At 44.7% G+C, this 57,671-nt stretch carries 52 protein-coding genes and 4 pseudogenes (2 of these 56 cut by a window edge); 21 read left to right on the forward strand and 35 right to left on the reverse strand.

Going from position 1 to position 57,671, the window contains the following annotated elements:
• The 6 genes from def to QUF19_RS16900 all read left to right on the forward strand — a co-directional run.
• Positions 1-369, forward strand: the 3' portion of a protein-coding gene (gene def, locus QUF19_RS16875; RefSeq protein ID WP_004735769.1) for a peptide deformylase. Its footprint begins 144 nt before the window's first position; the window shows 369 of its 513 coding nt (coding positions 145-513); its start codon lies beyond the left edge, outside the window; the stop codon is at positions 367-369.
• Positions 370-407: 38 nt separating this feature from the next.
• Complete coding sequence (fmt, locus tag QUF19_RS16880; RefSeq protein ID WP_286295182.1) at positions 408-1,373, forward strand: methionyl-tRNA formyltransferase; 966 nt, start codon at positions 408-410, stop codon at positions 1,371-1,373.
• A 120-nt stretch (positions 1,374-1,493) separates the two neighbouring features.
• The gene (rsmB, locus tag QUF19_RS16885) at positions 1,494-2,774 is read left to right on the forward strand and encodes a 16S rRNA (cytosine(967)-C(5))-methyltransferase RsmB (protein ID WP_017099685.1); all 1,281 of its coding nucleotides are present in this window, start codon (positions 1,494-1,496) and stop codon (positions 2,772-2,774) included.
• A gap of 110 nt (positions 2,775-2,884) precedes the next feature.
• On the forward strand, positions 2,885-4,261 hold the full coding sequence (trkA, locus tag QUF19_RS16890; RefSeq protein ID WP_004735766.1) for a Trk system potassium transporter TrkA: 1,377 nt from the start codon (positions 2,885-2,887) through the stop codon (positions 4,259-4,261).
• Between the two features lie 80 nt (positions 4,262-4,341).
• Positions 4,342-5,787: a TrkH family potassium uptake protein gene (locus QUF19_RS16895; protein WP_286295190.1), complete on the forward strand. Its 1,446-nt coding sequence runs from the start codon at positions 4,342-4,344 to the stop codon at positions 5,785-5,787.
• A 26-nt stretch (positions 5,788-5,813) separates the two neighbouring features.
• A complete protein-coding gene (locus QUF19_RS16900; RefSeq protein ID WP_286295191.1) occupies positions 5,814-6,401 on the forward strand; it encodes a DUF3157 family protein in 588 nt (195 codons plus the stop codon).
• Here QUF19_RS16900 and trhA read toward each other — a convergent pair.
• The gene (gene trhA / locus QUF19_RS16905) at positions 6,398-7,051 is read right to left on the reverse strand and encodes a PAQR family membrane homeostasis protein TrhA (protein ID WP_102296550.1); all 654 of its coding nucleotides are present in this window, start codon (positions 7,049-7,051) and stop codon (positions 6,398-6,400) included. The genes QUF19_RS16900 and trhA overlap by 4 nt on opposite strands.
• Positions 7,052-7,195: 144 nt before the next feature.
• The gene (locus QUF19_RS16910) at positions 7,196-7,987 is read right to left on the reverse strand and encodes a sporulation protein (protein WP_286295193.1); all 792 of its coding nucleotides are present in this window, start codon (positions 7,985-7,987) and stop codon (positions 7,196-7,198) included.
• A 282-nt stretch (positions 7,988-8,269) separates the two neighbouring features.
• On the opposite strand from QUF19_RS16910, the gene QUF19_RS16915 reads away from it, so the two are divergent.
• The 6 genes from QUF19_RS16915 (at position 8,270) to QUF19_RS16940 (ending at position 13,462) form a co-directional block, all read left to right on the forward strand.
• The gene (locus QUF19_RS16915) at positions 8,270-8,437 is read left to right on the forward strand and encodes a hypothetical protein (protein ID WP_198595883.1); all 168 of its coding nucleotides are present in this window, start codon (positions 8,270-8,272) and stop codon (positions 8,435-8,437) included.
• 136 nt (positions 8,438-8,573) lie between these two features.
• Positions 8,574-8,837 carry a YihD family protein gene (locus QUF19_RS16920; RefSeq protein WP_286295194.1) on the forward strand — a complete coding sequence of 88 codons (264 nt, stop codon included), beginning with the start codon at positions 8,574-8,576 and terminating at the stop codon, positions 8,835-8,837.
• Between the two features lie 300 nt (positions 8,838-9,137).
• Positions 9,138-10,556 (forward strand): cytochrome c oxidase accessory protein CcoG, encoded by a 1,419-nt coding sequence (ccoG, locus tag QUF19_RS16925; protein WP_286295195.1) that lies wholly within the window; start codon positions 9,138-9,140, stop codon positions 10,554-10,556.
• Between the two features lie 74 nt (positions 10,557-10,630).
• A complete protein-coding gene (locus tag QUF19_RS16930) occupies positions 10,631-11,617 on the forward strand; it encodes a serine/threonine protein kinase (RefSeq protein ID WP_286298914.1) in 987 nt (328 codons plus the stop codon).
• A gap of 55 nt (positions 11,618-11,672) precedes the next feature.
• Positions 11,673-12,272, forward strand: a complete 600-nt coding sequence (locus QUF19_RS16935) for a thiol:disulfide interchange protein DsbA/DsbL (RefSeq protein WP_286295197.1) — start codon at positions 11,673-11,675, stop codon at positions 12,270-12,272.
• Between the two features lie 236 nt (positions 12,273-12,508).
• Positions 12,509-13,462, forward strand: coding sequence for a DUF2860 domain-containing protein (locus tag QUF19_RS16940; RefSeq protein ID WP_286295198.1), 954 nt, complete (start codon positions 12,509-12,511; stop codon positions 13,460-13,462).
• 86 nt (positions 13,463-13,548) lie between these two features.
• On the opposite strand, the pseudogene QUF19_RS16945 reads toward QUF19_RS16940, so the two are convergent.
• The 3 genes and pseudogenes from QUF19_RS16945 to QUF19_RS16955 all read right to left on the reverse strand — a co-directional run.
• Positions 13,549-14,187, reverse strand: a pseudogene (locus tag QUF19_RS16945) (magnesium chelatase subunit ChlI family protein); the annotation flags it as partial.
• A 580-nt stretch (positions 14,188-14,767) separates the two neighbouring features.
• On the reverse strand, positions 14,768-15,283 hold the full coding sequence (locus QUF19_RS16950) for a hypothetical protein (protein ID WP_286295199.1): 516 nt from the start codon (positions 15,281-15,283) through the stop codon (positions 14,768-14,770).
• 1 nt (position 15,284) lies between these two features.
• Positions 15,285-16,427 (reverse strand): hypothetical protein, encoded by a 1,143-nt coding sequence (locus QUF19_RS16955; protein ID WP_286295200.1) that lies wholly within the window; start codon positions 16,425-16,427, stop codon positions 15,285-15,287.
• A gap of 467 nt (positions 16,428-16,894) precedes the next feature.
• On the opposite strand from QUF19_RS16955, the gene QUF19_RS16960 reads away from it, so the two are divergent.
• Positions 16,895-17,293 (forward strand): AbrB/MazE/SpoVT family DNA-binding domain-containing protein, encoded by a 399-nt coding sequence (locus QUF19_RS16960; RefSeq protein WP_286295201.1) that lies wholly within the window; start codon positions 16,895-16,897, stop codon positions 17,291-17,293.
• Between the two features lie 256 nt (positions 17,294-17,549).
• Here QUF19_RS16960 and QUF19_RS16965 read toward each other — a convergent pair whose 3' ends face one another.
• From QUF19_RS16965 to QUF19_RS16980, 4 genes and pseudogenes are all read right to left on the reverse strand, one after another.
• The gene (locus QUF19_RS16965; protein WP_286298917.1) at positions 17,550-18,911 is read right to left on the reverse strand and encodes a tyrosine-type recombinase/integrase; all 1,362 of its coding nucleotides are present in this window, start codon (positions 18,909-18,911) and stop codon (positions 17,550-17,552) included.
• On the reverse strand, positions 18,911-19,441 hold the full coding sequence (locus QUF19_RS16970; protein WP_286295203.1) for a hypothetical protein: 531 nt from the start codon (positions 19,439-19,441) through the stop codon (positions 18,911-18,913). Before QUF19_RS16970 ends, QUF19_RS16965 begins: the two co-directional genes overlap by 1 nt.
• 11 nt (positions 19,442-19,452) lie before the next feature.
• Positions 19,453-21,867, reverse strand: coding sequence for an integrase (locus QUF19_RS16975; protein ID WP_286295204.1), 2,415 nt, complete (start codon positions 21,865-21,867; stop codon positions 19,453-19,455).
• A pseudogene (locus tag QUF19_RS16980) lies at positions 21,861-23,126 on the reverse strand (hypothetical protein); the annotation flags it as partial. The gene QUF19_RS16975 and the pseudogene QUF19_RS16980, both read right to left, overlap by 7 nt.
• 205 nt (positions 23,127-23,331) lie before the next feature.
• Between QUF19_RS16980 and istA the strand changes: the two are divergent.
• Positions 23,332-24,864, forward strand: a complete 1,533-nt coding sequence (istA, locus tag QUF19_RS16985) for an IS21 family transposase (RefSeq protein ID WP_286291968.1) — start codon at positions 23,332-23,334, stop codon at positions 24,862-24,864.
• 10 nt (positions 24,865-24,874) lie between these two features.
• Complete coding sequence (istB, locus tag QUF19_RS16990) at positions 24,875-25,597, forward strand: IS21-like element helper ATPase IstB (RefSeq protein WP_286291966.1); 723 nt, start codon at positions 24,875-24,877, stop codon at positions 25,595-25,597.
• A 100-nt stretch (positions 25,598-25,697) separates the two neighbouring features.
• On the opposite strand, the pseudogene QUF19_RS16995 reads toward istB, so the two are convergent.
• Both QUF19_RS16995 and QUF19_RS17000 read right to left on the reverse strand, forming a co-directional pair.
• Positions 25,698-26,777 (reverse strand): annotated as a pseudogene (locus QUF19_RS16995) (hypothetical protein); the annotation flags it as partial.
• A 145-nt stretch (positions 26,778-26,922) separates the two neighbouring features.
• Positions 26,923-27,840: pseudogene (locus QUF19_RS17000) on the reverse strand (YifB family Mg chelatase-like AAA ATPase); the annotation flags it as partial.
• 471 nt (positions 27,841-28,311) lie between these two features.
• Between QUF19_RS17000 and ilvG the strand changes: the two are divergent.
• Genes ilvG through ilvA form a run of 5 tightly spaced genes read left to right on the forward strand, consistent with a single transcriptional unit; the run spans position 28,312 to position 34,648 of the window.
• A complete protein-coding gene (gene ilvG / locus QUF19_RS17005) occupies positions 28,312-29,958 on the forward strand; it encodes an acetolactate synthase 2 catalytic subunit (protein ID WP_102281292.1) in 1,647 nt (548 codons plus the stop codon).
• Between the two features lies 1 nt (position 29,959).
• Positions 29,960-30,244: an acetolactate synthase 2 small subunit gene (gene ilvM / locus QUF19_RS17010; RefSeq protein WP_017111739.1), complete on the forward strand. Its 285-nt coding sequence runs from the start codon at positions 29,960-29,962 to the stop codon at positions 30,242-30,244.
• Between the two features lie 12 nt (positions 30,245-30,256).
• Positions 30,257-31,225: a branched-chain amino acid transaminase gene (locus QUF19_RS17015; protein WP_102361773.1), complete on the forward strand. Its 969-nt coding sequence runs from the start codon at positions 30,257-30,259 to the stop codon at positions 31,223-31,225.
• Between the two features lie 33 nt (positions 31,226-31,258).
• A complete protein-coding gene (gene ilvD / locus QUF19_RS17020; protein ID WP_286295213.1) occupies positions 31,259-33,100 on the forward strand; it encodes a dihydroxy-acid dehydratase in 1,842 nt (613 codons plus the stop codon).
• A gap of 3 nt (positions 33,101-33,103) precedes the next feature.
• Complete coding sequence (gene ilvA, locus QUF19_RS17025) at positions 33,104-34,648, forward strand: threonine ammonia-lyase, biosynthetic (RefSeq protein WP_061025213.1); 1,545 nt, start codon at positions 33,104-33,106, stop codon at positions 34,646-34,648.
• Between the two features lie 100 nt (positions 34,649-34,748).
• Here ilvA and punR read toward each other — a convergent pair whose 3' ends face one another.
• A complete protein-coding gene (gene punR, locus QUF19_RS17030) occupies positions 34,749-35,663 on the reverse strand; it encodes a DNA-binding transcriptional activator PunR (RefSeq protein ID WP_065104226.1) in 915 nt (304 codons plus the stop codon).
• A 163-nt stretch (positions 35,664-35,826) separates the two neighbouring features.
• Between punR and punC the strand changes: the two genes are divergently transcribed.
• Positions 35,827-37,038, forward strand: a complete 1,212-nt coding sequence (gene punC / locus QUF19_RS17035; protein WP_102437606.1) for a purine nucleoside transporter PunC — start codon at positions 35,827-35,829, stop codon at positions 37,036-37,038.
• An 80-nt stretch (positions 37,039-37,118) separates the two neighbouring features.
• Here the strand turns inward: punC and QUF19_RS17040 are convergent, their stop codons facing one another.
• The 23 genes from QUF19_RS17040 to QUF19_RS17150 all read right to left on the reverse strand — a co-directional run.
• The gene (locus QUF19_RS17040) at positions 37,119-38,723 is read right to left on the reverse strand and encodes a diguanylate cyclase (protein ID WP_286298919.1); all 1,605 of its coding nucleotides are present in this window, start codon (positions 38,721-38,723) and stop codon (positions 37,119-37,121) included.
• Between the two features lie 220 nt (positions 38,724-38,943).
• Positions 38,944-40,302, reverse strand: coding sequence for a bifunctional UDP-N-acetylglucosamine diphosphorylase/glucosamine-1-phosphate N-acetyltransferase GlmU (gene glmU, locus QUF19_RS17045; RefSeq protein WP_286295215.1), 1,359 nt, complete (start codon positions 40,300-40,302; stop codon positions 38,944-38,946).
• Positions 40,303-40,486: 184 nt separating this feature from the next.
• The gene (locus QUF19_RS17050; RefSeq protein WP_017107532.1) at positions 40,487-40,909 is read right to left on the reverse strand and encodes a F0F1 ATP synthase subunit epsilon; all 423 of its coding nucleotides are present in this window, start codon (positions 40,907-40,909) and stop codon (positions 40,487-40,489) included.
• Between the two features lie 18 nt (positions 40,910-40,927).
• Entirely contained in the window at positions 40,928-42,331 is a 1,404-nt protein-coding gene (atpD, locus tag QUF19_RS17055) for a F0F1 ATP synthase subunit beta (RefSeq protein ID WP_017107531.1), read from the reverse strand.
• Between the two features lie 34 nt (positions 42,332-42,365).
• The gene (atpG, locus tag QUF19_RS17060) at positions 42,366-43,232 is read right to left on the reverse strand and encodes a F0F1 ATP synthase subunit gamma (protein ID WP_017107530.1); all 867 of its coding nucleotides are present in this window, start codon (positions 43,230-43,232) and stop codon (positions 42,366-42,368) included.
• 48 nt (positions 43,233-43,280) lie between these two features.
• On the reverse strand, positions 43,281-44,822 hold the full coding sequence (gene atpA, locus QUF19_RS17065) for a F0F1 ATP synthase subunit alpha (protein ID WP_004735737.1): 1,542 nt from the start codon (positions 44,820-44,822) through the stop codon (positions 43,281-43,283).
• 13 nt (positions 44,823-44,835) lie between these two features.
• The gene (gene atpH, locus QUF19_RS17070; protein ID WP_017107529.1) at positions 44,836-45,369 is read right to left on the reverse strand and encodes a F0F1 ATP synthase subunit delta; all 534 of its coding nucleotides are present in this window, start codon (positions 45,367-45,369) and stop codon (positions 44,836-44,838) included.
• 15 nt (positions 45,370-45,384) lie between these two features.
• Positions 45,385-45,855 (reverse strand): F0F1 ATP synthase subunit B, encoded by a 471-nt coding sequence (gene atpF / locus QUF19_RS17075; RefSeq protein ID WP_017077303.1) that lies wholly within the window; start codon positions 45,853-45,855, stop codon positions 45,385-45,387.
• Positions 45,856-45,913: 58 nt separating this feature from the next.
• Positions 45,914-46,171, reverse strand: coding sequence for a F0F1 ATP synthase subunit C (gene atpE, locus QUF19_RS17080; protein WP_004735734.1), 258 nt, complete (start codon positions 46,169-46,171; stop codon positions 45,914-45,916).
• A gap of 50 nt (positions 46,172-46,221) precedes the next feature.
• Positions 46,222-47,019, reverse strand: a complete 798-nt coding sequence (gene atpB / locus QUF19_RS17085) for a F0F1 ATP synthase subunit A (protein ID WP_004735733.1) — start codon at positions 47,017-47,019, stop codon at positions 46,222-46,224.
• 8 nt (positions 47,020-47,027) lie between these two features.
• Positions 47,028-47,417: a F0F1 ATP synthase subunit I gene (locus tag QUF19_RS17090; RefSeq protein WP_004735732.1), complete on the reverse strand. Its 390-nt coding sequence runs from the start codon at positions 47,415-47,417 to the stop codon at positions 47,028-47,030.
• 191 nt (positions 47,418-47,608) lie between these two features.
• On the reverse strand, positions 47,609-48,490 hold the full coding sequence (locus QUF19_RS17095) for a ParB/RepB/Spo0J family partition protein (protein ID WP_017111745.1): 882 nt from the start codon (positions 48,488-48,490) through the stop codon (positions 47,609-47,611).
• 23 nt (positions 48,491-48,513) lie between these two features.
• Positions 48,514-49,287 carry a ParA family protein gene (locus QUF19_RS17100; RefSeq protein ID WP_102437602.1) on the reverse strand — a complete coding sequence of 258 codons (774 nt, stop codon included), beginning with the start codon at positions 49,285-49,287 and terminating at the stop codon, positions 48,514-48,516.
• 14 nt (positions 49,288-49,301) lie between these two features.
• On the reverse strand, positions 49,302-49,934 hold the full coding sequence (rsmG, locus tag QUF19_RS17105; RefSeq protein ID WP_286295222.1) for a 16S rRNA (guanine(527)-N(7))-methyltransferase RsmG: 633 nt from the start codon (positions 49,932-49,934) through the stop codon (positions 49,302-49,304).
• Complete coding sequence (mnmG, locus tag QUF19_RS17110; protein WP_012605106.1) at positions 49,934-51,829, reverse strand: tRNA uridine-5-carboxymethylaminomethyl(34) synthesis enzyme MnmG; 1,896 nt, start codon at positions 51,827-51,829, stop codon at positions 49,934-49,936. Before mnmG ends, rsmG begins: the two co-directional genes overlap by 1 nt.
• Positions 51,830-52,308: 479 nt before the next feature.
• Positions 52,309-52,743 carry an FMN-binding protein MioC gene (gene mioC, locus QUF19_RS17115; RefSeq protein ID WP_286295223.1) on the reverse strand — a complete coding sequence of 145 codons (435 nt, stop codon included), beginning with the start codon at positions 52,741-52,743 and terminating at the stop codon, positions 52,309-52,311.
• A 48-nt stretch (positions 52,744-52,791) separates the two neighbouring features.
• Positions 52,792-54,153 carry a tRNA uridine-5-carboxymethylaminomethyl(34) synthesis GTPase MnmE gene (gene mnmE / locus QUF19_RS17120; RefSeq protein WP_029223656.1) on the reverse strand — a complete coding sequence of 454 codons (1,362 nt, stop codon included), beginning with the start codon at positions 54,151-54,153 and terminating at the stop codon, positions 52,792-52,794.
• A gap of 130 nt (positions 54,154-54,283) precedes the next feature.
• On the reverse strand, positions 54,284-55,903 hold the full coding sequence (gene yidC, locus QUF19_RS17125) for a membrane protein insertase YidC (RefSeq protein ID WP_102437598.1): 1,620 nt from the start codon (positions 55,901-55,903) through the stop codon (positions 54,284-54,286).
• Between the two features lie 2 nt (positions 55,904-55,905).
• Positions 55,906-56,163 (reverse strand): membrane protein insertion efficiency factor YidD, encoded by a 258-nt coding sequence (gene yidD / locus QUF19_RS17130; protein WP_004735802.1) that lies wholly within the window; start codon positions 56,161-56,163, stop codon positions 55,906-55,908.
• Positions 56,130-56,453 carry a ribonuclease P protein component gene (gene rnpA / locus QUF19_RS17135; protein WP_017055478.1) on the reverse strand — a complete coding sequence of 108 codons (324 nt, stop codon included), beginning with the start codon at positions 56,451-56,453 and terminating at the stop codon, positions 56,130-56,132. The genes yidD and rnpA overlap by 34 nt, the downstream gene beginning before the upstream one ends.
• 45 nt (positions 56,454-56,498) lie before the next feature.
• Positions 56,499-56,633 carry a 50S ribosomal protein L34 gene (gene rpmH, locus QUF19_RS17140; protein WP_004735800.1) on the reverse strand — a complete coding sequence of 45 codons (135 nt, stop codon included), beginning with the start codon at positions 56,631-56,633 and terminating at the stop codon, positions 56,499-56,501.
• A 206-nt stretch (positions 56,634-56,839) separates the two neighbouring features.
• Positions 56,840-57,577 (reverse strand): amino acid ABC transporter ATP-binding protein, encoded by a 738-nt coding sequence (locus tag QUF19_RS17145; protein WP_017111750.1) that lies wholly within the window; start codon positions 57,575-57,577, stop codon positions 56,840-56,842.
• Positions 57,574-57,671: the 3' portion of an amino acid ABC transporter permease gene (locus QUF19_RS17150; RefSeq protein ID WP_004735796.1), read on the reverse strand. 574 nt of this gene lie beyond the right edge of the window; the window shows 98 of its 672 coding nt (coding positions 575-672); its start codon lies beyond the right edge, outside the window; the stop codon is at positions 57,574-57,576. Before QUF19_RS17150 ends, QUF19_RS17145 begins: the two co-directional genes overlap by 4 nt.

Genomic DNA, 57,671 nt, shown 5'->3' on the forward strand with positions numbered 1-57,671 from the left:
GCAACGCAAGTAGATTTCCACCAGCGCATCGTTGTTATCGATATTTCAGAAACACGTGACGAGCCTATGGTTCTGATCAACCCTGAAATTACCGACAAACGTGGCGAAGATGGTATCGAAGAAGGCTGTCTATCTGTACCAGGCGCTCGAGCTCTAGTTCCTCGCGCTGCAGAAGTAACGGTTAAAGCTTTAGACCGTGAAGGCAACGAATTCACATTCGACGCTGACGACCTTCTGGCTATCTGTGTTCAGCACGAACTTGACCACCTAGAAGGCAAGTTGTTTGTTGATTACCTATCGCCACTAAAGCGCAAACGTATTCAAGATAAGCTAGCGAAGATTAAACGTTTCAACGAGAAACAAGGTTAATAACCGCTGCTATTACTAAATTAAGAAGGAAGTCTACCTTGAGTCAATCTTTAAGAATTGTCTTCGCAGGTACTCCGGATTTCGCCGCCCGTCACTTGGCGGCGTTGTTGTCTTCGGAGCATGAAGTTATTGCTGTTTACACACAGCCAGATCGTCCAGCAGGCCGCGGTAAAAAACTGACTGCGAGCCCAGTAAAAAACATCGCACTTGAAAACAATATTCCGGTTTACCAACCAGAAAATTTCAAGTCAGATGAAGCTAAGCAAGAGCTAGCAGATTTGAATGCTGACATCATGGTTGTTGTCGCTTACGGCTTGCTTCTTCCACAAGCTGTATTAGATACGCCTCGCTTGGGTTGTATCAACGTGCATGGCTCTATCCTACCGCGCTGGCGTGGTGCTGCTCCGATCCAACGCTCTATCTGGGCGGGCGATAAAGAGACTGGCGTAACGATCATGCAGATGGATATCGGCCTAGATACCGGTGATATGTTAAGTATCGCGACGCTACCAATCGAAGCAACAGACACCAGCGCGTCAATGTACAAGAAGTTGGCTGGCCTTGGTCCTGATGCTCTTGTTGAATGTTTAGCTGACATCGCTTCTGGTAAGGCAGTTGCTGAGAAGCAAGATGACGAGTTTGCTAACTACGCGAAGAAGCTGAGCAAAGAAGAAGCGAAGATTGACTGGAATGACAGTGCAGAACACATCGAACGTTGTGTGCGCGCTTTCAACCCATGGCCAATGAGTCACTTTGCGATTACTGATAGCAGCTCTAATGATGAAAAAAGCATTAAAGTTTGGCAGACACGTGTTGATGAAGAATCGACATCTGCGCCAGCTGGCTCAATCATCAAAGCAGATAAGACTGGTATTTATGTTGCGACTGGCGACAAAGTACTGGTTTTGGAACAGCTGCAAGTTCCAGGTAAAAAAGCCATGTCAGTTCAGGACATCTTGAACTCACGTGCAAGCTGGTTTGAAGTTGGTACTCAACTTTCTTAACCGCTTTAAAGCTACTCAATATGTCCTTAAAAACGCGTAGCTTATAAAAAACACAGTTTAGAAAACCTTTACGAGGGCAGAGATGCCCTCATGTATTCAAATAAATATTCGGTACCCCTCATGAATGTTCGCGCTGCTGCTGCAAATGTCCTATTCCAAGTTGTCGATAAAGGCCACTCTCTTTCACACGCTCTCCCTGCGGCTCAAAAAACGATCCGTCCACGAGACCATGCTCTATTGCAAGAGATTTGCTACGGCGCACTTCGTTACCTGCCTCGCTTAGAGTCAATCGCTAACGAACTGATGGAAAACTCGCTTAAAGGTAAAAAGCGCGTATTCCACCATCTTATTTTAGTAGGCATTTACCAGTTGAGCTTTATGCGCATTCCTTCGCATGCTGCCGTTGCTGAAACAGTTGAAGCAACCAAAACACTGCGCGGCCCAAGCCTCAGTGGTTTGATCAATGCAGTGCTTCGCAGCTATTTGCGCGATCAAGAAGAGCTAGATGAGAAAGCCGTTAGCCACAATGCAGGCAAATACAGCCACCCAAGCTGGATTCTAAAAATGCTTCAAGAAAGCTACCCAGATCAGTGGGAGCAATTGGTTGAAGCAAACAACAGCAAGGCACCAATGTGGCTACGCGTAAACCGCCAGCACCACACTCGTGACGAGTATGTTGAACTGCTTAAAAACGAAAACATTGAATACACACTGCACCCAGAAGCGGCTGATGCCATAAAATTAGCCTCACCTTGTGACGTTACTTTGCTTCCTGGCTTTGACCGAGGCTGGGTATCAGTACAAGACGCTGCAGCTCAACTTTCTGTTGATTACCTAACACCAAAAGATGGTGAGCTAATCCTAGATTGCTGTGCTGCTCCTGGCGGTAAAACTGCACACATTCTTGAACATACTCAAGACACTGAAGTGGTTGCAATCGACAGTGATATTAAACGCCTAGACCGCGTTTACGATAACCTTGAACGCCTACAACTACGTGCCGACGTAATCTGTGGTGATGCTCGCTACCCTGAAGAGTGGTGGACTGGCAGTCAGTTCGACCGCATCCTACTTGATGCTCCATGTTCAGCGACTGGTGTAATTCGCCGTCACCCTGACATTAAGTGGCTACGTCGTGCCTCTGATATCGATGCACTAGCAGAACTACAAAGCGAAATCTTGGATGCAATGTGGCGCCAGCTAAAAGAAGGCGGCACCATGGTTTATGCGACATGTTCTATCACGCCGCAAGAAAACGTGCTGCAAGTGAAAGCATTCTTAGAGCGTACTGAGAACGCAACGCTGGTTGGGTCTGATATCGAAAAACCGGGTCGTCAAATACTGCCTGGTGAAGAAGATATGGATGGCTTCTACTACGCAGTTCTAGTAAAACAGGCATAACAACTAACAGCGGCTAAGAATTTATTTCTTAGCCGCTGTTTCTTTCTAGTGCATTATCAAAGCGAAATGAGTTCACTAGAATTACAACGGCAAAAAATAAGAGAAAGGCTATGAAGATCATTATTCTAGGTGCTGGACAAGTTGGCGGTACCCTTGCTGAAAACCTAGTGGGTGAAAACAATGACATCACGATCGTCGACCGTAATGCCGACCGACTTCGTGAACTTCAGGACAAATACGACCTTAGGGTTGTAAACGGTTATGCCAGCCACCCGAACACACTACGTGAAGCGGGCGCGCAAGATGCCGACATGTTGGTTGCCGTAACCAACATGGATGAAACCAACATGGCCGCATGTCAGGTTGCCTTCTCTCTGTTTAATACGCCAAACCGAATTGCCCGTATCCGCTCTCCACAGTATTTAGAAGAGAAAGAAGCACTCTTCAAATCAGGTGCGATTCCGGTCGATCATTTGATTGCACCAGAAGAACTCGTCACCAGTTACATCGAGCGCCTGATTCAATATCCAGGTGCACTACAAGTGGTGAGCTTTGCAGAACAGAAAGTGAGCCTAGTAGCAGTAAAAGCCTACTACGGTGGCCCACTGGTTGGTAATGCACTGTCTGCTTTGCGTGAGCACATGCCTCACATTGATACTCGTGTTGCGGCTATCTTCCGTCAAGGTCGCCCTATTCGCCCACAAGGCACTACCATCATTGAAGCCGATGATGAGGTTTTCTTTGTGGCAGCGAGTAACCATATCCGCTCAGTAATGAGTGAGCTGCAGCGCCTCGAGAAACCATACCGCCGCATCATGATTGTGGGCGGTGGTAACATTGGTGCAAGCTTGGCAAAACGCCTTGAACAGAGCTACAGCATCAAGCTTATCGAGCGCAGCTACACTCGTGCCGAGAAGCTATCTGAAGAATTAGAAAACACCATCGTCTTCTGTGGTGATGCAGCCGACCAAGAACTGCTGACCGAAGAGAACATCGATCAGGTAGATGTGTTCATTGCCCTAACCAATGAAGATGAAACCAACATCATGTCAGCGATGCTGGCGAAGCGAATGGGTGCCAAGAAGGTAATGGTGCTGATTCAGCGTGGCGCTTATGTCGACCTTGTTCAGGGTGGCGTGATTGATATTGCGATATCGCCACAGCAAGCGACCATTTCTGCGCTGCTTACTCACGTTCGTCGTGCCGATATTGTAAACGTATCCTCTCTACGTCGTGGCGCTGCAGAGGCGATCGAAGCCATTGCGCACGGTGACGAAACCACATCTAAGGTTGTTGGCCGAGCGATTGGCGACATCAAACTGCCACCGGGCACCACCATTGGTGCAATTGTTCGCGGAGAAGAGGTACTTATCGCGCACGATAGAACCGTAATCGAACAAGATGACCACGTAGTTATGTTCCTAGTGGACAAAAAATACGTACCTGATGTTGAGTCTCTATTCCAACCGAGCCCGTTCTTCTTATAGCCTTGTTCTCGTAAGCTTCTTCTCACAACTTTCTTCTTGTGAGAACGACGCTCCGGCACAAAGCGATGGTCTATTAAGCTATGGTCAACTTTCGTCCGATATTATTAGTAATAGGGTTAGTATTATCAAAACTCGCCCTTTTCATGTACATCCCCACATTGGTTGCCTTCTTTACCGGCACCGGTGGCTTTCTCGAGTTTGGTCAATCGGTAGTGATCACGCACATTGTGGCGTTCATTTGCTTGAGCTTAGGCCGTTCCGCTAAGTTTCGATTAGGGGTGCGGGACATGTTCCTGATCACCTCTTTGGTATGGACTATTGCCAGCGCCTTCGCTGCACTGCCCTTTGTTTTCATCAACCACATCAGTTTCACTGACGCCTACTTTGAAACCATGTCTGGAATCACCACGACAGGATCAACCGTATTAAGCGGCTTAGACAGCATGGCACCAAGCATTCTATTGTGGCGTTCAATTTTACAGTGGCTCGGTGGTATTGGCTTTATCGTAATGGCGGTAGCTGTTCTGCCAATGCTCAACGTCGGTGGCATGCGCCTTTTCCAAACTGAGTCTTCCGATTGGTCAGATAAAAGTAGCCCACGAGCGAAAACCGTCGCAAAAAACATTGTGGCGGTTTATCTGGTACTGACAGGCTTGTGCTTGGTGAGTTACCTGTTTGCCGGAATGAGCGTCTTTGATGCCATCAATCATGCATTCACAACGCTCTCGACTGGCGGTTACTCGACCTCAGATGGATCAATGAATCACTTCTCGAACAGCGCACATTGGGTCGGAACTGCGTTCATGTTCCTTGGTGGCTTACCGTTCTTACTGTTTGTCAGTGCACTTCGAGGCCGAAAGCTCTCATTACTCTATAAAGACGCGCAAGTCAGAGGTTTCACTTACCTATTCTTAGTCACCAGCGCTGTGATCTCCACATGGTTGGTGATGAGAGATGGGTATAGCGTGATGGATGCTCTGCGTGTCTCAATGTTCAACATCGTATCAGTCGTCACCACAACCGGTTTTGGCTTAGAAGACTTCACCGCATGGGGCGCACTACCAACCACACTGTTTGCCTTCCTAATGATGGCAGGTGCTTGTTCAGGCTCAACCTCAGGTGGTATAAAAATATTCCGCTTCCAGATCGCGATGACCATGCTCCACAAACAAATGATGAAGCTGATTCATCCATCAGGTGTGTTTGTGCAACGCTACAACCAACGACCAGTCAGTGACGACATTGTTCGCTCATTAGTCGCATTTGGTTTGATGTTCTTTATTACTATTATCTTAATCGCTGGTGGTTTGAGTGCGATGGGGTTAGACCCAATAACAAGCATCTCTGGCGCGATTACAGCCGTTGCCAACGTTGGTCCGGGCATGGGTAGCGTGATAGGCCCAACGGGGAATTTTGCACCACTACCAGACGCCGCTAAATGGTTATTAAGTTTAGGTATGTTGATGGGCCGACTTGAGATACTGACGCTAATTGTTCTATTTTTCCCTGCCTTTTGGCGACGCTAATTACGCGAATATTTAAGGAAACACAAATGAAATCACCCCTATTTATCGCAAGCGTGCTGCTCGCAAACTCAGTATGTATGAGCTCTGCATTCGCCGACCAAATGGTGACTCTGCCTGATGGTAAAGAGATCTTACTGAAAGACGATTTCACATGGCAATACGTGGCACAGAAGCAAGCAGAAACGGCGACGACATCAGAAATCGCAGCTCCTGTTGCAGCAGCGCCGGTTGTAGCCGTCCCAATCGCGACTAATGTGCGTGGTACTACGATTGTTGTTGATAGCAAGAAGCCAAGCTTACAGCTGTCTCAATCAGGAGTGGATGTTGTACTAGGTGCAAGTCGCTATGAAGACGGCGAGCTGATCATCCCTACGGCGATTACCAACCAAGGCACACAGGCTGTCATCTTAGTGTCTTTGAAATTAGGAGTGTATTCACCAAGTGGGGAATTATTAGAAGAGAAAACGGTAGCGGTTTGGAAATCGATAAAGCGTATGGCAGATACCTACCTTCGACCAAAAACAGATGCCGAAGGTACGTCGCTTAACCTAACTGTTGATCAATACCCAGAGTATCAAATCAAAGCCGAAATCGTTGAGGTGCTGGCTCGTTAAACCGGCGTCACGTACAGATAAATAGCGAAGAAATGGCAAGCGCAGCCCGCCAATACAAACAAGTGCCAGATGGCATGGTTATAAGGGATGCGTTTTGCCACATAGAAAATCACACCCAGCGAGTAAATCACCCCGCCAACTGCCAGTAACACCAAACCACCGATATCGATGTTCATCGCTAATTGATAAACCACAATCAAAGATAGCCAACCCATAGCTAAGTAAATGAACAGCGATAGACGCTTAAATCGGTACACGAATGCTATCTTCATGATAATACCGACCAACGCAATTCCCCAGATAACCGCCATCAAGCCCATTGCCAGTGGGGTTCTTAATCCGACCAATAAAAAAGGCGTGTAGCTACCTGCGATCAGTAAGTAAATCGCACAGTGATCGAGGGTTTTGAGTAAGCGCTTGGTTTTTTCTGTGGTGATCGAGTGATACAGCGTAGAAGCAAGAAACAGAAGGATAATACTGCTGCCATAGACCGTCATGCTGGTAATAGTCAGCATGTCAGCTTGATAGTCAAACGCACGAATCAGTAGCAGGATTAAACCAACCACACCAAGCACCACGCCTAAGCCATGAGTTATCGCATTAGCGCGTTCTTCGATGTCACTGTATTCGCTCGCCGATGATGCAGACATGATTATCCTACTAGAGTAAATGTTCGATTAGACTAGTATTGCACATTAAGCTTACACGTGTAAGCTTAAATTTTTATGACAAAATGACTTGTGAGATGCGCAATAAAGCTAACCGATGTGATTAAGTAAATACATGCGATTCAGCTAAGAGGCGCTTTCTAAATACTCAACCACCATCTTACCGGCATCTTCTGGTGGGGTATCAAGCGGGACGCTCAATTGGCGTTGTAGCTGACCAATACCCAGCAAGCTCGCTAACATACCTTTGGCACCATCGCGATTTCTATCGATTTCAAACCACAACTTGAGCTCTGTTTCATCGTGGTGTGCAACCACTTCTAGTTCACGCCAACGGCCATGATAAGGACCTGTGGTTGGAACAAATTCGAACTCTTGCACAAACGGTAATTCAAAACCTTCCACCGCTTCACACTCGACTTGGCGAATACGTAGCCCTTGAGCTTCTAGTTCGTTAAAAATGCCATCGAGCAGCGGATCGGGACGAACCGTTAAAACGTCCTTATCAGAAGGGTCGATTGCCATCGCAATATCGAGTCCTGTCTCTAACCAAACCTTGGAATCACCAATCGTCACTGGGGTATTCAATGGCACATCGAACTCACATTCAAAATCGCGAGTTTCCCCCGGCTGAATAACAAAAGCATACGGTAGGCTCCATTTGGCCAACGAGTATGTTTGGTGCATTCGGCGTTTATGGCCACCCTCTTGCCTCTGGGAGTTCATGGTGACTTCTTTGACATAGCGACAACACAGATTGAGATCGATATTGTCGATCTCCTGTGGCTGAGCGCCACCGTAGACATGCACAATGATGCTCGCCTTCTTACCTGGGTAAAGCACTTCCTGTTGCAATACAGAGTCCACCTTGGCAGACCCAATTCCAAAACTTGCTAACGTTTTCTTCAAGAACGACATATGCACCTCCTTTAAAGCATCATCTTAAGCCTGAAAGAGGTTCAAACTCAAATATACTGCTCACACTATTTTAGCTCTAATATCGTCTATTTATCACTCAGGCGTCGATCGATAACTGAGATAGTGATAATCTAGCCTTGATATGCATGCATATCATTATCCTGATTTATTATTCGGATTGGCGAGAGCCAGACGAGTGAAGCCTCAAGCAATTGGAGCCCAGCTCATGATAAGTCAGGCCATTAGATTGGCAATGGATATGCCTGACCGTTAGGTTACTGAATGCGCCCAACAGCTGTCAGGTTCTCGCACACCAACCGTAGTGCGATGCGTCGTCGTAGTGGCTTTGTTGCTGCTCCAATGGCAAAGAAATTGGCTCCAACAATGACTTTAGTAGAGAAGACTGCTTTATTAGCACCGACTCCAACCAAAGTAATTAAAGCCGCTTAACAAAAAGCGCAGTTTTTACTGCGCTTTTTTCTTTTCTTGCACTGTCCTGTCCTGAAATGTGTTTACACATTGGTATTCCCTATCCGATTTGATACCTTAACCACAAATCATTATAAAATTTGTGGAGAATTAAAGTATGAAGTGTCACCGCATTGAAGAACTTCTTGATCTTATGGAGCCTGAGTGGCAAAAAGATCAAGAGCTTAACTTGTTAGAGTTCATCATTAAGCTATCAAAAGAAGCGGGCTACCAAGGTAAGCTTGAAGATCTGACTGATGATGTTCTTATCTATCATCTAAAAATGCGTAACAGCGAAAAAGATGAAATGATTCCAGGTCTAAAAAAAGACCAAGAAGATGACTTCAAAACAGCGATTCTTAAAGCGCGCGGCATCATCTAACCGGCTTAAAACGATCACCCCAACTTTCAATAAGCGACCACTCGGTCGCTTATTTTGTTTCTGTTCGCTATTTTTTCGTCACAACTGTTACCACTTTTGTTGTTAAAGGTTGATTGCGTTAAAGAAATGAAAACAAGATTGCCGTTATAATCGCCACCCATAAGAATCTTCTAAAATAATAAGAGTCAGTGCTAAGTCAGCCCATGCACCAAACTCGAAGCTTAGGTTCTCTAACACCATATTTTAAAGCAATGTCGTCAATACTCTCGCAGAAGGGTATAGCCACCAAAAGGATATTCCATGAGTCAGGATAAAATCGATATCAAAGATGTGACTCCTAAAACCTTTAATCCCAAGACACATAAAGGTAATGGAGATCGATTTAACCCAAGTAACCGCATCTATGTGCGAGAAAGCAAAGGTAAATTCCAACAGTTACGCCGCTATGGCGGTTGGTTCTTGCTTTTACTTTTTGCGCTTATCCCATGGATCCCGTTTGGTGAGCGACAAGCGATCTTGCTCGATATCGGCAGCCAACAGTTCAACTTCTTTGGTACAACTCTGTACCCACAAGATCTGACGCTACTCGCCATCCTCTTCATGATTGCGGCGTTTGGCTTGTTCTTCATAACCACCTTCTTAGGACGTGTCTGGTGTGGCTATTTGTGCCCGCAAACCGTCTGGACGTTCATGTACATCTGGTTCGAAGAGAAATTGGAAGGCGCGGCTAACAAGCGTAAGAAGCAAGATTCAAACAAACTCACCGCCAATTTGGCGATCAGGAAAACACTCAAACACATCGCATGGTGGGCTATTGCTATCGCAACCGGTCTCACCTTCGTTGGCTACTTCATCCCAATCAAAGAGTTAGTGGTTGGCTTCTTTACCTTTAACTCCACTTTTTGGCCTGTGTTTTGGGTACTATTCTTCGCAGGTTGTACATATGCCAACGCGGGTTGGATGCGCTCGATAGTTTGTCTTCACATGTGTCCATATGCGCGTTTCCAATCGGCGATGTTCGACAAAGATACCTTCATTGTTGGCTATGACACCGAACGCGGTGAAAACCGTGGCCCTCGTTCACGCAAAGTGGACCACAAGCAACTCGGCTTAGGCGACTGTATTGACTGTAATTTGTGTGTGCAAGTATGTCCTACCGGGATTGATATCCGTGATGGCCTGCAATACGAGTGTATTAACTGTGGCGCGTGTATCGATGCCTGTGACAACACGATGGAACGCATGGGTTATGAGAAAGGTCTGATCAACTACACCACCGAACACAGGCTTGAAGGGCACTCAACCAAAGTGATGCGTCCTAAGCTCTTGGGCTATGGCGTAATATTGATCGTTATGTTGGGTCTGTTTTTCGCACAAATCGCGAGCGTTGATCCTGCTGGGTTAAGCGTACTGCGTGATAGAAACCAGCTATTTAAAATCAATAGCCAAGGGCTTGTCGAAAATACTTACAACTTGAAAGTCATTAACAAAACTCAGCAGGAGCAAGAGTACAAGCTTGATGTCAGCGGGCTACCCGATTCTATCTGGTACGGTAAACAAACCATTACCGTAGAGCCAGGTGAGGTTTTAAACCTTCCTATCAGTTTGGGAGTCGATCCAGAAAAACTCAGCTCACCAGTTTCGACAATTCAGTTTATACTCTCGGATAATGAAGAGTTTACGATGGAAGTCGAAAGCCGCTTTATCAAGAAGCTCTGATACCAATCACCTTAACGGTTGGTATAACACCCAAATAAATGGAAAAAGGCTCAGTAATGAGCCTTTTTTATTATATGACGATGCAAGCCTTTAACTTTGATAACCTGACCCCTGACTTCATGTGGTACGCACTGGAGAGCATTGGGGTTCGCGCTGAATCCGGGCTTCTCGCTCTCAACAGTTACGAAAATCGGGTCTACCAATTCACCGATGAAGACCGCAAACGCTACGTTGTTAAGTTTTATCGCCCACAACGTTGGAACAAAGCACAGATCCAAGAAGAACACGACTTCGCGTTAGAGCTGATCGAACAAGAGATGCCAATCGCACCGCCAATGCGTATCAATGGTGCGACCTTACACGAATACCAAGGCTATCTGTTTGCACTGTTTGAAAGTGTCGGTGGCCGACAGTATGAAGTGGATAACTTAAACCAATTGGAAGGTGTAGGTCGTTTCCTTGGTCGAATTCATAAGGCGAGTGCAGGCAAAACATTCCAACATCGTCCAACCATCAGCCTAGATGAGTATTTGTATCAGCCACGTAAGATATTAGAAAACTCTCAGTTTATCCCGACGCATCTAGAAAACGCGTTCTTCAATGACGTCGACCTTCTGATTAAAGAATTAGAGAGCCAATGGCCGAGCAATACTGAAAATATCCGCCTGCATGGCGATTGCCACCCGGGTAATATTCTATGGCGCGACGGGCCAATGTTTGTCGATCTCGATGACGCGCGTAATGGCCCTGCAGTTCAAGATCTGTGGATGCTGCTTAACGGTGAGCGCCAAGATAAGCTGATGCAACTCGATATTCTGCTAGAGAGTTATCAAGAGTTTTGTGATTTTAATCCTTCACAACTGAAACTAATCGAACCACTACGCGGTCTACGTATGGTGCATTACATGGCATGGTTGGCGAAGCGATGGCATGATCCGGCGTTTCCTTTGGCCTTCCCATGGTTTAATGACCCTAAATATTGGGAGCAACAAGTACTTGCTTGTAAAGAGCAAATTGCTACCCTGCAAGAGCCACCACTTTCGTTAATGCCTCAGTGGTAAACGCAATCGCAACATACAACTAGATAAAAATTCAAACATAATGGAGATTGGATAAATGAAAAAGCTATTCGCATTTTTCTCATTGATCATGTTGAGCCTTTCAGCTCACGCTGCGAAATTTAACGAAGGTGAACACTACAAAGTTCTCGATCTAGAAGCATCAAAGAAACCAATGGTGACAGAGTTTTTCTCTTTCTACTGCCCACACTGTAATAGCTTTGAGCCTATCATCCAGCAGCTAAAACAACAGCTACCTGCTGACGCTAAGCTACAGAAAAACCATGTTTCATTCATGGGTGGCAACATGGGTCTGCCAATGAGCAAAGCTTACGCGACAATGATTGCGCTGAAAGTGGAAGACAAAATGGTGCCAGTGATGTTTAACCGCATTCACAACATGAACAAGCCACCACGTGATGAAGCAGAACTACGTCAAATCTTCCTAGACGAAGGTGTTGATGCTAAGAAATTTGACGCGGCTTACAATGGCTTTGCAGTAGATTCAATGGTTCGTCGTTTCGACAAAGCATTCAAAGACAGCGGTCTTTCTGGCGTACCAGCAGTCGTGGTGAATAACCGTTACTTGGTAGAAGCACAAGGCATCAACAGCCTAGACGAATATTTTGCATTGGTTAACTTCCTACTGAAGAAGTAAAAAACAATCAAAAAACCATATTAAGGGAGCTTCGGCTTCCTTTTTTGTACCTGACGCTTTTTAATAATCTTCAGCAAACACATAATTTTTAGCCAGCGATACGGTTCTACTTCCCATTTATCTAATAAACCTTTATAAGGTGCGCGATAAAGTGAACCTTTAGTTTATGTTGTTTTCTATAACCTTTTATTAACAACTATTTGTTGCTACCACTCACTGGGGCAAGGAGCCTCTGAATGAAAATTAAATATACGTTATTAGCACTGAGCGTTGCCGCAGCACCTGCTTTTGCCAAGCTTGCTGATGAAGCAGGCTTCAGTGGTGAAATCTCTATCAACACCGGTTTTACTTCTTCAACCTCAAATTTTAATACCGATGCTGACAGCACTATTTCATCTAACCAACAGAAGGCTTCTTCGGAAAGCTCGTTTCTGGTTGCTCCTTTAGGTAGCGTTGCTTACACCTTTGGTGAAAAGCTAAACCATCAAGTTTACACAGGTACTGCCCGTGATGACGTGGCAACGGGTACCGTGGTACTTGAAGTAGGTTACAAATACCAACTGGATTCAGGCATGGTGATCGATGCTTCACTTCTACCAACGATTATGTCTGGTGAAACTTGGGCAAACCCTTACGCAGAAGGTATTGCTCGAAGCAAAACTGACGAAACAGGTAATGCGTTCCGTCTAAAGCTAGATAGTATTGCTGGCTCGGCGTTCTCTGTCGATATGGCTTTCGCGACCAGAGATGTAGAAGATGATCTGGTTGAAGACGCACTAAAGCGCGATGCGGACACCTTCTACCTAAAAGGTCAGTATCGTCAGCCTATTAGCCGCACCATGATGCTAGTTCCGTCTTTGATTTATCAATCAACGGATGCAGAAGGTGATGCAGCATCATTCGAACAGTTCGGTGGTGAAGTCAGCTTATTCGGTGGTATGGGTCGTCACCAGTACGCATTAACAGCGGGTTATAACCAACGCTCTTACGATGCAAGTAACCCTATCTACGGTAAGAAGCGCAGCGACGACAACATCAACTTGTTTGCCGCGTATGAATATGATCAATTCATGGATTGGGAAAACTGGTCGTTTGTTTCTCTTGCAGGTTACGGTACCAGCGAGTCAAACATTACCTTCTACGATGAATCCCAGTACATCGTCTCAGTCGGCTTGAACTACAAGTTCTAGTTAGGCATCACTGCTGGCTAATCACCATGAGTTCATAACAACGAAAGCCTGCGTAAAAGCAGGCTTTCTTGCTTCCAACTATACAACTATACAGCTTGAGCAGAGAGTTGTTTCAAGAGTCGATCCATAGCTCGATAGCCAAGCGCCTCCGATAGATGCTTCTTTTCAATCTGCTCGTTTCCCTCTAGGTCTGCAATAGTTCGCGCTACCTTGATTATTCGATGATAAGCACGAATCGATAAGCCCAATCGATGCAGCGCTGTTTCTAAAAACTCCGCATCCTCGCGTCGCAACGGGCAATATTTTTCGATTTCTCGGCTGCCTAACAGTGCATTCGATTTATGGTTTCTAGACAGCATCAACTGACGTGCTTGCTTGACCCTTTGTTTGACCACTTGAGTTGTTTCTCCACGGTCGCCACCTTCAGCCAACATCCCTTTGGGCAGTAATGGGATCTCTAATGACATATCGAACCTATCCAGTAACGGCCCCGATAATCGATTGAGATAGCGCAATATGATCTGTGGATTCGCTCGCGCTTGATTACCTTCGTAGTAACCTGTCGGGCTAGGGTTCAGCGCACCCACCAATTGAAAGCGCGCGGGGAAACGTGTCTTGCCTGCCACGCGTGAAATAATGATCTCACCTGATTCCAGTGGCTCTCGTAATGAATCGAGCACCTTGCGTTCAAACTCCGGCATTTCCCTAATATCGAGTTTGAGTAATAAATATTGTCAGTTTGATGCTTGGAAAGTTGTGAGTATTGTCAGAGTTAGTGGAGCGCATCGCTTCAGATGCTAGCGGAACGATAGGTCGTTCATTTTTGTATTTAGTCAAGCAAGTATCTATGTTATCCATTCAATCTAACTACCTCCTCTAACTCCTCCTCATGAATGGATATTCACTTAATCAACTGATTCAGCCACTAAAATTCTGATTGAGAGTGGAGCTCTGTCCCTTACTCATGACCACCACATTAAATGACCAATATCCAGAGATGTACTAACGGGGCATGAAACACACTTTTGCCCCAACTCGAACCAACGCTATACTTCAAACACGAACGTATTCTTGTTAGACTATGAGTACAGCCGCGAGGCAAGATTCAAATTTAGCCGGAAGGCAAGTTAAAGAAGGCAGACCATTGGTCTGCCTTCTTTGTATGCGTATAACCAAACACACCTTTGCCCCATTCTCTTTTAGTTAAACCTATCAGTAACATGAAGTAAGCGATCTAATGGGATACATTGGTTTCTCATAAGGCTGTCGACAAACATCAGGTTCTACCAATTCTGAGTGGAATCGTTACTTACTTAGATCATCGTGAGCTTCATTTTCTGCTTTAACTTTCATCAGACTGTAGATGAACTCAAGGTTGTTACTCATTATTTTTATTATGGCTTGTAACTGGATGAATACTAAGTAATTGATCACTGAAATACCTGCGATTCTGATATAGAAATAAGAATCAAAGGTCTTACATAGGTTCTGAATGTACGGGGTAAGTAAATTAAACAAAACTATCCCCACTAACACTAACGCCGATGAGAATATTGTTAAAACTAGGCTTCGGATTCTTTGGGTTTGTTCTGTGCCTTTTATTAAACTGAATTTTTCTGGATTAGTAAATCGGGCAATTGCTTCTGGGTAGCTATAAGCCACCCAGATTCCCGCTAGCGTAAAAACAGCCGCAGAAACATTCTGTAAGGTACCTGTTAAATTTTTTAGATCCGTTAAGGTAATAAAGTCTCTACCTAAGTATGCAATAAATATACTTATTGTTATGTATATTATCTGAAGAAGTATATCTTTCAGTTTCATTTTAGCCCCCGTATTTTCGACTGTACTGTTCTGCTGCTCCAGTTGTCGAGAAGTTTAGCAGCGACTCACGAACATCTTGTAAAGTATTCATGACCGTTTTAGCAGGGTAGTAACTACCGTCCATTTTCTGAGTTGGATCTAGTGTGATTTTTCTTCGGTCAACATAGTTACTGAACCACTTTGTGGTGTCTTCATCATTTGTTCTAAAGCCTATATCATTCCAAGGCACACCCTCAGAATTCTTACTACCATCATTTTCTTCATTATAGATGTTAAGGATATCTCGTAACTCGTCAGCAGTAACAGTTGCCTCTTCAATTATTTCTACATGCTTTTTCGGCTTTGTTGACGTTCGTTTCTTATTAACTTTATTCCATAGTGACAGAACTGGATTTTTCTCAATTTTCTTTTCTAAAGAGATAGTTTCTCTGATGACTAAGTGGGTAATGTAAGGGGCTAAGTGATCAGGGGAGATATCATCAATATTTAACTCTCTCATTTTTGCTTTAAATGAAAATTTTGTTGAGTACTTGCCACACGGTGATTTGTAAGTGACGTTCTTGCGATCAATATCTTTATTAGCAAAATGATTGAACTGAGTCGAATTGTGTACAACTTTATTCTCGTCAGGGATAAAGTTTTCAATACTTCTTTTTATATACCAGCACATTTCATCTGTGTTTACGATTGCATGTGGGAACTTGATTGAAGCGATTAAGTTCTGTTCTGGGATGTACCAAAAATACATAGGCGCGCCATAGATTAACTTTTTACCTTTCGCATTTTTTTCGACTTGGATTACATCACCACTCGCGCTGCCGACTTTCGCATCTTGGACAAAACCGCTTAACTTGCCTTCGTCATTGGAGAATGCTTTACAAAAAACAATCAATCGGTCTCCATTTTCCGCCGATACCTCACAGTCCTTGAAGTAAACATGTGAACGGTTAGGGTGTGAGGCTGAATCGAAAGGAAGAGTCTCGCAAAAATCTCTCGGCTTCGCCCATTCAATGACTTTATCTAGGATTTCTTTTAGATCACCTTTAACATGTACAGAGGAACGTTTTTTGGAGTCACCTAATTTTTTACTTCTGTAGAACCCACACTCTTCGATTTCAAAAAAAGTAATCAGCCCATTTTCCATATGTCACCCCACCAAGCTATTGTGATCTTTATCAATAATGCATTTATTTTCATATGGTTATATTACCACCTATAGTAGGGAGGATATACAAATAGAGCTACTCCAAGCATTATTCCGAGCCTTTGAACTCCGCTTATGTGGTTTTTTGCTCATAAGACAAAAACGTATAGTTGTAGTGGTTCAAGTCATTTGGTCACCTAAAGATAAAAGTGCCTGTTCACTATCAACACAGCTATGCGATACCAGACCTAATCGTTCAAACGCGAAATTAGCAATACCGCTAAAATGAAAATGTCTAAAGATGTGCTGGCACGATCATCACCAGCACATTTATGTCCAAAGGCGTGCTGATGGGGCATGAAACACGAAAATGCCCCAAAGTTTGTTTCAGCGCATTCGTTCTAACGGCAGTCTAGCTGATTTTGCTATACTCCAACTAATCTAAATATCCTGTCAGGTTGTGTGCGATGAGCAAAAAAAAGTTGACCGAAAAAGAGCTGTTGAAAGGAATGACTCCTTATAATGCGCACAGTGATTTGCTTGCCAAGAGTGAAACAAAGCCTGATTGGCTATCCTTCGCCGATGAGGTAGAGCGGGTTACAGATGATTTCATGGCTGATCGAAATGAGGTTTTAGATAACCCTAGTTCAGATTTTCTGAACCCTGATATTTTTCTTTCAAACCTCAAGTTAGCGCTTGATAGCCTTCCAGATGGTGATATTGAACTTTGTGACTTGGGCAATGAAATTGGTCGAGTCATTGCTAATTTGAACTCACCAAATAAGACGCTTTTACGTGAAGTAATTTATGGTGTTGAACATGGTTTTGACATGATTAGCAAAGAAAGAGGAACTTCGAATGAGTAAGCTTGATGAATGGGTCGACAACAATATGACATTAACCAGTATCATCATAATGGTTGTGGGCTCAACACTCGGATACATCCTTGTCTAGTATCAATTACTAAGGCTTCGAGGAAAAACTCAGTTGTTGCAAATTCTGCAACAACTCCAATCTTCTAATTGTGCAACAGCCTGTTGCACAATTGCGATACAACCTGTTTCGTGAATTATTTCTGCCCCAGAAATGTTTCTGCGCTACCCCTGCTAACACAATTTATTATCACGATGAGACAATACTTTTATCGATATCTAACTGAAAGGCTTCCAACATCACCTCGAACTCCCTAAGCGCAGCGGTAGTGGTCAGCTCTTTCCTTGCTACCTGTTCTCTTAATAGCTCGACCTGACGTTTTGCTAGGTTAACACTGGACTTTAGAGAAACTGCATTGTAAACCTCTGTATAGCCATGAATATCAGCAAATGCAAGGTCAATGTAAGTATCTAGAGAACTCAATTGCGTATGACCTGTCCATTGCTGAAGCTGCATTTTAAATGTTTGTGTATGAAGCAAATGTTTTCGGAAATCATCTTTATCATTCACTTCTTTAGAGGCAAGAATAAGTTCCTTAAGCTTGTCTGTAATGAATGCGTGCCTCCACAGGTGTGGATGTAACTCCCCTTCGATGCCAAACTCTTTTTTCCAAGCGTTCATGTACGTTGTCCATGAGTCAGCAGATAAGGGGTGACCTGTGGTTAAGCTGATAAAGAGGTAGTCATGCTGAACCTTTTTCTTCCTCATCGCTTTCTTACGAACTTTGACGTAATCGGCAATCATTGATAACAAAAGGTGTGGCACAGGAATCTTTCGAGTGCTGTTATCGTCCCTACGCTTCAGAGTGGTGAGAGTGAGCATACCTGTGCGTCTAGCTTCCTCATAATCGGTCATTTTAATCAAGTGAAGCTCCGATACACGAGCGCCTAGTTGCTCCATTGCGGTGTATAACGCCATATCCCTTCTGCGTTTGTCTTTGCTTTTCTGAGTCTTTATAAACTCCCACACACGCAAGGCATCATCTTCCGAAACAGGGTGACGTTTCTTGATCTCATCTTTTGTTGGTACAGCAGGGTGCGTAATTTTAGAGCCTTCAATGAACCCTTTATAGCCTTCCTGTTTGCGCTTGTAATATTTTTCAAGTATCTGAATTGAGTTACCTTTATCTTTGCCAATAAAAGCGCTTAAATCATGGAAGCCTTGGACAAACTCCAAAAAATCCAGACAGGTGTGTGCAATCTTTATAACTGAGTTATTCTTGCGTTTTAGCTCGCCAAGCGGCGTTCTCTCCGCCTGTAGTGACTGAACGAAAAGGGTGAATGTTGCGTCTGTAAGTTGGCTAAATCTGCTCAATAGTGGCTGTTTTTCAATAAAGTGAACCAAGTGGATGATATCGTGGGCATACCCTCGAATAGTGTCACTTTTTAAGTTTCTCACCATCAAACTATGGATGTAGGCATTGGCTTCATAGCAAGGAGTATGATTACTGTAGGTTACGAAAGGAATATCCAGAGGCTTACGAAAGACAAGCTTGCCATTAAACCCAAGATGACTCCATTGCTCAAAGCCTTTAAGCTTACGAACCGCCATCATACCTCTCCATTCAAAGTGAAAATCATCTGCGCTTCAATCTTCCGATTGTGCTCTCGATAAAGTTCCTGTCGCTCTTCTACTGTTCCTTCATGCGTCGCTAGTTGCTTTAGTCTAGATCGCAGCTCTGAAACCATAACGGTTAGTAAAGAATTGCTGCGCTGTGCTGCATCCAGCTCTGATTCAAGCTCAGCAACTTTGTACTTTAAACCTACGACGGTTTGCTTGTTACCTTTAGAAGCTTTCTCACTGTGATGTGCAGCCTCAATCGCCAGTTTTGCATTAATGCGCAATTCATCTAAGGATAAGAAGCCTCTCTCTAGAAATGATTCAGAGATACTTTTGACAGTGTTTAGTGAACACGAAGTGATATTCCGCTCTTGATTCTGATATTTAGCGATGCCAGATTGTGATTTGAGAGCCTTTATCAGCTCTTCATCATCTTTAAACTCAGCGGGAGATGTGATTATTTCTCTCAAAAACTTTTCTGTTTCAAGTACCTTGGCTTGATTGTTCTCTAAAACTTTCATTAGTCTAATCCTTAATCAAGGTCTTTTATTTTTAAAATAAGATTAAAGGTTTGAGTAGCATTACCATCGATATCACCGATGGTTAAAAACTCTGGTTCCAACGTGATCTGCCCTTCATCTAGAAGACGGATAACCTCTGTTTCCATATCCTGCTCTTTTTGAATTTGGCTAATGTGAGGAACGGTTAGATAAGACTCATCATCGTAATCCTCTGCTGCCTCGCTTACTGTCTCTATAGTAATCGGCGTTGAGCTATCACCCGTCAGTCGCTCTGCAATAATTTTGCGAACCTCTTCAATTCCGTCTAGCCTGGCAAGCTCAGAGGTAGAATCAACAATACCTCGAACAATCACGCTGGCTTTCGCTCCATTGAGCACCGCCCCTGTCTCTGATTCAGAGATGTAAATATACAGATGCTCCATATCAGAGTGTCCGAGCATCCAACGCAGGGCATCCATACCATCGAACCCTTTAGACCAAAAGAATGTCATTGCAAAGAAACGTCTTAATTGGTGCTGACGAACGTAATTACGGCGGTATTCACCGTTGTCATACTGTACCAAGTCCGTTTCGACGTAATCACATAAGGCATCAAAGTGTGCGTTATAAGTCGTGTGGCCTACCTGACTTAACTGGCAACGCATTGAGTCTACATTATTAAACAGAGACAGCTTTCCTTTGGATAGATTTAACTCACTGGCTTTAATGTTAAATTGCTCCAGTTGCCAGATGAACTTAGCAATCGATAAGGGAATTGGTCTTTCTATGGTGGCGTTTACCCCTTTTGAGCCCGTTTTCTTTACCTTAAATTTCAGGCTGTACTCTGCTTTTGCCCCCTCTTCTGAAAAAGGGTTAATATTAGGTGATAGATTGTCATATGGCTTCAATTTGATTAACTCATCTTGTCTCCGAGCCATGATTGCACCCACTAAAATCTGTATAGCGCCTTGCAGTACCGAGAACAGTTCAAACAAACTTTCATTGGCTCTAATTCGCTCAAAGCGCTTTTCAATGCTTTCCGTAAAGCCTTGAATCTGCTTTGTTCCTTTTTTTAGGTATTCGCTACTCAAGCAATTGATGGCTTCCGTTTGAAACCAATATCCTCGCTCCGTAGACGACATATCTCTATGCAACTCTTCATTCCACGCTAGGGTGCTTTGTTGCGGACGGAGTGTGTTGGAGCCTCTTGCAGTAGATTTACTTCTTGCTTTAGACAGCAGAGTTAAAGTTTCGTCTAGTAAAGTAACAGTGCCTTCCCTTGTAGGTAAATGCTCTTTGGCAAATTCATAGCACTGACGAATTAAATTAAACACAAATTTAGGTGGTAAAGAGCGGGTGCGTCCTGCTTTTTTGAAGCTAACTAACCGACTAATGTTACCTGTACTGACACGCTCAGACAGGATTGAGGGACTTGCAGCATCTTCATGCTCAAGGTTGGTATGAATCAATCGAATTGATTCAATGTAGCTCGATATTGCTCGTTGAGTAGTGCCTGATGAAGTGTTTATATTGTTAACTGCACGATACTCTGTGTTTTGGGTTGGCTCTTTGAGATAAAGCTCTGCATAGTTGGGAGCATTAATGTCATGATAAAGCATCTTGCCATCAAACAATAACTTGCCGAGCACAGCGCTATTTCCAGCGTACTTAATTGCTTCCCCAGCATCTTGATAATAACCTTGCTCAAAAAGCCAAGCACACGCCTTCTCCCTCTCGGTTAGGGATAAGAAAGTTTCATCTTGAGCAATACGTTGTGAAATGCAGGGGTACTTCTCTTTAAACGTTTGCACATCTGCATCTGAAACACCCTGAGACGCATTATCCAATAATACTTTGGTGAGCTTATCAATCTCGTACACACCTTGGAAACTTCCGAACTCAGCGTATTTTGTCAGGATGTTCAACCAAAAATCATCATTCACATTCAGAAGGTGGTATTTTGCCAATTTTAACTCCTTCGAGTGCAGCAAGATCGCATTGATGAGGGCGATAACTTTGCCAACTTTCGCAGAAGCCGTTGTGGGGCTAATAATCTTCCCACCATTTTCAAGCGGGTTATCTGCTGCTGTGATCCAGTATTTAAAACTGTTTAATAACTTGAGATGCTTTATGTCCGTGAGCCTCTTTCCGTCATCCAGATACACACTATCCCAATGGATTGTTTTTGGAGTTTTACTAAATTTTAGTATCCATTTGTCTGCGTCAAAACTGGACTCTAACCATTCAGGTTGTCTGTCATCGTAGCCGTAGATGCCAGTATGAATATGAGTGATGGTATCTAATACTCGATAATCATCATTAGCTACTGAGAAATTTATAATTTGCTCAAGCGTTTCTGTGCTTAGACCATTCAGTGTCGAGTGGTCTAAAACGATGTCTTCAATAAGGCTAACAATGGAAGTATTGTCGATAGCGACACTTAACATAGCAGTGCTCCTTTAATTAAATCAGCATCAAGCTTGTTATTAATCGCGATATCAAGCATTTCCATTAAATCTGTATCAGCACTATGCTTGCCTGAATTTAGTGTATCTAAGATAAACACCGCTGACTGATACCAGTGGAAAACAATATCTAAAAAGGAACATTCATCATCGCTACTATCAACAATAAGGCGTATCGCCATTAGCAACTGCAAAAGAGAGGTGGAAATTGTGTAGGTCAACTGGTCGAACGCTAAGGATTCAGAGGTTTCATTATCAATAGCGGCCTTTTGAACAAAACCGTGTTCGAAATGCTCTGAAATGTTACTGATACCGTGATTGTTTAAGAATTCCTCAATGTCTTGAGCGCTCATGTTAACGGCATCAAGGCAATGCACGGAGTCTTTCATGGCTTCAAGCAAAATAGCACTCTGTAACTGACGCACCCAGCGGTCATTAAAGAAGTCCATCAGTGGCTTGGGAAGATAAGATGTCAGTAGTTTGGTATCTTTCTTTTTATGACCCAGCGCCTCGGCAACCGCATCCATTGATCGCGTCTCAAGATAAATTTGCAGGCCACGGTGCCGTCTAATCGAGCGTAATGAATGTATCCCCGAAATGGCTTGTGCATCCTCTAGGGTGATATCGCTGCTGTTATCAAGCAGTGACTCATCTCGCAACCAATCGTAGAATTCATTCGCGGAGTTAAGAGTAGTATTCAAGCTCACAGGGCAGACTACATAGGTAGCGGTGGCGACTAGAATCATCTTTCTCCAATTGATATCCCCCTTTTCTTTTAGGTATTCACGGCTCATGTGAGTATGCTGTATCAAGAACTCAACGACAGATTTAGAAAACTCATTGAGTACAACCTCCTGCTGCGCATTAGTAGACCCTTTGCGTGATTTCCAACTTACGGCAATGTGCTGACTTCCCACTTGCTTGTAGCCCACCATATTGCCATTGACATCAAATAGCTCCCATCTTGCTAACCAAGAAGGCGTTATTCGAGGGTGTTCCATCACAAGAAGCGTTAAAAGAGCGGTCAGGGTTGATTTGGTGGGTAAGTTTAACTCGGTCCGAAGTTGACTAGCATTACCTGCAAACCCCAAAAATATTAGATATTGGTTTTTCGCAGCTATGCCGTGTTCATAAAAGGTTGCTACCGTATTGTCTAACTTGTCAGCCCCGACAAAATAGTTATATTGAGTGTAGCCTAACGTGCCGCTCAATGGTTTAACTATACCTGTGTTGAGAAATGCATATTTCGGAGCTAGCCGACCGCCTATTTCGGTTTTAATCGACCACCAAATCCGTTTTTAACCGACCACTCATTTCGGTTTTAATCATCCACTTTTCGGTGTGTTTCCGAAATCGATGGTCGATTTACCGAAATAAACCTCTTTTCTCTTTTAAATCAATAGGTTTAACCTGAGTCTTTCATGTTGAGAGCACTAAGGATAAATCATGCCGAAAAAGAGAATGCCAATGAATAAAATTAAGGAAATCTTACGCCTCCGATACGAGTGCAATCTTTCTAATCGACAGATCGCCGCTTGCCTCAATATTGCTCATTCCACTGTATCCCAGCATCTATCCCGATTTAAATCCAGTGGCCTCACGTGGCCACTGGAAGAGACTCATCATGAAAATCAAGTCACCCAAGCTTTGTTTGATGGTCGCTCATCTTCTCAGCATAAAGTGATGCCTGATTTCACTCTCTGCTACTTAGAATTGAAGCGTAAAGGGATGACTAAAGCTTTGCTTTGGGAAGAGTATTGTCATCAGCATCAAGACAAAGCCTATGGCTATACACAGTTCTGCGAACTGTATAGACGTTGGCTAAAGACACAAAAACGCAGTATGCGCCAACTTCACCATGCTGGTGACAAGCTCTTCATTGACTACTGTGGCCCAACGATCCCTGTTGTGAATCCAGATACAGGAGAATGCCGACATGCTCAGGTATTTGTCGCCACTTTAGGAGCGTCAAATTACACCTATGTCGAGGCGAGTGAGAGCCAAGGGCTTGAACACTTCCTCATGGCTCATGTGAATACCTTTAATCACTTTGGTGGTGCTCCGAATCTACTTGTACCTGATAATCTGAAATCTGCTGTAACGAAAGCAGACTGTCATAGCCCTATCCTCAATGAGAGCTACCGAAAACTGGCACAACATTACGGCGTTGCTGTGATGCCAGCCAGGCCCTACAAGCCTAAAGATAAAGCCAAAGCTGAGAACGCAGTTCTCATCGTAGAGCGCTGGATAATGATGCGCCTTCGCCACCAAGTGTTCTATACAATGGCTGAGCTGAACCTGGCTATCCGAAAGCTGATGCATGACTTAAACCAACGAGAGATGAAACAGCTTGGTGTCAATCGACATGACTTGTTCAACAAAGTTGACCGTCCAGCGTTAAAACCACTGCCATCGCAACCATATGTGTATATCGAAACTAAACGAGCAACCGTCTCCCCTGATTATCACATTCAATATAAAAAGCACTTCTACTCTGTGCCGCACCAACTTGTTGGGCAACAAGTTGAGCTTGAAGCAACGCATCAAATAATACGTATCTACCACAAAGGGAGCATTGTTGCTCACCACTGCACAAGCCAAAAAGAATATGGTCTCTCTACCGTTTACGAGCATATGCCAAGCAACCATCAATACCAATCATGGACACCCGAGCGTTTTATCCGTTGGGGAAAATCTATTGGGCCAGCCACAGGTGAACTGACTCAGATGTTGCTCAAACGCCCAGAGCATGAAGCATTGGCCTTTAGAAGTTGCTTTGGGTTACTAAGTCTTGCCAAAAAGCACTCAGACGCACGGTTAGAACAAGCTTGCCGAGATGCCTTAGTGACAGAGAAGCCATACCTTGGCTTCGTCAAAAACTTATTGAAGAACCATCGAGAAGGCACTCTCTCTCAGCCTTCCACTGATACCCCAAACCTTAAACACACTAATGTTCGTGGTTCCAACTACTACCACTAGGAGAAACAATATGGACGCAATAATCCAACAGTTAAAATCACTACGCCTAAGTCATGCTTCTGATGCACTGGAACAGCAAAGGATACACCCCGCGACCTATGCTGAACTTGGCTTTGAAGAAAGGTTAGGACTCATCCTTGATCATGAGATAGTGAACCGAGATCAAACCAAAATCCAACGACTTAAACGGCAAGCCAAGCTGCGCCTAAGCGCTAGCGGTAATCAACTGGACTACCGCCCAGAACGAGGCTTAAAAAGAGCAATGATGGGAGAGTTATTATCAGGCACTTATTTACAAAAGCGACAGAATGTCCTGATTACAGGTGCAACAGGTGCAGGTAAAACCTATGTTGCTTGTGCGCTCGCCGAGCAGGCGTGTGAGCAACACTGCCCAAGTCGTTATTATCGCCTAAATCGTTTACTTGATGACCTGAGTAGTAGCCGCCTTGATGGCAGCTATCAAAAGCTGCTACTGAGCTTGTCTAAGAAAAAACTGTTGGTTATCGATGACTGGGGAATGGAAAAACTCAGCCAAGAGCATGCAAGTAATCTTCTCGAAGTGCTAGAAGATAGATACCAAGAGTGCAGTACAATCATTATCAGCCAACTACCTGTAAAAGAATGGCACGAGATGATCGACAACTCGACGATCGCTGATGCGATCTTAGATAGGTTGGTTCATCAAAGTCATAGAATCGAGTTACGAGGGGAATCAATGAGAAAACTGGCTTAAATCGACCACTTGGAGTAAAACTAAGGAAGAGAAAAGAGAGGCTTAAAAAGGTGGTCGATTAAAAACGAAACTAGGGGTCACATCAGCCGAAATACGCAAGAAAAGCTTTATTTCTATCTTCTCGCTCTTTAAGCTCATTAAATTTCAAACGACACACATGCCTGATGTGCGCCATATCTCGGTCTACACGTTGCTGAATAGTTGAAACAGCCTCTTCATCTTTAATTTTGAGTGGGATATGGGCAAACCATCTGCTGCTTTCTGACTGCGTTGCATTACCACCAATTGAAAAAGTGGGTGCTGCATCTTTCGGGTCTTTCCAAGTTGGAACGATGAATGGTTTGTGAGGTTCAGCGAAAACACCCGTGTTAATAAAGCACTCTGTATAATAATTAATGATATTTCGCCACAGAGTATGAAAACTCTTTGGGCAGTGCTGGGCTATTTGGGATCGCACAAATAGCACTTTAAACACTTTGTGGAAAAAGTGCTGCACATGATTGCGGCTCAAGAGGACTTCTATTGTGAGTCTGTCTCTTTCGTTATAAACAGTGGAAATACCGACAAAAAGTCTTTTGAATGTTACTAGTCCACCTCTCAGAGATGTTGATTTCTGTGTATAGGCATAGTTTTTCAGAGCAAGATGAACCTTGTTTGTAAACGCTTCGCCAAAATTCACATAGAGCATGTCAAGATAAACCTCAAGGCTTTTGCCTTCTTTTGATACTACCTGCCAGCCATTTAGGTAGTCAGCTTTAGTTTTATCTATTTTAAGATTGCGAAACTGTAGTAGACAGCTAGAAGTGTCCTCTGTCATTTTGATACTCGACAACTGCACTTCATCAAGGGTCAATTGCTTATCCTGTGCAATGTAGTTGAAAATTTTTTTGATATTGCTACATAGTGAATACCTGTTTTTAGTAGTGATATCATCACAGTCATAAATGAAACCAACCAACAACTGGAAGTGCGAATTGAACGCCTGTGAGTCATTCAATACTTTAAATGCCGTGTAGTTGCCTTGTTCAATCAAGAAGCAATAAGCCGCATAAATATTTAACACTGGCTGTATATGAACTTTGTGGACTAAGGGTTTAGCAGCAGATGTTAAGTAGTTAGAGTATTCAACTGAAAGTGCAGTATTTAATAAAGAAAGCTCATTTAGTATTTTTATATTCACAATCGCACTCTACAAACTGACAACTAACATTTAACTTAGTTGTCACTGTGACAGTTGTCAATACATATAAGAGGGTTTAAATTATCTTATAATCAATTTAATTCATGTACTTATCTTGTATTTGACATATTTTAATTATTGGGATTTCAGGCATCTCATCAAGAAACAATAATCCGTTATGCGCCAAAGAGATCTCTCCGGGGCGAGGTACGGAGCCACCACCCACCAATGCCGCCATCGAACTGGAATGATGAGGCGACCGAAAAGGCCTTTGCTTCCAGTTGTATTGATTGATCTCTTGCTGCGTTAACGAAGCCACCGAAGCGGTTTCCATTGCCTCGTCATCACTCATTTCAGGCAATAGATCTCGTAACCGAGAAGCGAGCATGGTCTTGCCAGTTCCAGGTGGACCAAGGAATAATAAGTTGTGATTGCCTGCCGCTGCGATTTCTAACGCACGCTTACCTTGCTGTTGACCTATGATGTCCTGCAAATCACGATGTTCGACTGCATCGACCTGATGTTGCTCTGTACGATACAACCCAAGTTGAGCCTGACCACACATATCGGCACAAACCTCCAACAACGTTTGCGCTGACTTGTGCGCCCCCTTGCCAACTAAGGCTGCCTGATCGCCATTGTGATGTGGTACCACCAAACATCGCTCAACACTATCGGCCGCTAATGTAGCTGGTAGCACTCCCTTGACTGAGCGCAGCTCTCCCGACAGTGCTAACTCACCAATAAACTCATGTTGGGCTATTTTTGATGTAGGTAGTTGATCGGACGCCACCAAGATTCCAAGCGCGATTGGCAGGTCAAAACGCCCCCCCTCTTTGGGTAAATCCGCAGGAGCAAGGTTAACGGTGATTCTTTTCGATGGGAATTCAAAGCGAGAATTGATGATGGCACTCCTCACTCGGTCTTTCGATTCTTTAACCGTCGTCTCAGGTAAACCCACCAGCGTAAAACCGGGCATTCCGTTGCTTATATGCACCTCAACGGTCACTTCTGGCGCCTCTACACCCACACTAGCTCGGCTATGAATTATCGCGAGTCCCATAACTTTCCTTTGTCTTTGATTTAAAAGTATTCACTCTGGATATTCATTGCTCACCAAAGCGATAAGGTTGTTATATAGCGTGGTGGAATGGTGTTTTAATGTGAAAAAAGAATGACATTTTCCTTGTCATGCGGCAGATTTGTGTGATAACACTAGAGATGTAGACAATTACTTAAGACAATAAACGAGAAAACTCGAATTTTATGATATTTAACGCTCGCATTTACGCACTGATTAACCTGATTATCGTAGTCATTATTAAGACTACGCGGGGGCGAGTGGGAAAAAAGTAACCACGAATTAGAAAAAACCCCCGCACTGAAAAGTCCGGGGGTTTTTTCTAATTTGACGATTCGATTTTTATATTTGAAACATTTTCGGCTTTGCCGATTTACAGGAAGAATGGGAGCACAAGATGTGCATAGACAATGGAAACAGTTACCAAAATATAGGTAATACGGGGAAATTCCGATGAAAGGCGCAGAACTAGTTGTATCCGCATTAAAACAGCAGGGTATTGAAACCGTATTTGGTTACCCAGGTGGTGCCATCATGCCAATCTACGATGCACTTTATGACGGCGGGGTTGAGCATATCCTGTGTCGCCATGAGCAAGGTGCTGCAATGGCCGCTATCGGTATGGCACGAGCAACACAAGACGTCGCTGTTTGTATGGCAACCTCAGGCCCTGGCGCAACTAACCTAGTGACAGGTCTTGCTGATGCCTTTATGGACTCTATCCCACTCGTCGCCATCACAGGCCAGGTTGCTAGTTCTCACATTGGTACCGATGCATTCCAAGAAATGGATGTGATTGGTATGTCTCTGTCATGTACTAAACACAGCTACCTCGTTACCGATATTGAAGATCTTGCTCCAACATTGGCTGAAGCATTTATCGTTGCAAAAGCAGGGCGTCCCGGTCCGGTTATTGTCGATATAGCTAAAGATGTTCAGCTAGCAGAATCCCCTGTAAAAATTCTTCCTGAATTTACACCACCAGCAATTCCTGTTGTGACAACGGATGCGATTGAACAAGCTCAGTACTTCTTGTCTCAAGCGACTCGCCCTGTTTTATACGTAGGTGGTGGCGTTCAACTGGCGAAAGCAACCGATGCAGTTCGTGAGTTTTTACGTCTAAATCCAATGCCTGCAGTAAGCACACTAAAAGGCTTAGGTACCATTGAACGTGACGACCCACACTACTTGGGCATGCTGGGTATGCACGGCACCAAAGCGGCTAACCTAGTGGTTCAAGAAAGTGACCTGTTGATTGTTGTTGGCGCTCGTTTTGATGACCGAGTTACCGGTAAGCTTGATACCTTTGCACCGCACGCTAAGGTTATCCATATCGATATCGATGCGGCAGAGTTCAGTAAACTGCGTCTGGCCAATGCGCCTATTCGTGGTGACATCAACAAGATCATGCCTCAACTAGAGCTAAGCCAAGACATCTCTTCTTGGGTTCACCACTCTGAAGGGCTACGCAGCTCATTCAAATGGCGCTACGACCACCCAGGCGACCTTATCTTCGCACCTCTGTTGTTGAAGCAACTGTCAGACATGATGCCTGCGAGTTCTATGGTTTCAACCGATGTCGGCCAACACCAGATGTGGGCTGCTCAACATATTCAGCCACGCGATCCACAAAACTTCATCACTTCCGCTGGCTTAGGCACTATGGGCTTTGGCCTACCTGCAGCGATGGGTGCATCGGTTGGTCGTCCTGATGACCAATCCATTCTTATCTCTGGTGACGGCTCATTCATGATGAACGTGCAAGAGCTTGGTACGCTGAAGCGTCGCCAAATCCCAGTGAAAATGGTGCTGCTTAACAACTCTCGTTTAGGCATGGTTCGCCAATGGCAATCTCTGTTCTTTGATGGCCGACACAGTGAAACTATCTTGGATGACAACCCAGATTTCGTCATGCTAGCGAAAGCGTTCGACATCCCGGGTAAAACCATCACGCGTAAAGAAGAAGTAGAGCCAGCATTGAAAGAGATGCTTGAGAGCAAAACCGCTTACCTACTTCATGTCCTTATCGATGAAGAAGAAAACGTATGGCCACTAGTACCGCCAGGTGCTTCAAACAGCGAAATGTTGGAGAACACATAACATGAAAAGATACTTATTAGACATCAAAGCCGATGATAAACCAGTACTGTTAGAACGTGTTCTTCGTGTTATTCGTCACCGTGGCTTCATCGTTAAGCAAGTGGCAGGCACCCAAAACCACGAAAGCAAAGTCGCGAGCGTTGAGATCATTGTCGACAGTGACCGCCCGATTTCTTTCTTAGTTAATCAGATCGAAAAACTGTGGGATGTACGTACCGTTGACGTTATCTCTATCAGTCGCAATGAATTGCCAAACAATAACTTACAACAAAAAATAAGTGCATAAGGAACCGCAAACATGACAGCTAAAACGGCAGACTATATTTGGTTTAACGGTGAAATGGTTCCTTGGGCAGAGGCGAACGTTCACGTCCTGACTCACGCAATGCACTACGGTACTTCTGTATTTGAAGGCGTTCGTTGCTACAACACGCCAAAGGGGCCGGTTATCTTCCGTCACCCTGAGCACGCAAGACGCCTAAAAGACTCAGCGAAAATCTACCGCTTCCCAATTCCTTTTACTGAGGAAGAAATTATGGAAGCGACTCGCGAAACGCTACGCCAAAATAAGCTAGAGTCAGCGTACATCCGCCCTCTCGGCTTTGTGGGTAACGTTGGTTTAGGTGTTTGCCCTCCTGAAAACACAGAAATGGATCTGATCATCGCCGCTTTCCCATGGGGTTCTTACCTAGGTGAAGAAGCGCTAGAAAATGGCGTAGATGCGATGATCTCAAGCTGGAACCGTGCAGCGCCAAATACTATCCCAACCTCGGCAAAGGCTGGCGGTAACTACCTATCATCACTGCTCGTTGGTGGTGAAGCTCGTCGTCATGGTTACGATGAAGGTATTGCTCTGAGTGTTGATGGGTACCTTTCAGAGGGTGCGGGCGAGAACATTTTTGTTATTCGTAACGGCATTCTTTCTACACCACCAGCAACCAGCGCGATTCTGCCGGGTATCACTCGTGACTCGATCATGACACTAGCAAAAGACATGGGTTATGAAATCCGTGAAGAGAACATTGCTCGTGAAGCACTGTACCTTGCTGACGAAGTCTTCATGACCGGCACAGCTGCAGAGATCGTTCCGGTTCGCAGCGTAGACAAAATTACAGTAGGTGAAGGCAAACGCGGTCCTATCACTGAAAAAGTTCAAGCAGCTTACTTTGGTTTATTCAATGGCACGACTGAAGATAAGTGGGGCTGGTTAGATTACGTTTACCCAGCAGACCACGCGTCAGAAAGCCAAACACAAACCACTAAGTAAGCAACAGCCAAATATTTTATAAGGATTTAAGCAATGCCAATCTATCGTTCAGCAACTACTACCCACGGACGCAACATGGCTGGTGCGCGCGCTTTATGGCGTGCAACTGGCGTTAAAGATGATGACTTCGGTAAGCCAATCATCGCGGTTGTAAACTCTTTCACTCAATTCGTACCAGGCCACGTTCACCTTAAAGATATGGGTCAACTGGTTGCGGGTGAAATCGAGAAAGCGGGCGGTATCGCTAAAGAATTCAACACCATCGCAGTCGATGATGGTATCGCAATGGGCCACGGCGGCATGTTGTACTCACTGCCATCACGTGAGCTTATTGCAGACTCAGTAGAATACATGGTCAATGCACACTGTGCGGATGCGATGGTGTGTATCTCTAACTGTGACAAAATCACTCCGGGAATGATGATGGCTGCAATGCGCCTTAACATCCCAGTGATCTTTGTATCAGGCGGCCCAATGGAAGCAGGTAAAACCAAGCTTTCAGATCAGATCATCAAACTCGACCTTGTTGATGCAATGATCCAAGGTGCCGATCCAACGATTTCAGATGAGCAAAGTGAGCAAGTAGAACGTTCTGCATGTCCAACCTGTGGTTCATGTTCAGGTATGTTCACAGCCAACTCAATGAACTGTCTAACAGAAGCACTTGGCCTATCTCAGCCTGGTAACGGTTCTATGCTGGCGACCCACGCAGACCGTGAAGAACTGTTCATCAATGCCGGTAAGCGCATCGTTGATCTAACCAAGCGCTACTACGAGCAAGACGACGAATCAGCACTGCCACGCAACATCGCAAACCGCGCGGCTTTTGATAATGCGATGGCGCTTGATATCGCAATGGGTGGTTCTAGTAACACCGTTCTTCACCTTTTAGCGGCCGCTCAAGAAGGCGACATTGATTTCGATATGGATGATATCGATGCGATGTCTCGCCGTGTTCCACACTTATGTAAAGTGGCACCTTCAACACCTAAGTACCACATGGAAGACGTTCACCGCGCTGGTGGTGTAATGGCGATCCTTGGTGAACTTGACCGTGCTGGTCTACTGAACAACCAAACTCGCACCGTGCTTGGTCTAAGCATGCAAGAGCAACTTGCACAGTACGACATCATGCAGACAGAAGACGAAGCGGTACTTAAGTTCTTCCGTGCTGGCCCTGCGGGCATCCGTACAACTAAAGCTTTCTCACAAGATTGCCGTTGGGATCGCCTTGATGACGATCGCAAAGAAGGTTGTATTCGTACTAAAGAAAACGCATTCAGCCAAGAAGGTGGCCTAGCGGTACTTTCAGGTAACATCGCCGTTGATGGTTGTATCGTTAAGACTGCAGGTGTTGATGAAGAAAACCTTAAATTCCAAGGTCCAGCAATCGTATTTGAAAGCCAAGATACAGCAGTAGAAGGTATCTTAGCGGGTAAAGTAAAAGCAGGCGAAGTCGTGGTTATTCGCTACGAAGGGCCTAAAGGAGGTCCAGGTATGCAAGAAATGCTGTACCCAACGACTTACTTGAAATCAATGGGCCTAGGCAAGTCATGTGCTCTACTGACTGATGGTCGCTTCTCTGGTGGTACATCGGGTCTGTCTATCGGCCACGCGTCTCCAGAAGCAGCAAGTGGCGGTGTAATTGGTCTAGTTAACTCGGGCGATATCATCACTATCGACATCCCTAGCCGTTCAATCACGCTTGATGTACCAGAAGCAGAACTAACAGCACGTCGTGAAAAACAAGATGCATTAGGCTGGAAACCAGAAAACCGTCAGCGTGAAGTGTCATTCGCACTGAAAGCTTACGCGAGCATGGCAACCAGTGCCGACAAAGGCGCAGTGCGTGATAAGTCTAAGCTTGAGGACTAATCTATGAGTGACGACACCTCCACTCCCAAAAAACAAAGTGGCGCAGATTATCTGCGCCAGATCCTGAGAGCACCGGTTTACGAAGCAGCGATTGTGACACCTCTGCAAGACATGCCACGTCTAAGCGCTCGTATCGGTAATCAGGTTCAGCTAAAACGAGAGGACCGTCAGCCGGTACACTCGTTTAAGTTGCGCGGCGCTTACAACATGGTTTCAAGCCTTTCTGAACAACAGAAAGCCGCAGGTGTGATCGCAGCATCAGCAGGAAACCACGCACAAGGTATGGCGCTATCTGGCTCTAAGTTGGGTATTCAAACCACGATAGTGATGCCAAAAACGACGCCGGACATCAAGGTCGATGCGGTACGCGGTTTTGGCGGCAAAGTGGTTTTGCACGGCAGTAATTTCGATGAAGCGAAAGCGGAAGCGGAACGCCTATCAGCTGAACATGGCTTCACCTTTGTGCCTCCTTTCGATCACCCACTCGTGATTGCAGGACAAGGTACTATGGGTATGGAGATGCTGCAGCAGAACGGTCACATGGATTACATCTTTGTACCGGTTGGTGGTGGTGGCTTGGCCGCTGGTGTCGCAGTGCTTATCAAACAACTGATGCCAGAAATTAAAGTGATTGCGGTAGAGCCTGAAGACTCGGCTTGCTTGAAAGCAGCACTGGATGCGGGTGAACCCGTAGTACTGGATCAGGTCAGCATGTTTGCTGATGGTGTTGCGGTAAAACGCATTGGTGAAGAAACCTTCCGTCTTTGCCAACAGTACATTGATGGTCATATTACCGTCTCTAGCGATGAAATCTGCTCTGCGGTAAAGGACATCTTTGAAGACACCCGTGCGATTGCTGAGCCTTCAGGAGCGCTTGCTCTGGCAGGCCTTAAAAAGTTTGCAGAACAAAACAAACTACAAGATAAGCAATTGGCGACGGTATTGTCTGGTGCAAACACCAACTTCCACGGTCTACGTTATGTCTCTGAGCGTTGTGAATTGGGTGAGAAGCGAGAAGGTCTACTTGCGGTAACGATTCCAGAGCGACAAGGTGCGTTCCTAGAGTTCTGTAACATTATTGGTGGTCGAGCGGTGACTGAGTTTAACTACCGCCACAACGACGAAAGCCTGGCGAATATCTTCGTTGGTGTACGTCTACAAGGTGGACAAGAAGAACTCGAACACATCATCAATGACTTACGTGAGGGTGACTACGCGGTTGTCGACTTATCTGATGACGAGATGGCCAAACTGCACATTCGTTACATGATCGGCGGTAAACCATCGAAGCCATTGAAAGAACGTCTATATAGCTTTGAGTTTCCTGAATACCCTGGTGCATTGATTAAATTCCTTGATACCTTAGGCACTCATTGGAATATCAGCTTGTTCAACTATCGTAACCACGGCGCTGATTATGGTCGTGTGCTGTGTGGCTTTGAGCTTGGTGATGACGATCTGGCTCAGTTCTCTACGCACTTAGAAGAACTCGGCTACCAATGCAAAGATGAAACCGATAACCCTTCCTACAAGTTCTTCTTGTCTTAAGAGTTCGGCCTATGCATGAAAAAGAGCGAGTTATGATAACTCGCTCTTTTTATTGGGCCGATTCAAACCTCATTCGCAAGATCCTTAACCGATCACATCATTAGATCGCTTTACGATGATCCAACCAATCTTGGTGAAGCTGTTCACTCGATCCTAAATACTTAACCATCCACTCGATCAACTTATGGTTGTCGTCTTTACGCCACACTAAGCAGCAATGGCTCTGCGGGCTTGGCTCGGGCAATATTTTTTCCACCAGCAAACCTTGCTCAATAATAGGTGCGGCGATATGCCTTGGCATGTAACCCACCCCAACACCATTTTTAAGGCACTCTATTGCGCTGTACCAGTTAGGTAATAGAAGACGTCTCTGACTCGCATAGTGACCAGTGTGACGCTTAGGCAGCACGCTAGAGGTATCATCCAAACAGATCGCTGGATATTGACTGACAAAGGCTTCGTTGAGGTTTTGCTCTCGCACACAAGGATGACTGGGTGACATAACAAATGCCCAATCTAACCGCCCCATATCCTTTACTTCAAAGTCACCACCAACCGGAATCGCCGAAGTAGCGCCAATCACAATATCCGCTCTGCCCTGTGCAATGGCTTCCCAAGAACCGTTAAACACTTCCATGTTGATCTGTAACTCAGCGAACTCGAAGGTTTGATAAAACTCTTCAATCATTGGCTTCATCTTGTCGAGCTTCACCACGTTATCAAGGGTTAGACGTAAGGTTTTCTTCCAACCACGCGCAGCTCGGCGAGTTTGTGCACTGAGTTCTTCCATTTGTCTCAGCAGTTGGCGAGCCTCTTCAATAAACAGCTCCCCAGCAGGCGTTAGCTCTACTTTTCTTGGTAAGCGTCTGAAAAGTAAAACATCAAGCTCTTGCTCTACCTGTCTAACCCCATAGCTGATCGCCGATGGTACTTTGTGCAATTGTTCTGCAGCCGCAGTAAAGCTGCCCAAGCGAGCAACGGTATCAAGCATTTCTAACGAGGATTTAGAGAACATAAGCCTTCAAATTTTTTGATTGATAACTACATATTTTAGCGTTTTATTTTATCAGCTCTGAAAAATAGAATGTCAGCATAAATAAACAGGGACTTTCACACCTGATTATCTAACAATTTTTTTGATGATAAAAACATCACTACCTTTAGCTTAATGGCATCTTATGAATATTTCTAAATTTCAATTGGTCTACCTTGCAGTACTTTCAATGCTTGGTTTCATCGCGACTGATATGTACCTTCCAGCGTTTAAAGCAATGGAAGTCGACTTTGCAACCGGTCCAGAGCAGATCGCCTTGTCTCTAACCGTATTCCTTGGCGGTATGGCACTGGGTCAGCTTCTTTGGGGTCTAGCAAGTGACAAATATGGTCACCGCAATACGCTAGCTGTCGGTCTAGTGATATTTACTGCTGCTTCATTCGGCTTAGCATTCAGTACCGAAGTATGGCACCTACTGACACTGCGCTTCATTCAAGCGATCGGTGTATGTGCGCCTGCGGTAATTTGGCAAGCAATGGTTATCAAGCGCTACTCTCAGAGCAGTAGCCAGCAAATTTTTGCGACTATCATGCCTCTAGTAGCCCTATCTCCAGCATTAGCACCTCAACTGGGTGTGTTGCTAGCAGACAGCTTTGGCTGGCACAGTATCTTTATCACATTGACGCTAATGGGCGCATTGTTGATCGCAACGACAATGGCTCAACCAAAAGAAGCGCCGGAAGTAAAACAAACATCGATAAAAACGGATATTAAAACGCTACTTAAGTCTAAGCCATACATGGGCAATGTGTTGATGTTTGCATCGGCGTCAGCAGCGTTCTTCGCTTACCTAACAGGTATGCCAGAGATCATGGCTCAGCTAGGTTATGAAGCCAAAGACATTGGCCTGAGCTTCATTCCACAGACAATCGCCTTTATGGCGGGTGGTTACTTCGGTAAGCAGGCAGTGAAAAAATACGGTGATGGCATCGTATTACGAAACCTGATTGGTTTGTTTAGTGTTGCTGCGTTACTGATTTTTATCGCATCACAATGGGAACTGACTTCAATTTGGCCTCTACTGGCACCGTTCTGTCTGATTGCAGTAGCAAACGGCGCGCTTTACCCAATCGTAGTAAACCGTGCCCTATCAAGCGCAAAACAGAGTCCAGCAACAGCGGCAGGCCTACAGAATAGCCTTCAGATCAGTATTAGTAGCCTATCAAGCGCATTAGTTGCCGCTATGGCGAGCCAAGCTCTAAGCGCGACAGGTATCGCTGTGGTGATTTGTTTAGGTACTTTGTGGATTGGTTACATCGTTTCGAACAAAGAACTGTCTGACCACTTTGTTGCGCCAGATAACTCTCGCGTAGTGGCAGAAGAGAAGCAAGACTAGCTTCTAGCTTAAGAAAACAAAAAAAGAGCGAGATTACTCGCTCTTTTTTAATATCTACGGTTACTTAGATACCGCTTCGATTACACTTCAACGGCTTCCAATACTGGTGCTTTGTGGCGACTGTATTCGTCATAGTTAACCACTCGGCTACGCCCCATATCTTTGGCCATATAGAGTGCGTTGTCTGCCATCTTAACCAAAGATTCTGTATCAGACGCTGGTTTAGGATAGGTGGCAACACCAATAGATACGCCCAACTGTCCTAATGAAAGCCCTTTGTGCTCAAGGTGCATAGAGCGCACCGCATCACACAATGTCTGACCAAACTCCGTAGCTTGTTCCATCGAGTAATGCGGAAGCAGTATCGCTAACTCTTCACCGCCTAATCGGCATGCGATCTCATCTTCACTCACACTCTGTTTGAGTAGTGCGCTGATCTCTTTCAATACGAAATCACCCGCATCATGGCCAAAGTTGTCATTGAAACGTTTGAAGTGATCCAAATCGAGCATCAGCAATGATAACGGTTGCTCGCTGGTGGCGGAGTTCATCGAATGTTCTTCCAGTTTTTGTTCGAAGAAACGACGGTTAAACAGACCCGTTAATGGATCGCTTAATGCTTGTGAGCGAAGCTTCTCTTGAAGGCTCAAGTTAGCCAGCGCTAAACCTAAATGCTCTGAAACACTGAAAGCCAGTTGCTCGGTAATAGGATCAATCTTGATATCACCCACCCCGAAGTAAAGGTGCATAATACCGATGGTATTGCCGTGTGCAGTCAACGGAATACAAAGCGTTTGGTTGTTATCCATCTCGTGCATGTGCCCACAAGTCAACGAATGGAAATCATCATTCGATTGGTGCGCACGACCTTTACGTAATGACCAACACTCTTCCGGCGCAAAGCTTGCGCTACCCGGCCACGCTTCTCCCCAGTCGAGCTGAGTGATCAGCTGGTTACGCGATGCACGCATCAGGGAAACACTGCCGTTCACGTTACCAAGAATTCGCGGCAAGATATCAGAAACAATCTGCTGTGCTTCAACCATGTTATTACACGCTGCCAACATGTTCGCGAGGCGGTGCATCAGTTCTATTTCATGAGTTCTTTGGCGAATACGCTCATCTTGCTTCTTCTGCTCTTCTTCCACTTTATGAACGATCTGACGGTTGCTTACATAAGACGTACCAATCAGGAAACTCAAGCTCAGTAATACCATGCCGATCAGAATTCCCATTAACTGGAAGTTCATCTGCTTAAGCTGGTGCATAGGTGAAGAGATCACGATAACGAAACTGTTATCGTTGATAGATTCTTTGTAGGAGTAATAGATTCGGTCAACAGAGGTAACGGTACTAAAACGCACATCACTGCCAAGTCCGGTTTTCAGAGCTTGCTGAAATTCAGGGCGGTCACTATGATTCTCAACGCTCGCCAGTGCATGATCAGACAGGTCAGTATCACCAATCACCACGCCATCAGGATTAATGATCTGAATTCTTAACCGTGTGTTAGCTTGCGTAAGGTTACCAATATAATCATCAGCATCGACACCATCCGTAAACAAACTGTTGTCTTCACGGATTTCATAAACGACATCAGACATCAACGACACTAAGTGGTTGCGTTCGTTTTCTACTACTAACTTTTCCAAGGTGATGTAAAAGCCATATAGGCCCACCAGCATTGAAAAAGATAAAATAACGATTGGCAGGGTCTGCCATTTCTTATCGACAAGTCTCACAGTGTGTTCACTTCCATTTTACAGAACTACCGCCCGAATAATAACAAGACTACAACAAAATACAATTGGGAAATAGATTATTTTTTTGTCAGTAAAGGATGACAAAAAAGCCAGCAACAATCGTTACTGGCTTTTATCAGAATAAGATTTCAAACGTCAGAAATTACTTCTTAGTTGGACGTTTCCAATCAGCAATCTTGCGTTCTTTTGCACGGCTGATAACTAACTCATTTTCAGCAACATCACGAGTTACTGTAGAGCCAGCACCAACGGTAGCACCGTTACCAATCGTAACAGGAGCGATGAGTTGGCTATCTGAACCAACAAATACGTCATCGCCAATGATGGTCTTAAACTTGTTCGCGCCATCGTAGTTACAAGTGATAGCACCGGCACCCACATTTACGCGCTGACCAATTTCAGCATCACCGAGATATGTTAGGTGGTTCGCTTTAGAACCTTCACCAAGGCGAGTGTTCTTCACTTCAACAAAGTTGCCGACGTGCGAATTGTTACGCATGTCAGCACCAGGACGTAAGCGAGTGAAAGGACCAACCGTACAGTCTTCACCAATTGTCGCACCTTCGATTACGCTGTATGGGCGAACGATAGTGTTGTCATCAATCTCACAGTCTTTCAGTACACAACCAGTGCCGATAACCACGTTATCACCAATGCTTACGCTGCCTTCAATGATTACGTTGGTATCAATCTCAACATCCATACCACATTGAAGCTCACCACGTAGGTCAAAGCGGCTTGGGTCGCGCAGCATTACGCCTTGCTTTAATAGCTTGTCTGCTTGCTCAGCTTGGTAAGCACGCTCTAGACGAGCCAGTTGAGAGCGATCGTTCACGCCTTCAACTTCAATTGGGTTGACAGGGTGAACCGCTTCAACCGCACGACCTTCATCGTGAGCCGCTGCGATAACGTCAGTCAGGTAATATTCACCTTGTGCGTTGTCATTGCTTAGACCTGATAGCCAACGCTTAAGATCGCCGCCTGTTGCGACCATAACGCCGGTGTTGATCTCTTTGATAAGCTTCTGCTCATCGGTCGCATCTTTCTGCTCAACGATTGCCACGACAGGGCCATTGCGACGAATGATACGACCGTAACCCATAGGGTTATCTAGAACGACAGTGAGTAGTGCAATACCACCGTTTGGTTGAGCGTCTAATAGGTTTTCAATGGTTTCTGGCGAGATAAGCGGAACATCACCGTATAGTACAAGTACTTTTTCATCATCAGCGAAATGCGCAGAAGCCTGATCGACCGCGTGGCCAGTACCGAGCTGTTCAGCTTGCAGTGCCCAGTTAACCGTCTCGCTCGCTAGCGTAGATTTCATCTGCTCACCACCGTGGCCGTAAACCAAGTGGATGTTTTGAGCGCCTAAGCCGTTACAAGTATCGATAACGTGTTTAACCATCGGCTTACCCGCAAGAGTGTGTAGAACCTTTGGTGTGTTTGAATACATGCGAGTGCCTTTGCCCGCTGCGAGAATTACCGCGCTAAACTTCATTGTAAACCTATCCAACATTATTTTTTATTAAGCCGATATTGTAACCGTTTTTGGCCAAAAAATTAAATCGCAATAACCATTTAACCGGTATTGATATGTAAAAGGAGCATTTTTGAGAGTTCAAAAATGCAAAAAGGCGACCCTTAGGTCGCCTTTATCTCAGAGTCACTAATCTTATAAAAGATTAACGACGCTGTTTTGTCAGTTCGATAACTCGTAACTGAGCAATGGCTTTAGCCAGTTCACCGGCCGCTTGTGCGAAGTCTATGTCGCCATGCTGATTTTGGATATTCTCCACAGCCTTGCGCTTAGCTTCTTCCGCCTTTGCTGCGTCTAGTTCTTCACCACGGATAGCCGTATCAGCCAGTACAGTCGCTGTACCAGGCTGAACTTCTACCATACCACCAGAAACATAAATGATTTCTTCGTGGCCGTGCTGCTTAACAATACGCACCATACCAGGCTTGATAGCGGTCAGCAGTGGAGTGTGACCATGGAAAATACCAAGCTCACCCTCACTACCGGTCACCTGAAACGTTTCAACAAGACCAGAGAAAAGTTGTTTCTCTGCGCTTACAACGTCTAGGTGAAAGGTTATTGCTGCCATATCGCCTCCTAGTTAGCCTTATAGCTTCTTAGCATTCTCAATAGCTTCGTCAATTGCACCACAGTACATGAACGCTTGCTCTGGAATGTCATCGTATTCACCAGATAGAAGACCTTGGAAGCCACGTAGAGTCTCTTTAAGAGGTACGTAAACGCCTGGGTCACCTGTAAATACTTCCGCTACGTGGTAAGGCTGAGTTAGGAACTTCTCAATCTTACGAGCACGAGATACGACTTGCTTATCTTCTTCAGATAGCTCATCCATACCTAGGATAGCAATGATATCTTTCAGCTCTTTATAGCGCTGAAGTGTAGACTGAACGCCACGAGCGATGTCGTAGTGTTCTTGTCCAACTACCAATGGATCCAGTTGACGTGAAGTAGAATCTAGCGGGTCGATCGCTGGGTATAGACCCATAGATGCGATATTACGGTTAAGTACTACCGTTGCATCTAAGTGAGCGAACGTTGTTGCTGGAGACGGGTCAGTCAAGTCATCCGCAGGTACGTATACCGCCTGTACAGACGTGATAGAACCAGCTTTAGTTGACGTGATACGCTCTTGTAGAACACCCATTTCTTCAGCTAGTGTAGGTTGGTAACCTACCGCAGAAGGCATACGACCTAGAAGTGCTGATACTTCAGTACCTGCTAGTGTGTAACGGTAGATGTTATCAACGAACAGTAGAACGTCACGACCTTCGTCACGGAAGCGCTCTGCCATTGTTAGACCAGTCAGTGCAACACGTAGACGGTTACCTGGTGGCTCGTTCATCTGACCGTAAACCATCGCTACTTTTGATTCTTCAGGTTTTTCGATGTTTACAACACCTGCTTCCTGCATCTCAAAGTAGAAATCGTTACCTTCACGAGTACGCTCACCTACACCTGCAAATACAGATAGGCCTGAGTGTTGAAGTGCGATGTTGTTGATAAGTTCCATCATGTTAACGGTCTTACCTACACCAGCACCACCGAATAGACCGATTTTACCACCCTTAGCGAATGGACAAATCAAGTCGATTACTTTAACACCAGTTTCTAGAAGAGAAGTCTCATTAGACTGCTCTTCGTAGCTTGGAGCTTCGCGGTGAATTGCGTAATGCTCTTCAGCACCGATTTCACCACACTCATCAATTGCGTCACCTAGGACGTTCATGATACGACCAAGTGTCTTAGTACCTACTGGTACCGAGATTGGAGCGCCAGTATTTTCAACTGTCAAACCACGACGTAAACCATCAGAGCTACCCATTACGATTGCGCGTACTACGCCACCGCCAAGTTGTTGCTGAACTTCAAGAACTAGACGTTCTTTCACTTCATTAACATTCAGAGCATCGTATACACGAGGTACTTCGCCCTGTGGGAACTCTACGTCGACTACCGCACCAATGATCTGTACGATCTTACCTGTAGCCATCGTTAATCCTCTAACTATTTAGTTTTACCTAAGCTTAAACCGCAGCTGCGCCTGAAACGATCTCAGAAAGTTCTTGTGTAATCGCCGATTGACGGGCTTTGTTATACACAAGTTCTAAGTCATCAATAATGTCACCAGCATTATCTGTTGCTGATTTCATTGCAATCATTCGAGCCGCTTGTTCACAAGCAAGATTCTCTACCACACCTTGATACACTTGAGATTCGACGTATCGAACTAATAGTGCATCTAGTAATGGTTTTGGCTCAGGCTCATAAATGTAGTCCCAAGCATGATCGCGTTTCATGTCTTCGCTGTCTGATTTAGGCAAAGGAAGTAATTGATCGATCGTTGGTTCTTGAACCATAGTGTTTTCAAATCTGTTAAACACTACGAACAGGCGATCCAATTCACCTTCATCATATTTCTTCAGCATAACGCTTACAGAGCCAATCAAGTCTTCAAGGCTTGGACGATCGCCCAGACCAGAAACTTGAGCTGCTACTTTCGCGCCGCTGTTATTGAAAAATGCTGTTGCTTTAGAACCTACAATTGCAAGCTCTACATCAGCACCTTTCTCAGACCAATCTTTCATGTCATTCATAGCTTTCTTGAACAAGTTAATGTTCAAACCACCACAAAGACCACGGTCTGTAGAAACGATGATGTAACCAACACGTTTGGCTTCACGTTCCTCAAGATAAGGATGCTTATACTCGAGGCTACCATTAGCCAAATGACCGATCACTTTACGCATTGTTTCTGCATATGGACGAGTAGCTTCCATTGCGTCTTGAGAACGACGCATTTTTGAAGCTGCTACCATTTCCATTGCTTTCGTAATCTTCTGTGTGCTTTTAACACTACCGATTTTATTACGTATCTCTTTTGCGCCGGCCATCGTTACTCTCCGTTAATGGTATGAGGTGGCCCTAAGACCACCTACCAATTACCAGGTCTGGGTTGCCTTGAAATCGTCAACAAGCTTCTTCAGCTCAGCTTCGATTTCTTTGTTGAAAGCACCCGTTGCGTCGATCTGTGTTGCTAGATCAGCGTATTGACCACGAGCAAACGACAGTAAAGCAGCTTCAAAATCTAGAACTTTAGAAAGCTCTACGTCTTGAAGGTATCCACGCTCTGCAGCGAAGATTACTAGAGCTTGGTCAAATACAGACATAGGAGCATATTGTTTCTGCTTCATCAGTTCTGTAACTTTTTGACCGTGGTCTAGTTGCTTTTTGGTCGCTTCATCAAGATCCGATGAGAACTGTGCAAATGCTGCGAGTTCACGGTATTGAGCTAGAGCAGTACGGATACCGCCAGATAGCTTCTTGATGATTTTAGTCTGCGCCGAACCACCTACACGAGAAACTGAGATACCAGGGTCAACAGCTGGACGTACGCCCGCGTTGAATAGTTCAGTTTGTAGGAAGATCTGACCATCAGTAATCGAGATTACGTTCGTTGGTACGAATGCAGATACGTCACCAGCTTGCGTTTCGATGATAGGTAGAGCAGTTAAAGAACCAGTCTTGCCTGTCACTTCACCGTTAGTGAACTTTTCTACGTATGCTTCGCTTACACGAGCAGCACGCTCTAGTAGACGAGAGTGAAGGTAGAAAACATCACCAGGGAACGCTTCACGGCCAGGTGGACGCTTAAGTAGTAGTGAAATTTGACGGTAAGCTACCGCTTGCTTAGATAGATCATCATAAACAATCAGTGCATCTTCGCCGCGATCACGGAAGTATTCACCCATCGCACAACCAGCATACGGTGCAAGGTATTGCAGCGCAGCAGATTCAGAAGCCGATGCAACAACAACAACAGTGTTAGCCAGTGCGCCGTGCTCTTCTAGTTTGCGAACTACGTTAGCAATAGTCGACGCTTTTTGGCCGATAGCTACGTAGATAGAGAAAATACCAGAGTCTTTCTGGTTGATAATCGCATCGATCGCCATTGCTGTTTTACCAGTCTGACGGTCACCGATTACTAGTTCACGTTGACCACGACCGATAGGGATCATTGAGTCAACTGACTTGTAACCAGTTTGAACAGGTTGATCTACCGATTTACGGTCGATTACACCTGGTGCGATAATTTCTACAGGCGAAGTTAATTTCGCTTCGATAGGACCTTTACCATCAATTGGCTCACCTAGCGTGTTTACAACACGACCAAGCATTTCAGGACCTACTGGTACTTCAAGAATACGACCAGTACCTGTAACTTTCATGCCTTCCTGTAGGTCAGCATACGGGCCCATTACAACAGCACCAACCGAATCACGGTTCAAGTTTAGTGCTAGCGCGTAACGGCCACCCGGTAGTTCGATCATTTCACCTTGCATCACGTCCGCTAGGCCGTGGATGCTAAGGATGCCATCGCTTACAGAAACGATAGTACCTTCATTGCGAGCTTCACTAACAACGTCGAAAGATTCAATACGTTGTTTAATTAGATCGCTAATTTCAGTGGAATTAAGTTGCATGCTCCAATCCCCATTAAGACTGCAATGCATCGCTCAGGCGGTCTAAACGACTGCGCGCTGAGTTATCGATGACTAGGTCTCCGGCTCGAATAATAACTCCACTAAGTAGAGTCTCATCTATACTGCAATTCAGCTGAACTTTGCGCGCTAGGCGCAGTTCCAATTTGCTGATGATGCTTGAACGTTGTTCTTCAGAAAGCTCAACCGCTGAAGTTACTTCAACGTCGATTTCTTTCTCATGCTCTTGTTTAAGCAATAAGAACTGTTTGCAAACATCAGGAAAGGCCATTAAACGACCATTCTCTGCCATCACTTTAATTAAGTTCTGACCGAATTCATCAAATTGTTCGCCACAAATTACAATGAATACTTCAGCTAACTTTTCAGCAGTCATAGAACTGCTTAATAAATTATGAACATCATCATTTTGTGCCACTTCGGCAGCAAAAGTAAGCATTTGACCCCATTGGTCTAGCTCACCTTTATCTACCGCAAAGTCAAACGCTGCTTTAGCATAGGGGCGTGCGATTGTAGTCAAATCAGACATATACAGCCCCTTGCTTTAAAGTTTTGCAGTAATGTTGTTAAGAAGATCATTGTGTACATCTTTATCGATAGTACGCTCAAGGATTTTCTCAGCACCAGCTATAGCCAGAGTTGCGACTTGTTTGCGCAGGTCATCACGGGCACGTGTGCGTTCAGCTTCAATTTCAGCTTCAGCTTGCGTTAAGATCTTCTGGCGTTCTGCCTGAGCCTCTTCGCGCGCTTCATCAATAATCTGAGCTTTACGTTTGTTTGCCTGATCAATAACCTCAGTTGCAGTGCGCTTCGCTTCCTTCATTTGCTCAGAAGCGTTGGCTTGTGCCAGGTTCAAGTCTTTAGCAGCGCGTTCAGCGGCTACAAGACCGTCAGCAATTTTTTTCTGACGTTCTTCAATTGCTTGCATAATTGGTGGCCATACATATTTCATGCAGAACCAAACAAACAGCGAAAAAGCAATTGCTTGACCTAACAGAGTTGCGTTCATATTCACAACAGCTACTCCTCGTTAAGAATCAACTACAAAAATTTAATTAACTATTGAGAGTTAATTAGCCTGCTAGCTGACTTACAAATGGGTTAGCAAACGTGAATAGTAGTGCGATTACGATACCGATCATTGGAACAGCATCCAGTAGACCAGCGATGATGAACATCTTAACTTGTAGCATTGGAGCCATTTCAGGTTGACGCGCAGCGCCTTCTAGGAATTTACCACCAAGAATAGCAAAACCAATTGCAGTACCTACGGCACAAAGACCAACAATGATAGCAACAGCGATTGCTGAAAAACTTAGTACAGTTTCCATTTACGTTCTCCGATTAACATTAATAGTTAGAATAAAGCTTAAAAATTTTTTTAGTGATCACTATCTTCATGGGCCATTGATAGATAAACGATTGTCAACATCATGAAAACAAACGCTTGAATCAAAATAACCAAGATATGGAAGATAGCCCAAGGTAGTGCACCTACCCATTGTAAGTACCACGGTAGCATTGCCGCGATAAGAATAAACACCACCTCACCCGCAAACATATTACCAAATAAACGCATACCTAGAGATAGTGGCTTCGCTAATAACGAAATTACCTCAAGTACCAAGTTAAATGGAATCATGATTGGGTGATTAAATGGATGCAGTGCCAATTCTTTAGCAAATCCGCCCAAGCCTTTTACTTTGATGCTGTAGTAGATCATCAGAGCAAAAACACCTAAAGCCATTGCCATTGTTATATTTACATCAGCTGTAGGAACCACTTTCAAGTAAGGGATACCTAGCCAATGCTCTGCAGGATACGGTAAGAAATCGATAGGCACTAAGTCCATCAAGTTCATTATGATAATCCAGCAGAATATAGTCAGTGCTAATGGAGCTACCAGAGGATTGCGGCCATGGAAAGTTTCTTTAACGTTGTCGCCAACGAATTCCACTACCATTTCAACAAAACACTGAAGCTTACCAGGTACACCTACTGTTGCTTTCTTAGCGACTGAGCGAAAAACCCAAAGGAATAACACCCCTGTCAGCACAGAAAAAAACAGACTGTCTATATGTACGTTCCAGAAACTTGTTTCCTCTACAAGACCAAACTTAGCTAAAGAAAGGTTTTGTAAATGGTGTTCAATGTATCCGGATGCTGTTGGCGCAGCCATAACTCATCCTATTTTTTATTGTTAATGAAAAGCACTGGCGCAAAGATATTAATACCTAGAACCAGTAAATAGGTCAGTTTGAGGGGAATTAATTCCACCTGCATATACATGTAGACAATAGAGAATAGTAAAACTGTGATTAAGATTTTGAGCACTTCGCCAGCATAGAACGACGCCGCAACTAACTTAGTTGCGCGAGCTCCACAAAATAGAAAAGCACACACACAAAAAACTACATTCGCGATGACAAAAATACCGCCACCGATTAATGCAGCAAAACCCCAATCAGGATTAACAGCTAAACCTAACCCTATCGCCACTAATATAACCGCGCTAAGCTCGATCAATAACATTTGCTTTGCAAGCACTCGTCCTGGTCTTGCTAACGCCGCTACCATGTATTCGTTCCTCTTTAAGCCCACTTTACCACTCGCTTAAAAGCGTGCTGAGAAATTGGCGAAAATTATACGTTCAGCCAAATTGATTGCAATCACAATGCAGCAATCATTTACATTTTTGCATACAAACCGACAACTTTTGTACGAAATTACTTGTTTATTACATAATTGACCTAAATCAATTATCTCATTTAGTACTCTAGTTTAGCAATAAGTTGCTCTAATTTGTGAGGCTCATCAAGAGTAATTGTCACTTTTGACTTACCGCTAACAGAACGAGTAACTGAAACGTTTGCTTGCAATTTTTCCGTAAGTCTTCGTGAAAGTTCGATGGCTTCTTTGTCCTCGGGCTTCGATTCAGACTCAACCTCTGGTTTTAAGCACTTTTTAACGAGTTGCTCAGTTTGACGCACGGTCATTTGTTTGCTTGCTGCGGTGTTAGCCGCTTCGACCTGAACATCACCTTCAAGTGCTAATAATGCACGAGCATGGCCCATCTCAAGCTGCTTTGACACGACTAACGCCTTTACCGGCTCAGCCAATTGGTTAAGACGCAGCAGGTTACTCACGGTTGCGCGAGATTTACCTATCACATCAGCCACCTTTTGGTGCGTCAGTTCAAATTCGTTCTGTAAACGTTCTAGAGCCTGCGCTTCCTCGATCACATTCAGGTCTTCACGCTGAATATTCTCGATCAATGCCATAGCAATAGCGGCCTTGTCAGCGACTTTCTTAACCAGACACGGAACCTGCTTAAGACCAGCTTGGCGAGCGGCTCTCCAACGACGTTCACCAGCGATAATCTCAAACTGGTCCTGCGTTAAATGACGCACAACAATCGGCTGAATAATGCCTTGAGATTGGATTGAAGCTGCCAACTCTTCTAGCGCTTCTGGCGCAATATCCTTACGCGGTTGATATACACCTGGCTTTAAGCAACCAACAGCAATCTCGATCAGTTCTCCATCAGCAGACAAAGCCTGGCTATGAGAAGCAACTTGTTGTTTTTCACGAGCCAACGAGCTAGTTGCAAGCAATGCATCTAGCCCTTTTCCTAAACCACGCTTAGACATTGAGCGAATTCCTTTGGTTAGACTTATACTGGGACTTCTTCACGACGCAACATTTCGCCTGCCAGAGCAAGATATGCTTTAGCTCCTGCGGAATATTTGTCGTAGTACATTGCTGGCTTGCCATGACTTGGCGCTTCTGCCAGACGCACATTACGAGGGATCACAGTTCGGTAGACTTTATTACCGAAGTGTTTTTTGAGTTGATCAGAGACTTCATTCGATAAGCGGTTACGAGGATCGTACATTGTACGCAGGAGACCTTCGATCTTCAGATCCTCGTTTACTACAGCGGCAAGTTTACTGATGGTATCCATCAATGCAGTCAAACCTTCTAAAGCAAAGTATTCACATTGCATAGGAACCAAAACGGAATCGGCCGCAGCCATCGCGTTGATTGTAAGAAGATTTAATGACGGTGGGCAATCAATAAAGATGAAATCATAGTTGCCACGAATGGATGCCAGTGCGTTCTTTAGGCGAACTTCGCGAGCAAACACTTCCATCAGCTTGATTTCTGCTGCCGTAACGTCACCGTTTGCGGCAATGAGGTCGTAATTACCAGATGTGCTTCGGCAAACTACCTCATCGAATGGGCTGTCTTCAACCAGCAAATCGTAAGCAGTTGCTTCAACCTGATATTTGTCGACACCACTCGCCATAGTGGCATTACCTTGAGGGTCGAGGTCAACAACCAATATCTTGCGTTTAGTTGCTGCCATTGATGCTGCTAAGTTAACACAAGTTGTTGTTTTTCCTACGCCACCTTTCTGGTTGGCAATTGCTACAATTCTACCCACTATGGCCTCGCTGATTATCCCTGACGCGATAAAGTAACTAAATGACGCTCTCCATCAAGCTCTGGCACTTGCAAAGCTTTGATGTCTGTCACTGAACACCATTCAGGTAACAGGTCGATTTCGTCTCTAGGATGTTGTCCCTTAAGAGCCAAAAATACACCGGATTGCTCTTTAGGTAAATGGTGACACCACTCTACCATGTCTGTCATTGAAGCAAACGCACGACTGAGCACTGCATCAAACTTTTCTTCTGGTTGAAATTCTTCAACACGGCTTTGTACTGGAACAACGTTGTCGATGCCCAATTCATGAATCACTTGTTTAATAAAACGAATACGCTTGCCTAGGCTATCGAGCAAGTAAAACTCGCAGTCAGGGTTCATGATTGAGAGCGGAATCCCAGGAAGACCAGGGCCCGTACCTACATCAATAAAGCGCTTGCCTTGTAAGTGAGTGCTAACAATGATGCTATCTAAGATATGTTTCACCATCATTTCTTGCGGGTCACGAACAGACGTTAAATTATAAGCCTTGTTCCATTTATTGAGTAATTCAACGTAGCCCACTAATTGGCTACGTTGTTTTTCCGATACTTCAAGTTCAGTCTGGCTAATCAGGTGATCCAGTTTTTCGCGTAATGCGCTCATTATGCTTCCTCACCTTTTTTCAATAGGCCGTGCTTTTTCAGATAAACCAACAAAATCGAGATTGCAGCAGGCGTGATACCTGAGATACGCGAAGCAATACCGATCGAGTCAGGTTTAGCGGTAGTTAGTTTTAGAACCACTTCGTTAGAAAGCCCTTTTACCTTGCTGTAATCGATGTCAGCCGGCAGTTTGGTGTTTTCATGACGCAGTGATTTTTCAATTTCATCTTGTTGACGCTGGATATAGCCATCGTACTTAACTTGGATCTCAACTTGCTCAGAGGCTTGTTGATCTTCCAATGCAGGACCGAAACGATCTAACGACGTTAGCTGTGAATAAGTCATTTCAGGACGACGAAGAAGATCTTCACCACTCGCTTCACGAGACATTGGTGTTTTAAGGATCTGGTTCAATTGATCAATATCTTCAGATTTTGGATTAATCCATGTTTCTTTAAGACGTTGACGCTCTTTCTCCATGTTTTCCATCTTCTCGTTGAATCGTGTCCAACGAGCATCGTCGACCAAGCCAAGTTCACGTGACTTTTCAGTCAAACGGATATCGGCGTTGTCTTCACGTAGCAACAAGCGGTATTCGGCACGAGATGTAAACATGCGGTACGGTTCTTTAGTACCCATTGTCGACAAGTCATCAATAAGTACACCCATGTAAGCTTGATCGCGGCGTGGGCTCCAGCCCTCTTTGCCTTGCGTAAACAAACTCGCATTCAAACCGGCCATTAAGCCTTGTGCTGCGGCTTCTTCGTAGCCAGTGGTGCCATTGATTTGACCGGCAAAGAACAGACCCTTAATAAACTTGGTTTCGTAAGTCAGTTTAAGATCGCGAGGGTCAAAGAAATCGTACTCAATCGCGTAGCCAGGACGAACGATGTGTGCGTTCTCAAAACCTTTCATTGAGTGAACAATTTTTACCTGAACATCAAACGGCAAACTGGTTGAAATACCATTAGGGTATAACTCGTGCGTCGTTAGGCCTTCAGGCTCAATGAAAATTTGGTGACTGTTTTTATCAGCAAAGCGCATCACTTTGTCTTCAATCGACGGACAGTAACGAGGGCCAATACCTTCAATCACACCAGCGTACATTGGGCTGCGATCGAGATTGGCACGAATAACGTCATGCGTATTTTCGTTAGTGTGCGTGATGTAACATGGAATCTGACGCGGCTGCTGAGCTCGGTTACCCATGAATGAGAAAACCGGAGTCGGATTATCGCCGTGTTGAACCTCAAGCTCAGAAAAATCAACGCTGCGTGCATCGATGCGAGGAGGTGTACCCGTTTTCAGGCGATCAACACGAAATGGAAGATCACGAAGACGGTCAGCAAGCGCGATCGATGGTGGATCACCCGCGCGTCCACCCGATGAACTTTCCATACCAATATGGATCTTACCGCCTAGGAATGTGCCTACCGTTAAGACCACAGCGTTAGCGCGGAATTTGAGGCCCATTTGCGTAACCACACCCACCACTTGATCTTGTTCAACGATCAAGTCATCAACCGACTGTTGGAACAGAGTTAGGTTTGGTGTGTTTTCAAGAACATTACGGACAAAGGCTTTGTAAAGTGCGCGGTCAGCTTGTGCACGAGTTGCACGTACCGCAGGGCCTTTTGATGCATTTAATGTTCTGAACTGAATACCTGCATGATCAATAGCTTGCGCCATTAATCCACCCATAGCATCGACCTCTTTTACCAAGTGGCCCTTACCGATCCCGCCAATGGCTGGGTTGCAAGACATCTGTCCCAACGTATCGATATTATGAGTTAGTAATAACGTACTTTGACCAGTACGTGCAGATGCGAGTGCGGCTTCCGTTCCTGCATGGCCACCACCAACAACGATGACGTCAAATTTTTCGTGATAAAGCATGAACCGACCTCAGGTACTCAAACGTTTCTAGATTGATAAAAAGGAGCGATATTCTACCTGTTTTCATAGCTTGAGAAAACGTTTTTGGAATTTTTCGAGAAAGCTGTTTTTAATTAATATAGATAAGATCTTTAAAGAGATCTTTTATTAGATCTATTATTAGGATCGAGGGTATCTGTGGATAAGTCAAAAATGATCAACAAGATCATGGATCTTTTTTGGATCAAAGGATGTGATCTAACTTTGATCATGATGAGGATTAGCTGGGATCAAAATGGCTACTTATACACAAGGGGAAATTACCTAGAAAGTTGTTATTTGGATAACTATAGGTTAATCACCGTATATGTATGATCTTATCCACAGAGAAAATTGAAAAAATGACATGTATTTCGATTTATTTTCAAAAAAGTTATTCACAATCACGATATTCAGAGACAAAAAAAGCGGCATAAGCCGCTTTTTAGAAGATTGAGGAGTTAAAACTGGTCACTATGATCGTTAAACCAATCCTCTGCAGCATCCTCAGGAACCGGTGTTTCAAGAACATCGATGGTAAAACACTCTGAAATAGGCTGAGCACCAAGCTTTTCTAGAAGCGAATAAGCAGACTGGCCTGCAGAACAGAAAGTGTCGTAGCTTGAGTCACCAAGAGCAACCACAGCAAAGCGAATCGCGCTTAAATCGGGAGATTCTTGATTCAATGACTTGATCAAAGGCTGGATGTTATCAGGAAACTCACCGGCACCATGCGTCGATGTCACCAATAACCAAGTACCTTGTTGCGGAATATTGTCGTATTCAGGCTGATTATGAAGCTCGATCTCGTGCCCTTGAGCCTCTAGAAGATCGTTAAGGTGATCGCCAACGTATTCAGCGCCACCTAAGGTGCTGCCAGTAATAATGTGGATCATTAAGCTGTCCTTACAAAAGAAAAGGCCAGCGTAAGCCAGCCTTTATGGTTATTTACCGATACAGAATGAAGAAAAGATACGACCTAATAAATCATCTGAACTGAACTCGCCAGTGATCTCATTGAGGTGCTGTTGGGTGATTCGAAGCTCTTCCGCTAATATCTCTCCGGCCATGTAGCCTTCAAGTTGTTGTTGCCCAATATCAAGGTGTTCCGATGCGCGTTCTAGGGCATCTAAGTGGCGGCGACGTGCCATAAAGCCACCTTCGTTGCCACCAGCAAAGCCCATGCACTCTTTAAGATGGCTACGTAGGGCATCAACACCTTCACCAGTTTTTGCAGATAGGCGGATGAGAGTCGGATCATTTACATGGCAGATCCCGAGCTCTTCACTGGTTTGATCCGCTTTGTTGCGGATCACCGTCATACCTATGTTATTGGGTAGACGATCAACGAAATCTGGCCAAATTTCTTTAGGGTCCGTTGCCGTTGTTGTCGTGCCATCCACCATAAATAATACGCGGTCTGCTTGTGCAATTTCTTCCCAAGCGCGTTCAATACCGATTTTTTCTACTTCATCGGAGGCATCACGCAGGCCTGCGGTATCAATAATGTGCAGTGGCATGCCGTCAATATGGATATGTTCACGCAGTACATCACGTGTCGTTCCCGCAATATCGGTCACAATGGCAGACTCTTTACCCGACAGCGCATTCAATAGGCTTGATTTACCCGCATTTGGGCGGCCTGCAATCACGACTTTCATGCCTTCACGCATGATTGAGCCTTGATTGGCTTCCTGGCGTACAGCTTCTAGGTTATCAATGATAGCCTGTAAGTCAGTACTTACTTTACCGTCAGCCAGAAAATCAATTTCTTCTTCTGGGAAATCAATCGCGGCTTCAACGTAGATTCTTAAGTAAATCAGAGAATCTACTAGCGTATTAATGCGTTTAGAGAATTCACCTTGCAGGGATTGTAGTGCTGATTTCGCAGCTTCTTCTGAGCTTGCGTCAATCAGGTCGGCAATCGCTTCTGCTTGTGTTAAGTCCATCTTGTCGTTCAAGAAGGCACGTTCAGAGAACTCACCAGGACGCGCGGCACGTACACCTGAGATGGATAGGATACGTTTGATCAGCATGTCCATAACCACAGGACCACCGTGGCCTTGCAGCTCTAACACATCTTCGCCAGTGAACGAGTGTGGGTTAGGGAAGTAAAGTGCAATACCTTGGTCGAGTTCGGTGCCATTGTGAGATTTAAAAGGCAGGTACTCGGCATAGCGCGGTTTTAGTACTTTGCCTGTTACTTCTAGAGCGACTTGAGCGGCTTGTGGGCCTGAAACGCGGATAATACCGACGCCACCACGCCCTGGCGCAGTCGCTTGAGCAACAATCGTATCTGTAGTCATAGTTGTGCCTGCTAGCATGTGAAGGCCAAAGGGGGCGTTCACGATTAATCAATTAGCTGAATTGTAATCAGCTCAAAACAAAAAGGCGACCTTTTGGTCGCCTTTCTTTTATCTCTTTCTGTTATCGAACTTACTTAGAGTGTAAGCCTTTCTTTTCCAGCGCGCGGTAGATAAGCGTTTGCTGAATCAGAGTTACGATGTTCGATACTAGCCAGTAAAGAACCAGACCTGAAGGGAAGAACAAGAAGAAGAAAGTAAACATAACCGGCATAAAGGTCATGATTTTCTGCTGCATTGGATCCGTTACAGTTGTCGGGCTCATCTTCTGGATTAGGAACATTGAAGCACCCATCAGAAGTGGCAAGATGTAGTACGGGTCTTGTGCTGAAAGGTCAGTAATCCAACCGAAGAACGGTGAGTGACGCAGTTCAACAGACTCCATTAGTGCCCAGTATAGCGAAATGAAGATCGGCATTTGCAAGATGATAGGTAAACAGCCACCAAGTGGGTTTACTTTCTCTTTCTTGTACAGCTCCATCATTTCTTGGCTCATGCGTTGACGGTCGTCGCCAATACGCTCACGCATTGCAGTCAGCTTAGGCTGAAGCATACGCATTTTCGCCATAGACGTGTACTGAGCTTTCGTTAGTGGGTACATAGCACCACGAACGATAAACGTTAGACAGATGATTGCCAGACCCCAGTTCACAACGATGCCTTGAATGAACGAAAGCAGAGTATGAAGTGGTTTAGCAATGAACCATAACCAACCGTAGTCAACTACTAGGTCTAGGTTCGGTGCAACAGCAGCCATTTGGTCTTGAAGTTTAGGACCAACCCAAAGCGTTGCTTTAAAGCTTGCTTCGTCGCCAGTAGCGATGGTTTTGTTCGGCATACGAACACCGATGTCGCCAAGGTTACCGATTACACGAGTGTAAAGGTTGCTGCCTGCTTCGTCGCGTGGGATCCATGCACTTGCAAAGTAGTGCTGAATCATCGCTGCCCAACCTTGACCATTTGCTAGGTTAAGAGACAGGTTGCGATCTTGCATGTCGTCGAAGCTGTATTTTTTGTAACGCGTATCTTCCGTAGAGTAAGCACCACCACGGTAAGTTGGCATTGTTAGGCTACCGCCGTCATCCATAACGTTTTGACGTAGGTGAGCGTACATGCCGAATGTCGCGTTGTTACCAGAGTTGTTGACTACATCGTATTCAACATCCATTGCGTAGCTACCACGCTTAAGGACGAATGTTTTCGTGTAATCAAGGCCGTTCGCTTGGTAAGTCATCGGGATGCGTAGTTCATCCTGACCATCAGCAAGCGTGAAGCTGTCTGCTGAAACTGTGTAGCTTGGGCGGTTTGTGCTGCTTAGGTCGATACCTTGAGGACCCACTAGACCGCTTTGTGCGATAAATTGGTGACCTGGTTCGTTCTTAAGAAGAACAAACGTATCTTCAGAATCAAACTCAGCAGAGTAATCATTTAGATTTGCTTTAACGACATCACCACCAACCGTATCAATTGACAGAGTCAGTACATCAGTTGTTACTGTGATAGTTTTTGCAGAAGCAACTTGACCCGGAGTTGGGTCTAGATCATCTGCATAAGATGGCGCTGGTAGGGTGCTGCCAGATTGTGCCTGCTCAACCGCTTGTGGTGCTGGGTTCTGAGCTACGTTCCATTGTTGGAACAGTAGAAAAGAAACCAATGCCAGTGCGATTAACAGGATATTACGTTGAGAATCCATCGTTATTTATCTCTGTCTTGTTTTTGGACCGGTGGAACGGGGTCAAAGCCCCCTTCGTTCAAAGGATGGCATTTTAATAGACGTTTGCCTGATAACCAACACCCTTTTACAAAACCGTGAGCTTTCAACGCTTCTATCGCATATAAAGAGCAGGTTGGAGTAAATCGGCAGCGTGGGCCGATGAGTGGACTAATAAACCATCTATAAAAATAGATGGGTATTAGCGCTATCCACGCGAAGGGCGAGACAGGCGAAGCCATAATTTGTCGAGTAGCTTGAACATTTCTTCATTGCTTAAATCTTGCGCGCTCTTCTTAGCGATTACAACAAAATCTTTGTTAGGAAGTTTGTGTTGAGTGTTACGAAAGCTTTCACGAGTAAGACGCTTGAATCGGTTACGACCCACGGCGGTTTTAATCTGCTTTTTCGGAACAGCTAATCCAAGGCGAGGATTTGAAAGAGAGTTATTTCGGGCAATGATGGTGAAATGAGGGGAGCCTGCTCGATGAGCTTGCTTGAAGACATTCTGATAATGTTCGGGAGTTAACAAGCGTAACTCCCGACCGAAGGCTAGCTTATTCAAAATAATCAAAGATTACTTAGAAAGACGCTTACGGCCTTTTGCACGACGTGCATTGATTGTTGCGCGACCGTTCTTAGTAGCCATGCGAGCACGGAAACCGTGTGTACGCTTACGCTTTAGAACTGTAGGTTGAAAAGTGCGTTTCATTGTAATTACCTTACTGATCAGTAGTTTTAGGTTTTTGTTAAACCCGGCGTGGGCATTTTTTCTCTTCTTTATATAAGAAAGGAAAACCGACGCCTCTCAACAAAGAGGCGGAATTGTAATCACTGTCACAAAAAGTGTCAATGATTGGGTTAACTAAAATTCCGGTCGGGGGATTATACGTAGAATAACTAAAATCACAAGGATCCTTAGTCGATCCCAACCTTATTTAAGAATTTTTGTAATTTAGGATCCTGTGGATTACCAAAAATATCCTGTGGAGATCCCTGTTCGACAATATGGCCATCAGCCATGAAGATCACTCGGTCTGCAACCTCTTTAGCAAATTGCATTTCATGGGTGACCACCAGCATGGTTTGATGCTGATTTGCCAATTTTTTCATTAGGTTAAGTACTTCACCAACCCACTCAGGATCGAGCGCTGAAGTCGGCTCATCGAACAATAAAAGCTCCGGTTGAAGGGCCATGGCTCGGCCAATACCAACGCGTTGCTGCTGCCCACCAGAGAGCGCTGCTGGGTAGCTGTCTGCTCTGTCACCTAAACCAATATCATCTAATATTTGTTGTGCTTTTTCATGAGCTTGCTGCTTTTTCCAACCACGAACGGTAATCAAACCTTCGGCAATATTCTGCTTTGCCGTTTGATGAGCAAACAACGCGTAGTTTTGGAAAACAAAACCGGTCTTACGGCGCAGTGCCAGTACCTCGGCTTTGGTGTGTTTTTTTACATCGACGTTAATATCATCGATGGAAATCTTGCCTTGATCGGCTTGCTCGAGAAAGTTAACGCAGCGTAGCAGTGTGGACTTACCGGTACCACTTGAACCTATGATGACAATTATCTCACCTTGATTGATTTCTAGGTCGATCCCTTTAAGAACTTCGGTGTCACCAAACTGCTTGTGGATATTTTCTAATTTGATCATCGTACATACGCCTTATTCAGTTTCACTTCGGCCCAGATTTGAATGCGAGTGAGGATAACCACCACGCCCCAATAAATCAGCGCAACCGCTAGGA

This window comes from Vibrio sp. FE10 (assembly GCF_030297155.1).
GTDB lineage: Bacteria > Pseudomonadota > Gammaproteobacteria > Enterobacterales > Vibrionaceae > Vibrio > Vibrio apostichopi.

What these genes read in the sequence shown, in the direction of transcription:
- rsmB (WP_017099685.1), top strand. Translation starts at nt 1,494, where the DNA reads ATGAATGTTCGCGCTGCTGCTGCAAATGTCCTATTCCAAGTTGTCGAT.
- trkA (WP_004735766.1), top strand. Translation starts at nt 2,885, where the DNA reads ATGAAGATCATTATTCTAGGTGCTGGACAAGTTGGCGGTACCCTTGCT.
- QUF19_RS16895 (WP_286295190.1), top strand. Translation starts at nt 4,342, where the DNA reads ATGGTCAACTTTCGTCCGATATTATTAGTAATAGGGTTAGTATTATCA.
- QUF19_RS16900 (WP_286295191.1), top strand. Translation starts at nt 5,814, where the DNA reads ATGAAATCACCCCTATTTATCGCAAGCGTGCTGCTCGCAAACTCAGTA.
- trhA (WP_102296550.1), bottom strand. Translation starts at nt 7,051, where the DNA reads ATGTCTGCATCATCGGCGAGCGAATACAGTGACATCGAAGAACGCGCT.
- QUF19_RS16910 (WP_286295193.1), bottom strand. Translation starts at nt 7,987, where the DNA reads ATGTCGTTCTTGAAGAAAACGTTAGCAAGTTTTGGAATTGGGTCTGCC.
- QUF19_RS16915 (WP_198595883.1), top strand. Translation starts at nt 8,270, where the DNA reads ATGCGCCCAACAGCTGTCAGGTTCTCGCACACCAACCGTAGTGCGATG.
- QUF19_RS16920 (WP_286295194.1), top strand. Translation starts at nt 8,574, where the DNA reads ATGAAGTGTCACCGCATTGAAGAACTTCTTGATCTTATGGAGCCTGAG.
- ccoG (WP_286295195.1), top strand. Translation starts at nt 9,138, where the DNA reads ATGAGTCAGGATAAAATCGATATCAAAGATGTGACTCCTAAAACCTTT.
- QUF19_RS16930 (WP_286298914.1), top strand. Translation starts at nt 10,631, where the DNA reads ATGACGATGCAAGCCTTTAACTTTGATAACCTGACCCCTGACTTCATG.
- QUF19_RS16935 (WP_286295197.1), top strand. Translation starts at nt 11,673, where the DNA reads ATGAAAAAGCTATTCGCATTTTTCTCATTGATCATGTTGAGCCTTTCA.
- QUF19_RS16940 (WP_286295198.1), top strand. Translation starts at nt 12,509, where the DNA reads ATGAAAATTAAATATACGTTATTAGCACTGAGCGTTGCCGCAGCACCT.
- QUF19_RS16950 (WP_286295199.1), bottom strand. Translation starts at nt 15,283, where the DNA reads ATGAAACTGAAAGATATACTTCTTCAGATAATATACATAACAATAAGT.
- QUF19_RS16955 (WP_286295200.1), bottom strand. Translation starts at nt 16,427, where the DNA reads ATGGAAAATGGGCTGATTACTTTTTTTGAAATCGAAGAGTGTGGGTTC.
- QUF19_RS16960 (WP_286295201.1), top strand. Translation starts at nt 16,895, where the DNA reads ATGAGCAAAAAAAAGTTGACCGAAAAAGAGCTGTTGAAAGGAATGACT.
- QUF19_RS16965 (WP_286298917.1), bottom strand. Translation starts at nt 18,911, where the DNA reads ATGGCGGTTCGTAAGCTTAAAGGCTTTGAGCAATGGAGTCATCTTGGG.
- QUF19_RS16970 (WP_286295203.1), bottom strand. Translation starts at nt 19,441, where the DNA reads ATGAAAGTTTTAGAGAACAATCAAGCCAAGGTACTTGAAACAGAAAAG.
- QUF19_RS16975 (WP_286295204.1), bottom strand. Translation starts at nt 21,867, where the DNA reads ATGTTAAGTGTCGCTATCGACAATACTTCCATTGTTAGCCTTATTGAA.
- istA (WP_286291968.1), top strand. Translation starts at nt 23,332, where the DNA reads ATGCCGAAAAAGAGAATGCCAATGAATAAAATTAAGGAAATCTTACGC.
- istB (WP_286291966.1), top strand. Translation starts at nt 24,875, where the DNA reads ATGGACGCAATAATCCAACAGTTAAAATCACTACGCCTAAGTCATGCT.
- ilvG (WP_102281292.1), top strand. Translation starts at nt 28,312, where the DNA reads ATGAAAGGCGCAGAACTAGTTGTATCCGCATTAAAACAGCAGGGTATT.
- ilvM (WP_017111739.1), top strand. Translation starts at nt 29,960, where the DNA reads ATGAAAAGATACTTATTAGACATCAAAGCCGATGATAAACCAGTACTG.
- QUF19_RS17015 (WP_102361773.1), top strand. Translation starts at nt 30,257, where the DNA reads ATGACAGCTAAAACGGCAGACTATATTTGGTTTAACGGTGAAATGGTT.
- ilvD (WP_286295213.1), top strand. Translation starts at nt 31,259, where the DNA reads ATGCCAATCTATCGTTCAGCAACTACTACCCACGGACGCAACATGGCT.
- ilvA (WP_061025213.1), top strand. Translation starts at nt 33,104, where the DNA reads ATGAGTGACGACACCTCCACTCCCAAAAAACAAAGTGGCGCAGATTAT.
- punR (WP_065104226.1), bottom strand. Translation starts at nt 35,663, where the DNA reads ATGTTCTCTAAATCCTCGTTAGAAATGCTTGATACCGTTGCTCGCTTG.
- punC (WP_102437606.1), top strand. Translation starts at nt 35,827, where the DNA reads ATGAATATTTCTAAATTTCAATTGGTCTACCTTGCAGTACTTTCAATG.
- QUF19_RS17040 (WP_286298919.1), bottom strand. Translation starts at nt 38,723, where the DNA reads ATGCTGGTGGGCCTATATGGCTTTTACATCACCTTGGAAAAGTTAGTA.
- glmU (WP_286295215.1), bottom strand. Translation starts at nt 40,302, where the DNA reads ATGAAGTTTAGCGCGGTAATTCTCGCAGCGGGCAAAGGCACTCGCATG.
- QUF19_RS17050 (WP_017107532.1), bottom strand. Translation starts at nt 40,909, where the DNA reads ATGGCAGCAATAACCTTTCACCTAGACGTTGTAAGCGCAGAGAAACAA.
- atpD (WP_017107531.1), bottom strand. Translation starts at nt 42,331, where the DNA reads ATGGCTACAGGTAAGATCGTACAGATCATTGGTGCGGTAGTCGACGTA.
- atpG (WP_017107530.1), bottom strand. Translation starts at nt 43,232, where the DNA reads ATGGCCGGCGCAAAAGAGATACGTAATAAAATCGGTAGTGTTAAAAGC.
- atpA (WP_004735737.1), bottom strand. Translation starts at nt 44,822, where the DNA reads ATGCAACTTAATTCCACTGAAATTAGCGATCTAATTAAACAACGTATT.
- atpH (WP_017107529.1), bottom strand. Translation starts at nt 45,369, where the DNA reads ATGTCTGATTTGACTACAATCGCACGCCCCTATGCTAAAGCAGCGTTT.
- atpE (WP_004735734.1), bottom strand. Translation starts at nt 46,171, where the DNA reads ATGGAAACTGTACTAAGTTTTTCAGCAATCGCTGTTGCTATCATTGTT.
- atpB (WP_004735733.1), bottom strand. Translation starts at nt 47,019, where the DNA reads ATGGCTGCGCCAACAGCATCCGGATACATTGAACACCATTTACAAAAC.
- QUF19_RS17090 (WP_004735732.1), bottom strand. Translation starts at nt 47,417, where the DNA reads ATGGTAGCGGCGTTAGCAAGACCAGGACGAGTGCTTGCAAAGCAAATG.
- QUF19_RS17095 (WP_017111745.1), bottom strand. Translation starts at nt 48,490, where the DNA reads ATGTCTAAGCGTGGTTTAGGAAAAGGGCTAGATGCATTGCTTGCAACT.
- rsmG (WP_286295222.1), bottom strand. Translation starts at nt 49,934, where the DNA reads ATGAGCGCATTACGCGAAAAACTGGATCACCTGATTAGCCAGACTGAA.
- mnmG (WP_012605106.1), bottom strand. Translation starts at nt 51,829, where the DNA reads ATGCTTTATCACGAAAAATTTGACGTCATCGTTGTTGGTGGTGGCCAT.
- mioC (WP_286295223.1), bottom strand. Translation starts at nt 52,743, where the DNA reads ATGATCCACATTATTACTGGCAGCACCTTAGGTGGCGCTGAATACGTT.
- mnmE (WP_029223656.1), bottom strand. Translation starts at nt 54,153, where the DNA reads ATGACTACAGATACGATTGTTGCTCAAGCGACTGCGCCAGGGCGTGGT.
- yidC (WP_102437598.1), bottom strand. Translation starts at nt 55,903, where the DNA reads ATGGATTCTCAACGTAATATCCTGTTAATCGCACTGGCATTGGTTTCT.
- yidD (WP_004735802.1), bottom strand. Translation starts at nt 56,163, where the DNA reads ATGGCTTCGCCTGTCTCGCCCTTCGCGTGGATAGCGCTAATACCCATC.
- rpmH (WP_004735800.1), bottom strand. Translation starts at nt 56,633, where the DNA reads ATGAAACGCACTTTTCAACCTACAGTTCTAAAGCGTAAGCGTACACAC.
- QUF19_RS17145 (WP_017111750.1), bottom strand. Translation starts at nt 57,577, where the DNA reads ATGATCAAATTAGAAAATATCCACAAGCAGTTTGGTGACACCGAAGTT.